Raw genomic sequence first — 57,671 nt, 5'->3', positions numbered from 1 at the left:
CTCATCTCCACGATATTCTTCAACGATTTGATCGACAGAATTGCTCGAGAATGTCTGTGCTGAGCTAGAATATGATGTCAGCAACACAACCACGAATAAACTAAGTAAAGTACAGAACCTCATCGCGACCTCATATTTAAATTTCATCGTGTTTAGCATGCCCATATAGACGGCATGTGACTACAGGTTTTCTTAAACCTCTATACCGTCAACTTGTCTAAGTGTTCTCTCGCTTTAATTCCTCATGTTCTAATTTCAGAACCATGCCCACGAGAAATACAAAGTGTACTTTACTACCTTAGAAAAAGGAAACCACGAGAAGTCACGTGTCGCGAGCGTTAGCTCATACGGCATTCATGCACCCAATCCACAGATCGTCGAGACGAGACGAGACATGTTAGAGATGTTTACGAAACCCGTTGCAAGAACTTCAGCAATTCGGTCTCAATAGTGGAGCGTGGTAGACAGCGTACAAACGAGCGTTGCTCGCATTGCATAAGCTTCGAGTATTCTTTTCGGACCGAGCGTCACTCTTAAAAGTGGCCTATCATGAATGTTCCGGCTTTTGGCTATTTCGCCTATGAAGAACCACTTAATGGGCACGTCAGGACCTAAACAACTCGGCAGCCGAACAAAGGCCGTAGTTCAAAGGTGATAGTCTAGGACTGTTCCATGTGCCGTATCTGTGGTCCCACGTATTGCATCCATCTGCGATTGGAAGACCTTTCCACTCAGGCGCTCTAACAAATGCGAGCGCTTTAGCCGGTCCATCACAGGCCCCTTAACTTCAGACAGATGCAGCAAAACTCCCGCCGATTGCAGGCGATCATTTATCGCCTCGAGGCTTTCCAGCGCGGACAGGTCGATCGCGTTGACCGCAGAACACATCAGGACGACATGTTCGACTGTGTCACTCGATAGGGCCAAATCGTAAATCGTGTCCTCTAGATAGCGTGCGTTGGCGAAATAGAGTGACTCGTCAATGCGGATCGAGACCAAACGAGGATTGGTCCAAACATCATGACGCGCAACATTGCGGAAATGTTCTGTATCGCGGACTTGGCCAACAATAGCGAAATGTGGTCGAGACGAACGGTAGAGGAACAGCGCGATTGACAAGATCACACCTGCAAACACACCAGCTTCCACTCCGACCAACAATGTCATCGCAATGGTTGCTGTCATGGCAGCGAAATCACTCTTGCTGTAGGTCCAAGCTTCCCGGATATCGCCAATATTCACCAAAGACAGAACGGCCACGATGATCGTCGCAGCAAGGGTGGCAATCGGAAGGAAATAGAGCAGCGGCGTTAAGAACAACGTCGCCAATGCTATACCTATCGCTGTCAACGCTCCAGCCGCTGGCGTTTCTGCCCCTGCATCAAAATTGACGGCTGAGCGCGCAAATCCACCTGTCACAGGATAGCCCCCCGAAAAGGCCGCTGCCACATTCGCTGCACCAAGACCGACGAGTTCCTGATCCGGGTCGATGCGCTGGCGCTTCTTAGCCGCAAGTGTTTGAGCGACTGACACAGATTCTACAAAACCAATCAACGCAATTACGAAGGATGAACCGAGCAGACTAATCCAAAGACCCATGTCAAAGTCGGGCACGGTAAGGGGCGGGAGCCCTTCAGGTATACGGCCAACAATCGCCACGCCCTGAGTGTCAAGTCTCAGCAATGCAACGGTCGAAATTGCGACCACCACAGCGATCACCGGTCCAATCCGAGAGGCTATGTTGGCCGATTTCTCTGACAGCCCGATTTTCATGAATAGAGGTTTCAGATTGCCCCGCACCCAGAACAAAAACAGGGTCGACACGGCCCCGATGATCAAGGTCGGTAGGTTTGTGTCGTCGATTTTAGCCAGTAGTGAGGATCCAATTTCGATCAGGTTATGGCCGGAAACCTGAACCCCCAAAATGTGCTTGAGTTGACTAACGGCGATCAAAATACCGGATGCAGTGATGAATCCAGAAATCACCGGATGACTCAGAAAGTTTGCGACGAAACCCATCCGGAAAACGCCCATTAACAATAGCATAATACCGGAAATCAAGGCGAGCAGGATGGCGATTGCCAAATATTCCGGTGACCCTTGAGCCGCTAGATTTCCGGCGGCGGCTGCCGTCATCAGCGAGATGACCGCGACCGGACCGACAGCTAGCGCGCGACTCGTCCCGAAAACCGCATAGGCGACGAGAGGCAGGATAGAGGCATACAGACCGACCTGAGGCGGCAATCCTGCCAGCAGCGCATAGGCCAGCGATTGCGGAATCAGCATGATGGTCACGATCAGCGCCGCTAGTCCATCATTGACAAATGTATCGGCGCGGTAATCCCGTCCCCATTGTAAGATAGGGAAAAAACGCTTTATTCCAGAAGCAAGTTTCACATCATGGCCCACGGCAGAATTGGTGACTGCATGGGGCTCAACCTTGCGACCGTCCCATGGCCCATAGGTTGGAAGAACGGTTGCCCGTACGGCAAAATGCGTGGACCCAATCACCGGACGCTTCGACAATTTGGGTCATCCGTTGAGCATCAGCGAGATTGGCCTGCCCCGGAACGACTGGAATATAATGGTAAGTTAAGCCCAGCTCACGTGCCGCGGCCGCCAAAGCATCTGAGGCGGGCTGGTCCGCCTGTTCGCCGTCTGGTCGATTGTTAATAACAACAGACACGCCATTGGCTTTGAGTTCTGCGAGGTCGTTTGGGCTCAGCTGTCCTGACACACTCAGCCGATCGTCGATCTTTTTATATTCCATGTTGTCAGCCCATTGCCATATTGAGAGGGATCTTGAGATATGTGATGCCGTTATCCTCAGGCTCGGGCAAGCGCTCGGCGCGATTTTGTCAGATTAAACTGAGCCAACCGACTATTACGCTTCGATGAATAGTTACCACTCCATGATCGCCGAATGCCCGGGGCAACATAAAGCGAAGGCGGATTTCGAGATGACTTTGATGTTTTACGAAGCGAGCTAAGACGCCCCCCATGCTAGGAAAACAGTTCATCGATTTGGTAGAATAATTGAACAGCTCTAATTGAGAGCTATGCTGATAATCGCAGGATACCCGGCATGGCTTTATGGTGGGCGCGGCCATTACTTCCGGTGAGATATTCACCGACGATTTCAGTCAAACACGACTGTTCGTCGCCCATTGAGAAACACCCTATCTTCGATGAGTGCGCCGACAGCAGATGCGAGCACACGCTGCTCGATCGCTCGGCCCTTTGCGATCAACATTGCTGGGGTGTCGCGGTGGGTTATGGGTTCTACATTTTGGGCAATAATCGGACCTTCATCCAAATCCCCTGTGACGAAGTGGGCTGTCGCACCAATCATCTTTACGCCACGCTCGTGCGCTTGATGATAGGGTCGAGCGCCTTTAAATCCCGGCAAAAAGCTATGATGGATATTGATGCATCTGCCTTCTAACCATTGCGCCATGCTGTCGGAGAGGATTTGCATGTATCGCGCAAGGATAACGAAATCAGCGCCCGTCTCTTCAATCAAATTTCGCAGCTGTAATTCTTGGTCAAGCTTCGTCGATCTTGTGATGGGCAAATGGTGGAAGGTGGCGCCGTGGAGATTGCTTAATTTAAGAGACTCGCGGGAATGGTTCGAAACCACGCTCACTACATCCATTCTCAACTCGCCAATTCGTACCCTGTAAAGAAGGTCCAGCAAACAATGGTCGAACTTAGAAACGAGTATCAAAACGCGTTTCCGCTTTGCGACATCTCGCATTCGCCAGTCAAAAGATAATTCCTGAGCGATGGAAGATAGCGATGCTGAAAACGTTTCAACATTCGCCATATCGAAAACCACACGCATGAAAAAACGACCTGTTGCCGGATCATTAAATTGCTGTGCCGATGTGATGTTCCCACTGTGTTGGGCAATAAGAGACGTAACCTTGGCAACAATTCCAGGGCGGTCGAGACAAGAGAAGGTCAGGACATAGCTAGTCATGAGCGCTCTTCTCCACTTCTCAGCAAGCTGTCCACCATAGATTTTTCTCTTTCATGGACGCTATTGCTGGACCGTTCGGGTAGTTGAGACCCTCGAGCCAATCCATATTCGGGAAGGGCCCAAGAGGCTCCCCCGTCCCGAATGACTTATGTTTCGTGGTGGCGCTGTAACGACGTCCTAGCGACCTTGCTGGCTGAGACAATATTTCAATCCAAATAAAACCTTTTGTAAAACTGCACTCGATGTTTTGTGGAAGAAAGGCGCTTCCCATCTGGTGTTGAGAGATTTTGTCGTTACGTTGGGATGACGAAACTGGAGTGGCATATCCACATTTGTATTATCGCGCGACATTATCCGCCCGAGTCATCGGGCGGTGCTCGACGCCCCTATCTCTTTACCAATGCGCTTCGTTCCGCGGGTCACCGCGTTACTGTTGTCAGCCCATTCGCCCTAGATCATCCAGACCATATCGTTGTCCCGCACATGGTCACAGACCGCTATAGAGAGACTGCTGATCCAGAGACGGTTACCGTCGGTAGCTTGGACTATTCGCGTCATTCGCCCATCAGAAATTTAGCCCGGAATTGGTTGCTTTGGCCTGATCCCGAAATCCGCTGGGCAAGGCGTGCAGTCACTCAATTGGAGACGGCTGACCTGTCCGTCGATTGGGTCATTACGACCAGCCCACCTGAGAGTCTTCACATTGTGGGTCCGATGCTCAAGACTGCCCTTGATTGCCGCTGGATTGCTGAATTCCGAGATACATGGACCCTAGCCCCTCATCGCGCTGTTCTCGCCCAATCTGCTTTGCGCCGTGGCGTCGAGCGGCTCCTCGCCCGGCGATGTTTACGAGGGGTCGATGCTGTCACGGGCGTGTCCGACGCAGTGTTGTCAGAGATCCGGAACTATACGCCGCCCGGAACTCCCGAACACATTATTGGCCACTTCTCAGATGCCCCGCCCGCACCCGTCCAACTTCCAGAATATGATCTGAACATTGTACATTCTGGCGGTTTCATACTCTCAGATCGAAATCGAAAATTAGAGACAGCATTATCAGTGCTGGACGAAGTAAGCCAACAAAGGCGTGATAGACGCATCCATCTTCATATCGCCGGGGAGCTTAGTCCGATGGAGCGCCAAATGTTGGAAACACGGTCGAATGATGATCCGTCAATGGCGCGCGTAACAATGCATGGACAGGTTTCCCTCCCCCGGTCGCGAGGACTTCAAGCCGGAGCCGATGCATTATTGCTACACACGCCCGAAAATAGTCACGCGCTCCCCGGAAAATATGCGGAGTATCGTCAAACGAACTTACCGATACTGTATCTCGGAGGCGGGGATTGGCTATCGCTCGTCGATGCGCCAGACAGTTTACTGCCCCTGCGGGAGGGGCTTGCGTCGCTAGAAAAAGGCGCTCGGGCACCAGCGTCTTGCCCACCCGGATTTAGCGCCACCGCCGCAGCTGATGAGTTGGTGCAATTCCTGATGACCCTTTCATAGAATTGCCGCCGATATCGGTCTGAACAAAAGTCGTGAACTTCAGGATCGGTGCAAGCGTCCGTCACGCTCCACATACTGATCTTGCGTACGCGGACAGATCAAAACGCCATCTGCATCAGCTTTTAGCATTTCACCTGCATGACTGGCCCAGCCAATGCGCTTGGCGGGCACGCCAGCCATAACCGCGTGTGGAACAACATTTTTCGTAACCACTGCCCCAGCTGCAATAAAACAATATTCGCCTAACTCATGACCGCAAACAATTGTTGCATTAGCCCCGATCGTTGCGCCCTTGCGGACAAGTGTTTCCGCATATTCGTCCCGGCGACTGACTTCAGAGCGAGGCGTCGTAACATTGGTGAAGACCATCGATGGGCCACAGAACACGCCATCTTCCAAAATCACGCCCTTATAGAGCGCCACATTATTTTGGATCTTGCAGCCATCACCAATCGTCACATCGGGTCCAGCCATAACATTTTGCCCGAGCGAGCAATTCTTCCCGATCGTCGTTCCGGAAAGAATGTGCGCAAAGTGCCAAATTTTTGTCCCGTCACCAATTTGAGTGTTGGCATCAACATAAGCCGACTCGTGAGCTGTAGCACCATCGCCCATCAGAGCTGTTTCGTGGATGTGTCCCATTATGCAGTCTCTCTCAATCGAAAACCATATTGGTCGCCAGCAAAGCTAAGCCTTAGAGACTTTCTTCAGAAGCTCTTCAGGCAAGTCTTTTGTGACATTGCGTGTGTCGACAACCAAAGGCACCTCATTCACCAACATCGCATAATCAACAAATTTGTGATCAGTTGCGATCAACGCCGCGTCAAACTCACCCAGTATCTCAGAATTCCATTCGATTGACTTGCGTCCTTCAAACTCAGGATAATCATGCGTCCGGGGCACGATCGGAACATAGGGGTCATAAATATCGACCTTGGCACCGTGACGTTCTAGCAACGACAGTATTTCAAGTGACGGACTCTCGCGCACATCGTCGATGTTCTTTTTGTAGGCCACGCCGCAAAGCAGAATGCGCGCGCCTGACAAAGCTTTGCCATGACGTAAATTGAGTTCTTCCATCAACCGCGAAACGACGTGGTTTGGCATGGCGATATTGACTTCGCCTGCGAGCTCAATGAAGCGCGTCGACACACCGTGCTCTCGCGCTTTCCAAGTCAGGTAATAGGGATCGATACGAATGCAGTGACCGCCCACGCCCGGTCCCGGATAAAAGGCCATAAAGCCGAAGGGCTTTGAATCGGCCGCCTTAATGACATCCCAGACATCAATGCCCATCTTATCGTAGACAAGCTTCAGCTCATTGACGAGCCCTATATTGACCCAGCGGAAGATGTTCTCCGTCAGCTTCGCGGCTTCGGCTGTGCGGGTATTTGGCACCATGACCGTCGTGACAACCTTCTCGTAGACGGCCTTGGCCAGATCGCGTTCAAGGGCCGAATCTGCGCCGACGAGTTTCGGAATGGTCGATGTTTCGAAATCGATATTGCCCGGATCTTCGCGTTCGGGCGAATAAGCCAGCGCAAAGTCATCACCGACTTTCAGACCGCTCTCTTCAAGAATCGGGCGCATGATTTCTTGTGTTGTGCCGGGGTAGGTCGTGGATTCAAGAACCACTAGCTGTCCAGGCCGCAGAACGGTCTTAATGGTGTCGCAGGTCGCCACGACATAGGACAGATCAGGGTGGTGATACCTGTCAAGAGGTGTCGGGACCGCAATGATTAGGGCATCATAATCACTCAAGGCAGATGCATCCGTTGTCGCACGAAATTTTCCGCTGTCGACCATGCGCTGAATGCGTTCATCGTCGATGTGGCGCATACCGGACGTGCCGTTATTGAGCATATCAACCCGGCTTTGATTGACGTCGACCCCCAGGACTCTGACACCGGATCGTACATAGGCTTCCGCAAGCGGAATACCGACATAGCCGAGGCCTAGTATCGCGACGCTCAGGTCACCCTTTTGCATTCTGTCAAGTGTGTCCCGCAAAGCCTGCCCGGATGCCGCAGCCTGAGGTCCGTTTTCAGAAGGCGTTTCTTCGTGCTCGCGATTGCCGACTGAGTCGGTCGCCTTCGTTTTGCTCATAGTAAGAGTATCCAAATTGACTAAAAGTCTCGGCGCAAGTGTGGAAAAGTGCGCGACATCATCCTACTTACATTGAAACGGATTTCAAGAAGCCTGATAAGCGTCGTATCAGTTATGTATCTTTGAGCTTTGCCGCCTCTAAGGGTGTAGTATAACGCATCGGTTGTTCGTTGTAACATCTGAAGGTGGCACTCGGTTTGAAAGTCCTGATCGTCGGCTCTGATGCCATGTCCTTCAACGGCAGGATCGTCAAAACCCGTCATCGCTTGAACGCTCTTGGTGCAGACGTACAGGTCATGCGCCTACATCTACATTCCCGCGCCAACGGTTTCCGCAAAGACGATCCAGGGGCAGATCTCCAGGCTTATGCAAGTCGGTTGGTTCTAGAACTCTTGCAGGTTGTACCGTCATCATTGGCCAGACCCATCGCTTTCCGCAGCCTTCTGAAAGACGTCTTCAGGCATTTCAACGCCGTATTGCCCGATGCCCTGCATGTCATGGATCCCTACGCTCTCAAGGTTGCAGTCCTGTGGAAACGCCAGAGCGGCGCTGACACAGCCATCATCTTTGATGCCTGCGAATGGTTCCCCGGCACGGCCGCCGCCGATGCGGCGACAGGGCGTTACATCCAAGCATTATTGAGCGAATTCGGCCCGGAATTATCCGCGTGGGTATGCTCCAGCGAAGCCCTGTCGAAACTCTATACGGATAGCTATCCCGAATGGCCGTCCCCTTACTTGTTCGGCAACGTACCAGATTGGGATCTATCTCGCCCAGTCCAACGCACCGCCAGCCCCTTGCGCAAAACTCTCGGCGTGGTGCCTGAAGACATCGTCTTACTGTTTTCAGGGGCGTTCAATCGTTGCCGCGGCATTGAGGCACTGTTGCGGGGCGCCAGCGATCTTCAACCCCACACACATCTGGCCTTTATGGGCTACGGACCGCTGACGGACGAAATACAATCCTACGCCAACGCCCATTCGAACGTCCACCTGATAGACGCCGTTGCGCCTACGGAGTTGCAGGCCTGGCTGTCCGGCGCGGATGCGGGATTAATTCCTTATCAGACCGATATAGCCAATCACCGAATAGCCACACCAAACAAACTGTACGAGTTTCCATGTGCGGGAGTACCTTTACTCTCACGTGACCTTCCAATAATTCACAATACTATCATAACCCACGGCATCGGCAGTGTATTGGACGAGCCGGCATGGGGTGGAGACACATCCGATGGCGCGGCCGATTTCTCAATCATGACGGCCCGAATTCGTAGCTTTCGACGCGACGAAGACTTGGATCGAAGGTTGTTTGATTTCTCCCGAATTTCGCATGACAGGCTCCTCGGTGGCCTAGATGCAGTTTATTCCGGCGCAGAAAATCGAACGTCTTCTCAGCAAAGTTAATCGTGTTATCACGGCGCTCTGATCTACGCCCTTGGGTGGTGTATCACCACTTACGAGGCAGCTGGCCACCGCGACGTTCCAGTCGCGTGGACCTCGAAAGCTGGGGGCGTCACGCGCCTGCTCCCGTTATTTATATTAATGCGGCATACGGTTTGGAGGCTGAACGTCTAAAGGCGCTGGATCCATCGCATATCGTTTTTGATACAACCTTCATGAAGCTTCGCTGGCGCGATCCGGCATTGTTCTCGGATGCTGAATTTCGGAAAAAGCTCTGCGATCTACCCGCCGCCAAGATTCTGAGGCCGCAAGATGAATTCGTCGATACCGTGGCGGTGGACCGCTTCGCCGTGGACATCGGCGCAAGCCTAATCCTCAGTTGCGGGCCAGAACACGAACATACGAAATTGTATCCTGAATCATCCGAACGTAATATTGCCGTTCGACCGGTGCTGACGGGGTATGTCGATGAGGGCCTTCTTGAAATAGCACGGAAAGTCAGACCGATTGCGGCGAGACCCGTCGATGTAGGTTATCTAGCTTGGAGGGCGACGCCTTGGCTGGGACGCCACGCCAGACTCAAGGTCGAAATCGCCGAGGCAACGCGACGCTCCCCGATCACCACGACGCTGAAAGCGCATATCTCTCTGGACCCGACCGATGTCAGGACTGGAGACGGATGGTTGCAGTTTTTGAGCCGATGCAAGGCCGTAATCGGAGTTCAGGGCGGCGCTTCCATCCATGATCCTGTGGGCCATTTCAGAGATTGCGGAGTAAAATACCTTAAAGATCACCCTGGGGCGAACTTCACCGATTTGGAACAGGCCTGCTTTCCCGGCGCGGAAGGCTCACTAGACTTGAAGTGCCTATCCCCGCGCCATCTTGAAGCTGCAGCAATGGGAAGCTGTCAGATACTGATCAAAGGAGATTTCAACGGCGCACTCCTCGCTGGACGCGACTATATACCGGTTGAAACTGATTTATCCGATCTCGACCAGGCACTCTTGCAAATCTCCGATAAAAGCAGACTTCAAGAAATCGCGGACTCGGCCAGGCGCCGGATTCTGGAGAACGTCGAGCTGCGATATTCTGACTTCGTTGAGAAAGTCGCGCTCCAATGTGGTCCCTACGCCCCGGCTTCCGACGCGCAACAGCGTCCTGATGGTGCTCTGATAAGGCATTTGCAAAGACGCGATCGCTATCTGACCCGCCGTGTCAGGTTTGAAGTCTGGTTGGGACAGCGTCCAAGATTGCGTCTGTTCCTATCCGGCATTCGCAAAGCATTGACCAAAGATGGTGCTCTGCAACCCGGCCACTCAAACAAGACCGCCCCATGAGCTCCCCGACACAGGACGGAAGTCAGAATGAATTCGACGCTGCAAGCAGACTCTACTTTTCTGGCGATTATGTTGCGGCATTCGACCCGTTGGTTCGCCTATCTGACACTCATCCCATGGCGGCGCATTTCGTCGGCGTCATTGAGCAGATGGGTCTAGGAGACCGTGAAGCGAATAATGGTTCGGCTGCCGCATGGTATGTCAAAGCGGCGAATGGGGGAATCGGAGTCGCAGCCTTTAACCTCGGCATATTGCATGAAGCCGGCTTACTGGACGGAGGCAACGCGGCCTCGGCTCGGCCTTTCTATGAGCAAGCCTGGGAGCTGGGACATGAACCCGCTCTGGAGAAGCTGTCCGCGCTTTATGGTGCTACCGGTCAAGGAACCTCTGCAAGCTTGCGCCAACCTGACTATCATGCAAAGCGTCGGAATCTTTGGGACCGAATTGTCGGCCGTCGCTGACACGGTTTTCTTTGCAAATGTTACGCTTCCTTCCCGGTTAATATCTTCAAGAAAATGGCCCCGTCTACATGAATTCCTTGGACGAACTTACGAAACAGGTCCAAAAGCTTCGGGGCCCAGAAGTCCTTAAAGGTGTCTTCCTAAATGCCTGGATATACGGGTCTCTGTCTCTGTCGGTAAAGGACCGGAACAGCGAAAGCTCCGAGGAAAGCTTGGACAAGCTGAACGGAGCTTGCGGGCACAGGGACATCTTGTTCAGGGCTGTCTGCGATCGGCTGAACCTAAAAAGTCGCCGCATCGGATTTCATAATATTCCGATCCAGATCGCGCATGTCGGCACCGAAGTGTGGATTGATGGCGAATGGAGATTTTTCGACCCGACATTCGGTACGTTCATTGCTGCTATAGCTGAGCCGAATATCCCGATTTCGCTCGACGATGCACGCAAGCGCTTTCCAGACGTAGAAATACGCCGGACCAAGACGCCCGCTTATCAAGGGAAGTGGCTTCGCTCTGTCAGCCCGAACAGCGAGGTTCTGCCACGCGGCACGATGAATCATGCAACGGGAGGATGGCCCATTCTCAAGCCGTACGAGTCATACCTTTACAGCGACATCGTTCCAGAAGATGAAACGGGGACTTTCGTGTCCGAAATGGCCGTACCCGTGACGGAAACGACCCAAATCGAGCTGAGTGAGATAGACCTTCAAAAGTCTCACCTCGATCTAGGCTACGGCCAGACTTATGTGGCCTATGCCAATACTTTGGGTCTGTCGCATGGGCGCGGGCCGCTAACCAGCCTGAGCATCGACCTCCGTCCAGATGCGGAGCGCGAAGTCCAGGTCTCGCTCAAGACCCGCTATGCCCCGCTAGACCGGATTGTAGGCGGGGTGCGTCATACGGTTTTGGACTTCTCAGAAGCCGCCCTGACGGTCGATAGAACCGAGAGCGAAGATGGCTGGATTCATTGGCGCTTTCCGGTCCGCCCAGAGGGGTCGACCTTCAAAATTTCCACACTCGGGGAGGTTTCGGCCATTATTGAAAACCTCGTGATCACGTCTGTTTAGCGGGACGTTCTAGTAAGAAGGCAAGCAACATTTTTCGTCCAAAACTCGAAATTCAGGCTCACACAGCATCGCGCCGAAAGTTGCTTCCTCGTTTCCAGTCAGCCCGAGCCGTTCATTTACAGAATCAACTGTGCAGACAGGACGATTTTGCAAACCGCGAATTGAGCAATAATTAGTAATAATCAACAGTAATGGGTAATAATGAGCAGTAATAATGATACGACGGAACCCGATGAATCCGGCGCCGCTATGAAAAATGATACAGATATGGATTCCGAGCTGCAGGCGATCCGTACCCAGATGTCCGCTTTGCCCAACCAAATCGTCGGGCCGACACTTGAAACTGTTCATACCTATCTCGAACCGTTGCACGCCAGCATCCGTCACCTTGAAGGCTTGGTCGCAGACCAACTGGACTCCATTCGGAATGTGGTATTCGAAGAAAGCAGCTCGGCCGTTCAGACTGAAGTCGTATCGCTTTTGCGCCCGGCTCAGGACGCGCTGAGTCGTGTCGAAAGTCAGATCAACGCGAACCAAGACAGTTTACGCAAATCAGTCTTCGAAGAAACAAGCCGCGCCGTCCAAGTGGAAAGCACACAAGCGAACGAACGCTCTCAGCAGAGCTTTAAGACACTGTCTGAGAAGTTGGCGCACACATCTGAGACCCTTCCTCAGACCATCTTCGAGAAATCTAGCGCTGCTGTGCAAACCGAAGTTGGGACAATCGTTCAACCTCTGAAGCAAGCGGTCTCTGGAATCGAAGCGCATCTCCTTGCCTTTGAAAGTGCCTCGAGGCCTGCAACCTTTCAGGAAGCAAGTCGGGCTGTGCAAATTGAAGCGTCCAACCTTCTTGAGCCAATACGGCTCAATCTCCTGCAGATTGCTGAGCAGGCCAACAATTTGGCCATTGCCCTTCAATCCTTGGCACAGCTCTCAAGAGACAATGATGTAGGTTTGCAGTTCGCGCTCATCCGGCAAAGCGGGTCCGGCCCGAACCGCCTCCTTGATCGCAAGTCCCACTGGCGCCGCCTCATTAACCGTCGTCCACGCGCGCTCGATTTAACAACGCGGAATGAAAAATTCGACGGTTTAAAAAAAGCCTATCCGGATCGTTATGCCGATTGGCGAGAATGTTATGATCAAGGGGGGGAAATTTATATTGAATCGCCCAAGAATAATTGCGCGCATTGGAGCGAGCGCCGCGCTTGGGCATTTCAATCCTATCTGCGCATTCACGGTCGCGGTAATATGCTGGACATCGGCTGCGGCCCTTATGGTGACCCGCTCTACCTGCGCGGAATTGATAGACATTGGCTAACCGGGCTGGAGCCGTTGACCATGCAGACGGAGACGCGCTTTCCAGTCCATATGGGCTTTAACGAGGACATCCCGTTTCAAGACGACGCGTTCGACACAGTGGTCAACTCAACGGCACTGGATCACTGCATCGATCTGCCTGACGCAATTGCGGAAACGGCTCGGGTCACTCGCAGCGGCGGGCGGTTCATCGCGTGGTATGCGAACGTGGAGGGCTCCAAGGATCCCACTGGCCCCTATAAAGGCCCGATCGATCAATTCCATTTGTTCCATATCGATGAAAGCTGGTTCATGCCGATGATGGAGCAGCACTTCCGAGTGCTCGACCACGTTTCCGCATGGGCCGCCGACGGCATTCAGGACGTTTTCGCAGTATTCGAACCCAAGAAATAGATCTGCACTACCGCGCGCCGGATCAAAGCCTAGACCTTGGGCGGCGTCAGAATATCTAGCCGTTCGCTTTCCAATCCCTGAGCTTTCATCTTTGTCAGCAAGGTCTCGTAGAATGTTCGCGTTCCGTAGCCCGGATGGGCATGATCGAACGGGTTACCGCGTCCCATCGCGACATGCTCCTTCACGGATTGATAATGCTCGAAATCGGGTGAGTTCAGGGCGATGTGCAGCGGATGAAAATCGAAAATGTACAGGGCATCGTCCTGAACAGCACGGTCCAGCAGCGTTTCATCGAAAGGCGTATGACCGCTGCGCGGCCAGTTCGTTGCCGTGCAGAAATCCATATTGTCCATATAATAGATCGGCATTTCCCAAACACCCCAAGGCTCGCGATATGGTTTGATGCCGGATTCGCCCAAGCGTGTGGTCATACTGGTGTAACGGCACCCCACCTGCGCGGCCGCCAAACTGATCATGTGCGAGGTGACACAGCTATGAGTGCGCAACCCAACGGGAGCCGTATCGCTGCCCACGGCCATATCCAGTTCCATAAAATAGTCCGTAAAGTGTCCGACCGGATCGCGCACATCCTCGAAATGCGGATGGGGCGCGGCTTCGTGGATACCCCAATCGAAATCGGGGAAAGGTTGCCAAAGGAAGAAGGTCCCACGACCGGGTAGTTCGACTGTATCGAGAAACCGGCGCATTCCGTCTGCATTCATATGGTCGGTATCGAAGGACAGACAGATCATGGAGCATATTCCGGAACAGGAGTAACATCTGTGAAAAACGGACCGTCGGTCACAACGGGTTGACCGTCATCGGTTTCGAGAGCGGAGAACAGGACTGCACCCCCTTGGCACACCACGATCCAACCGTCATCGGTTTTCGAGATCATGCCGATCGGGCCGCCGTCATAACCATCAACAGGTTTGGCAGGACCGCGCAAGACGAGCTCGTCGTTGGCGTCCGACTGATTTAATCGTGCCGCAGGGTGCGGCGGGAACGTCAGGGCGTTGATCGTATTGGCCACACGCGTCGGGTTCAGCCAAACAGGCGGATAGCGATCATATGGATGAACCATAGTATGATAGGTGACGACACTTTCGTCCTGCGCCACCGCAGACGGCGCATCGCCCCGCATCCATGCATCGAAATAGGTTTTGAACAGGCCAGCTCCGAGCTTGGCGCAAATGCCGGTCGCGATTTCAGCCGTTGTGCCGGGCGATACAGGCGAACGGGCTTGCATCAGGATCGGACCGTCATCGATGCCCGGCGTGATCTCGTGAAGCGTCGCAACCAGATCAGGCGCGCCAAGCGCCAACGTCCAGACAACGGGGAGGCAGCCCCGGTTCTTCGGAAGATCGGCAAAGTGAATATTCAAACAGCCTTCACGGCCAAGATCGATCACGGTCTGTGGGATAATCCGCGCATAAGAGCAGGACAGAATGAGGTCGGGGTCGAAATCCGCCAAAAGGGCTATCTGGGCAGGCTTGCGGAGACCTTTGGGTTGGATCGTCCTCACGCCCCAATCGGCGGCCCGTTTGGAGAGGGATAGAGCCTGCCCCCTGTCGCGTCCGTCGTCATCAGGATTGAGAACGATCAGCAACTCCACGCCTTCTTGGGCGTGAAGATATTCGCCAATCTCTATAGCCATGGCCCGGTTGCCAAGCAGGGCAATTCTTTTATGCCGTGACATGAGGTTCCTGACTTCCAATTCGGACTGGCGGGTCGCATACACATTGGGACAACGCAAGACCGGCGACGCATTTTGAAATGACGGGGGACGACTATGCTGCAGACCTTGAGAGAACTCCGGGAAAGCGACAGCGCGGCTTATTTTCGGTGGATCAACGATCCCGAACTCGTTCGCCTGAATGCGAACTACGCGCCGACATCTTTTTCTCAGCATCAAGGCTGGTTCTCTAGCATCGGCAACCGGTCGGATTTGAAAATCTTCACGATTCAAGACGAATCTGAACAGCCAGTCGGTTCCTGCTCGCTCCGGAATATCGACTATATCCACCGCAGCGCCGAATTACAAATTAGGATTGGCGAGGACAGCGCTCGGGGCAAAGGTCTGGGCAGTCGTGCCGTGCGAGACTTATTGGATTTCGGCTTTAAGGACCTTCACCTCAACCGGATTTTTCTGCACGTTTTCGCATCCAACGCACGCGCTCGGCGCGTTTATGAAAAGACCGGCTTCACAACTGAAGGCGTTCTGCGTGAAGCTTATTTTATTGCGGGCGAGTGGGAGGATTCAATCCTCATGGCTATGCTACGCAAAGATTATCAAAAAAAACAGGCCACGCCATGACCGGAACATCGGATTGGAGTGCATGGACGTTGGATGGATACCGAGCACTTGTGCGCACGGCCAAGGAGCGGTTCTACTTCGCCACCTATGATGAGCGACCCTTGGAACCCCATGTGCTGTGGCGTCACGACATCGACTATTCAGTACACCGTGCCTTAAAACTCGCCGAGATTGAAGCAGACGAAGGTGTGCGGACAACCCACATGTTCATGCTGAACATTCCGTTCTACAATCTCCTAGACTATGATCTGCAGGTCGTTGCACGCAAGATCATCGCATTGGGACACCGGGCCGGACTTCACTTTTATGTCGACACTCGTCGAGTTGAGAAATGGAGCGAAGAGGAATTATCCGCTCGAATGGAGCAAGACCGCACGATCCTGTCCGACCTTCTGGAGGCACCTGTGGATGTCGTCAGCTATCACGACCCGACGGCAGGCGGGCTGATAGACTTCAACGCTGACACAATGTCAGGCATGGTCAATTGCTACTCGGCCCGTTTGCAGCGCGACTACGAATACTGTTCTGATTCCAACGGACACTGGCGTCACCGCCCGATTCCAGAGGTGCTATCCGATCCGGCGCATGACAGGCTGCATGTGCTGACGCATCCGGCTTGGTGGGCGGATGAAGCTATGGCCCCGCGCCCACGGATCGAAGCCGCATTGCACGAACATAGTCGTTGGATCATGAAAGAATATGATGACCACCTTGCACGAAGCGGGCGGGAAAATATCCGGACTTAGTTTGAGCGTTTTACCCGGCGTCAGCTTAGTTCACGGGTCACAACGTCGCCAATAGCGAGAGACGCTGTAAGTCCGGGCGACTCGATCCCATAGAGGCAGACCAGACCCTCCTGCCCATGCTGATCCGACGTGTGAATTTCGAAGTCCCGGAAGCCCTCTCCCGGTCCGGCCAGTTTGGGACGAATGCCGACATAGGCGGGGTGCAACCGCTCAGCACTGACCCATGGCATATAACGCTGGATCGCATTCACAAATTCGGGGGGGCAGATAGGGTCTAAATCATAGTTCTCCGTGTCCACCCAACGCGCATCGGGTCCAAACCGCAACTGCCCCGCTAGATCGAGTGTTGCGTGAACACCGAGACCACCATCGACTGGCAACGGATAAATCAAGTGACGGACCGCGTGGCGCCCGGAGTAGCCGTAATAGCGTCCTGCCACGTAATGAAGCTTGGGAATGGCTGCATGATCAGAGTCGGTTGCGCCATCCTCTGCGATCAGCGTTCCGGCGATGTGCTGGGCCGACAGACCCCCGGCGATGACGAGCCGCCGGAACCGAAAGCGCTCGGCCTCCCCTTCCAACTCAACTTCATATCCATCGCTAGAACGCCGGACAGCGCTGATCCGGCTGTTGAACACAACCATACCACCCGCCGCCTCGACATCAGAAAGATAGGCCTGCATCAGGCTGTGGGAGTCTATGATGCCGGTTTCGCGTGACAAGAGCGCGCCGTAACTCGTGACATCCGGCTCCATAGCACGTGCCGTCTCAGGCGTGACAGCGTCGACATTTTCGACCCCGTTACGCAGAGCCTGTTTTTCCAATGTGGATAGACGCTCGGTTTCTTCTGGAGTCACGGCGACGATCAGTTTGCCGCATTTTTGGTAAGGCACCCTGCGCGCGTCGCAATAATCGTACAGAGCCCGGCGCCCCTTGATACACAGCGTCGTCTTTAGCGAGCCTTCCGGATAGTAGAGTCCAGCATGGATCACCTCGCTATTGCGCGAACTGATCCCGGTGCCGAAGCTCGGCTCGGCCTCTAGGCAAAATACGGATTGGCCGGCCTGCGCCAGCGCCCGCGCACAGGCTAAGCCGACAACGCCCGCTCCGATGACGGCAACATCGGCGACAAGCTCGTCATTCATAGGTCGGGTTCTGCGCCCTCATTTGGCGTTGGCGCATGAATGGAGGGTACATCAATGACGTTTTCCCCGTTATGCACTCGGTCATAAGCCTTTTCGAAACGCTCTGCGCATGAATCTGATGAATGCCATTTGAGAGCGTATTCACGCGACTTACGGCCGATTTCCTTACGCTTTTCGGGATTGTCGAGCAGATCTTTGAGCACATCGTAAACGGTCGCTTCGCTGGCATCTACCAATGGGCATTCCTGAAGGGATGGTGAAACGGGCAGCCCATGCGGTTGTTCGCGGTGAAGGCGGGTCAGGGTCGGTAGCCCCAATGCCATGCATTCGCGCGAGGTCGCCCCGTACCGACCATAATTCAGCTGATCCACCGCGATGTCTGACTGTATCTGGTAATAGCGCATATCGCGTGACGGCACGCCCGTTTTAAAGATCAGGCGCACCTTATATCCTTCAGCATTCAAACGCTTCACAGCATCGATAACAGCCGGGGTGCCCTTGATATTGCGCCCACCCGCTTCACGCTCATTATATCCGCCCACCGAGTGCAGAACCAAAATTTCACCGGGTTCGCGTTCGAACCGTTCGATCCGTTGTGGCAACCGCAGATCCGGTGTCCAAAGCTTGTCATCCACGCAATAGGTCAGAGGTTCATAGAAACAAAGGTCACGGTTGAGACGAGAGAAATCGGCCGGCCAGTCCCCTTCAAGCGCATAGAGATTGATCAGTGTCTCGATCCGTTGGCCTGACAAATATTGCGCGGTTTCGGAACATACGGAACGATTGCCTTGCCACACGCAGGTATTGCAGACGCCGCCCGTCACTTGATTGAAGACCGACGCGCGCTGCGCGGTGACGCAACCTGACATCGACAGGCCCAACTTCACGCCCAGAGCGCGGAGCTCCATCAGGTCGTAGGGCACGCCGTTGCGTGTGATATTGGCGGACTTGTTTTCGTCGAAGATCGACAAAATACCGTCTCCGTGCATGTGCAACACATCAAAGTGGAGTCGCAGGGCATCCACCAGTTCGTAGAGTATGCCTTTCTGTACCGCCGGGTCGGGATGGTACAGGCTCAGATCCTCGCCGTGGTAGTAGGCCTGGTTGGGATTGGATGGTGATTCCGTCGACAAGCTCCACGCATTCCAGCCCCGGCGTCGAAGCGCCTGTGCCAGATAATAGAAATGGTAATATGAGTGGTGGAGAAACACTACAGAACGCGTCTGCCCAGGATCGGGAGCCAGGAGATCGACCAAGCCGCCGACCGGCGATCGATATCCTTTGGGTTCGAACGTCGGCACGTAATTGAACTTACGCTTGTGTGGCTCCATATCATGCAGAGCACGCGCTTTGGCCCGTTCGGTCAATCGGCGCTGCCAGCGCTTTTTGAGGGTTAAAGGGTGAAATTTTGTCACCCCTTCAAATGGCGGTGGGATTTCAGGGTGCCCCAGTTCCTGCGCATCGTTCTTGGCTTGCAAGGGCATCATGGCCGGGTCGGCCAAGCCCTTGATGATTTTATCGATATCACCGGCACGCGGAGTGACATCCTCTTTCATAGGCGTGAAAGACCGCAAATTCGACAGAACGTTGTCCGTTTCTAGACGGTCGAGTAACTTGGCACGAAAGCGGGATGTGCGCTCTTCCTCAGTGATCTCTTCGGTCGACTCGCTCATGATCGGTTGCCCTTGAACCTGTCGAACTCGATACCCTCAGCATGGAACAGATAGTCGATCACCGACAGGCCGGGCTGGAACTGGTTCTCATCCCCATAGGGATGTGGCGTGAACCCTTGATACTCCAAGCGGATACCAGCCTGCTCGAACAAATCATCTTCCTGATATCCCCCGGCTCCGCCGCCAGCGAGATAGGTATCACAATCCACGGCATCGCATATTTCGATCAGTAAAGACGTGCTCGCGTTTTTCGTATCAAGCGCGCTTTGGCGAACGAATGGCGTCTCTAAGCCCAGCACATGCGCGATCGTCTCAACGGCGTGGATGTTGAAGTCGGCAATCGAGCGCGTGTCCTGCTGGATCAGATCAGTCACTAAGGACATGGCGCGGTCAAAATTCGGCGATTTCGCATAGTTCATCTGTATGGTCTTTAGCGCTTTCTTCTTCCAGCGCGGATCAGCCGCTATGCAGACATCCATAATCGCGCCATCGGACGTCTTCTTGTCAACGGGGCATCCGAACCAAGCCGGCTCTCCTTGAACGGCGATCTTGACCCGGTTGGACCATGATCCCATGCCGCCCGACCCAGATCGCGGATAGTCAACCGCATCCAGAAACACGAAAGTATCCGCACGTCGGATCTTGTCAAAATACCCCATCCACGGAAAAAAATTGGGTTGGTGTATAGCGCAGATGCGGCTCACGACATGACCTTTTCCGACGTGGGTCCGTTTTCACCAGATAGGTCGATGTTCTGCGTCTCCTCCGGCTCATAGATATACTCGCACATATCCCACCACACATCGAGATCCTCGAAGCTTTTGTCTTCGTCGACAGCCCACTCGGTCAGGGCTTTCATACTGGACAGTATCGGCGAATCCGGTGGAAGCTCCGCCAAGGTCTGCGCCGTAAGCTCATAGGCTAATGTTGGCGGCAAGCTTTGGAACATGGCTGAGACAAAGGCCGGACTGCCGCGTAGCAACGGATCCATGCCGAATATGGCATTCGCGTGGCTAAGGCTGCGCCCGTAAGACATTTTGGCCAGCGTTCGTCTCCAACCGCGCTCATAGAAGTTGGAACGCTGCTTCTTGATAGCGAGAAACGGCTCAATAGCCTTGAAATGGGCGTGGATGCACTCGACATCCCTATCGCTCAATACAGCGTCTCCATCCGGGAAAATGTCGAGAACTTCTGCGACAAACTTCTCGTAATCGAATGCCTTGGAAGCCACGAGCTTGGCGTGACAGCTGGCGATCATGGATTTAACCTTCGCCTCATCCCGCATCAGGGTGAAGACCTCGTCCAGATTGGACAAGTCGTCTTCCATAGGGATATAATCAATATAAGGTTCGATCCCGCCAACATACTCATCACGGATCAGAATCTGGCAGGTGCCCAGCGCGGCTGACTCGAACAATCGAGGACTGATCCCAGCAAATACGAATTCGCCATCAACGCCAGGAAAGCACTTCCTTTCGACTTCCGCGAAACCCGCATTTGGATGATTCACCATATAGGCGGATATCGCCTTACGAATGCTGCCGTCCGGATCGTTTATGCTGGAACCACCTCGTGACCCGAGCGTAAACTTGCAATTTCCGACAAACCGCAACCAGTCATTGCCAAAGATCACATCCTCCGGCGACGTGGAAATATCAACGGCGAACCCTTGCTGTTCGGCGGAGTCGCGGAAATCCTCGGCTGTTTCGCCTTTACGTCGACCGTAGCGCCCGAATTGTGGCGGCAAATAACGGACCCGCGTCCCCACATCGATTGTGCGTTCGTCCCATGATGTCGCGAACGTCGCCAACTCCGTGAGTTGCTTGCTGTCCACATAGGCTGTCAGACCTTCGCGTATTTCCGTCCAGCCATAGTTTTTAGGATATATTTGTTCCAGGCTTTGCGTCACCGGGCTGTAGATCACCGTTGTTCCGATGGATTGCAGCCAATCATCAAGATGGCCGCTATCCGTGTAATCGTCCTGCGCGATGCCGACTTTCGGACAGTCAATATCCACCAGCCACGCCCAATCTGCGCGCACGCGCTCATAGAGCGTAGAGGCACGGTAGCCGAGAAAACAGTAATTGATGATTACCCCGTCCCAAGCGATATTCCGCATTGCGTCGCTCTGCGGAGCATTAGCCGCGTGGAAAAGGTAGAAGTTTCCTTTCGCGTATTTGGCGAAATTGTAAACGTGATCGCGGTTGGTGCGGCGTGAACCCACACTTAGATCGTGAAGTATCAGGATGCGCTTCACGACAGGCCCTCGGCCTGGATCACGTGATCCGCTAGGCTGGCATCACCGTCAGACGGGATGTCGGCTGCAGGTGTGAGCACATCAAGATCCAGCGCCTCCATCAGGAAACTCTGCCATTTTTCATGAATGTCTTGAAGCCGGTTTGCGTCGGCATCTGCGTCAGAGATCAAGTCATGATAGATCGCCCGCAGTTCAGGGTAGCGCAGACCGATCTGTCTTGAATCGAAGGGCGACAAGGCGGACTGCCAATAGTCAACGCGATTGTTCCAGTTCGGTGAATGCTCTGGAAAAAGGTTACGCAGGTAGAATATCCGGGCACAGAGATTGGCAGGAACATCGCTGAGTTCATATGCCTTCGGATAGCTCTCTTTCAGTCCGTCGAGCAGTCGTTCAGCTAGCTCAGCACGACCCGCCATATGGGCCTGTAATGCTGCCGCGCAAAGCGCCGACGGACGCACGGATTCTTCCGGGAAGAACTTCGTAAATCTGTCCCATGTCTTGAGAACCGCATCCACCGGTGCCTGAGATTGAATCTCTGCCGCCAAGGTTTCGTAGCGAAGCGCCGGTGAAAACCGCGGCCAGCGCTTGGATGAAAGCTTCCGGGGTATAATGGATTCTTCCAGAAGCGCATCGCGTTTATCCGCGCACGGTGCGGCGTGTGCGTGGCGCAAAAGCCGCACCCAGATGGGATGCACCTCCTGGCTCTCAAGCGTTTTGACAAATCGGACGGTTTTTAAAATCGATTCCGCTGTCCGGTCCCATTGACCTGAAACATCCATAAAAAGGGACATATGAAACAGCCCGTCTGCCAACTCTGCAGGCGTCAGCAGCGAATAAGGTTCCGCGTCGGGGTCAATATCAAGATAATTATAGCCAGCACGTTCGAAAAGGCGTGACGCATCTTCAGACATGGAATTTGCGCCCAGACTGTCTTTGTAAGCACGTCTTTCGAGCATAGTGGAAATGGCGCGACTCCCGTAAATTTACAGGGCAGAATGCTAATGCATGTGGCCTGTAGAAAGTGAGGGAATAATATGACATAAAGTTTATGTCCACCACGGCTTTCACGGCTCGTGTTTGTGGATCAATTCGGTGTCGGGGCAACCATGAAGTCATCAACTAGAGGAAATTTGCTTCTCGAGCTCATTGCCGTCTCCGATAGACTCGGCGACGGCACCCAGACCCGTTCATTACTCATTGAGCATGCGAATGAGCAACTTGATGAGCTGTGGAACGGTGCGGACCAAGGCTCCATCGATCCGGAAGCCGTCGATCAAGAACAATTGTTTGCAGCCTTGGATACCTTATCCAAGGCTGAAGAAACCGAAGCCTTGAGCGCGCTGATTGCCCGGCTCAAGGCCTTGGCTGAACACGATGCTTTGGACCAAAGAACACGGTTCGAATTCCGGAGCATAGCTGTACGGGCCTCCGGCCGTGAGTGCTGCCACAACGAACTCCGTGCCGCCTATGATGCTCTGATCGAGAGCGGTGGCCCCGGCCTGAACCCGGACGATATCCACCAGATCAATGTCGAGTATGCGACCAGTCTTTTGGAACGCGGGAATAAAGCCGCTTACATCGCCGAAGTGCGTGAAAGACTCGACCGGATATCGCCGGGTTACCAAGCGCGTGTTGGCGTTGATAAATCTGGCGGAACCCCTGAAAACCCTAAATCTAGTCTATTTAAACGCCTATCTAACCGCCTGCAGGCTGAAATACGGGATACTCCTGTGCAGGGTCCGGAAATTGATCAGCAGGTCAATGCGGCCAATACGTTGCAGAGTCAGGGACAAAACGAAGCTGCTTTCAAAGCGCATATGGAATTAGCGCAACAAGGTGTGACGGCGTCGCAAATGTCCATCGGCACTTACTACCAGCTCGGCATGGGGTGTGATGTGGACTACGAAGCCGCGCGCAAATGGTATGATTTAGCCGCTGACGGTGGAAATAACATGGCCCATCTTTATCTCGGCGCATTGCAGCAGATGGGTTTGGGAGGACCGACCGATATCAAGGCTGCCGTTGAGCATTATCGAGCTGCAGCGGCATCGGGACTGGCAACAGCCTATGTCAATCTGAGTGGCCTGTTGGCAAATATCGGCTTTCGCAGCGTGAGCGACCTGCCCGCGAGTTGCGAATGCGTATTTCGAGCTTGGGAAATCGATCCGTCCACGAGCCTGGATACGACGTTGGTCTATTACGCCAGCCCTCTGGACCAGTTGACGACAGCCTAAAACGGCTCAAACGCAATCCCGGCACTGGTCCAGAATTCGTTAGGCGCCTCGTATCAGAGGCCGTAGACTTCCTTGAAAGCGTGTCGCAATGCCTCGACATCCACTTTTTTGTCGGTGGTTGTTCCTATGGCCTGTTTCAGTGCCGCGCGAACAACAGATCCAAGCACATTCCCGACCTTGCATGTGGCATACAGTGGATAGCGGAATGATGGATCGGACCGGATATCCGTCCAATCGCCACCGATTTTGACCGGAACGATGAGCGTGCTGTTGGCATTGCCGATCGGAAACGTCTTTCGAAAATCAACCCAGAGCGCTTCAGGAGCCAGTTTGGAGGGCTTGACATCAGACGGAGCTATGACCGGGCACGAACCGAATGGGTAGCCAATATTGCGCGTCTCTATAACCACGTCACCATCAGGATGATTGACAAGGGTCGCTTTCAGGGCGGCACCGGTGGGAGACAGACCCAATCGGCTCGCTTGTATAATTCCCAAGATAAAAATTTCGCGTAATATATCTTCCACTGAAATGCCCGGCAGGCAGAGACCTGCCAGCAATAAATTTCGGTACGCCGGATAAGCACGAACGAGGTCAAGCGCGACACCCGCCTTAGCCCGCTTGATGATCGGATCGCCCCCCGCCCTTTTGAGCATGGGTCCGTAGAGCTTGTGTTCCCGCAAAGCGTCGCGCTCAGCGTTAGCTCGCCGCATCTGACGCGACGGAAGCGTGTCGAACCAGGTGACACCGTCGCGACCCACCGTGAAATTCTGTTTATGGCGGCTGATCTGGTTTTGATAGAAGGCACGCTTCGACGGCGGTTGACTTGCCTCTGTTCCAGCTAAATGCGTGTCGATCAAATTGTCGAATTTATCGATGTGGCGCTGGAAGTCGAATTTTCCAGACGTGATGAAATGGTCATAAGCCCGCTGCGCCATCTCACGCACAAGACGTTTATCTTTGATCTGCGCAATGACCTCCGGAATGTTGGAGTAATCACTCTTCAGTTCAATATAATGTTCGCCTGCGCTCATGAAACCGCCATAACGACCCTCCAATTGCACCATGGCGGAACCCGTCGCGGCGGCTTCCAGCATGCGCGGTGAAATCGTGTCGATACTGTAGCGACCGTCTTGGCGGCGGAAAACATCGTCGCGAACCGTGTCGAAATCAGCACGTGGAAACGCCCTGCGATAGGATGCCGTTTCCTTAATGATGCGCCCGTTGAAATCAATAACACTAGATCCGCTGGGTGTACCCAATTGGGTACGGCAGCTCTGTAGGAAACCAAGCCAGCGATCGCCGGATAGACGATCGGACTCATTGATGGAAATATTGACGGACAATCCTGCTTTTCGGGCAGGCTCGGCAAACATCTCCGTGATTTTCTGTTTCTGATAACCCAATTCACCCAAATAGAATGGCGATATCCGGCCTCGAAAACCCACGTCGATGGACTTGTTATCCAAGGTAAAAAGGCCGGGCTTACGCAATTTTTCGTCGACATAGCCCGTCAGAACTTGATTGACGGCTTTGAGGGTCGGAATGCGGCGCTTGGAATAAAACACGTCGTGATCTTCCGGATTGACACATGTGAAAACCAGATCGACCTTCATTCGACCCAGAATGTCCGCCACAGTATTCACTTCCTGATATTCGTCCTGCAGGAAGACAAGTTTCAGGGCACGCGTCTCTGCAAATGCCTCGATTTGCTCATCGGACAGGTACAGGGGCCAGAAATTATGCGGCACCATGACGGCATCGAAATCGTCAAAATCCACCTGTTCAGGATCGAAGTCATAAACAAAATTATGGAAGTAGTAGTCATGGCGCGAAAGGCGCGGATAGGCCGACAAATACTGAACGAACTGTGTCAGCTGATGGTAATCGTAGAGGGAGGATAGAACCAGAATGCTACGCTTCATCTGACCCTCCGATCTGAGCATCAATCGTATCGCGCAATCCGACCTTGAACGGAATATATTTTCGATCCGGGCATTTCGCGGCGAGCCTTTCGATCTCTGGAACAAGACGGGCGGGTGTTCCGTCCGTAGCGTTTTGCAACAGCGTTTGCCCCATCTGAGCCGCAATCATTTCTGCGATTTCAGCAAGTGTAAACTGTTCCGGCGAAGCCACATTATAGGTGCCCGACCAGCGTTTCAGCGCGGCGCTCGCAATAATGGCGGCAGCATCTTCGACATGTATCGGGGCCAATGTTGGCCCGGTTCCACCTTGCAAGTCAACGGCGCGCCCATTGGCGACCCGGTCTATGATAGCTGGTAATAGCTTGTCATACTGTCCGGGGCCGTAAGGCATGAAAAAACGCAAACGGGACACGGCAAACTGTGACTCATAAGTCCGACTAATAGCTTCGGCGGCAAGTTTCGTTGTTCCATTGAGCGAAGTCGGGCTCAGCGCCCGGCTCTCGGCTAAAACCCCGTCATAAGGTTCGTACACAGACCCAGTGGAACAGTGCACAAACGAGTCCGCACCGGCTTTTGCAGCATAATCCAGTAATTCGGACATAGCCCGGACATTGATACCGAACACCTCTGAAGCCGTATCGGGAAAACCGCGATAATTTGGAGATTGCGCCATATGGATCACTGCATCAATCTGTTCCGGCAAGACCGCGATTGACAAAGGCGTGTTGAGATCATGAACAACCGCGTTCGAACCACCCTGCCCGGCTGTTCTTACCACAGGATAGAGATCGGCATGCATTGATAGATGGCGCATAACGGACTGGCCGATAAACCCAGTTGCACCGGTCAGTAGAATTTTGGGCTTTGCGGAGGCTTCCACAGTTAAGCCGCTGCTTTCGGGGCTTCCGGTTCGGGCGTTGCGGGCTGCAGGTCCTGACTCTGAATCCATTCATTCAGATAGAGGAGTGACCAGATCAACAGACGACGGTTGGTTTCGCCATTGAGGTGATCCTCCACGAGATCGCCCATGACATTTGTATCGACGATCTCTGAAATGGCGGGTTCGTCTTCGAGGAGTTTGCGCCGCACAAAATCAATGCTTTCGCCCTTGAACCAGCTTGCATCGGGTGCGGAAAAACCTTGCTTGACTGCATTGGCAATCTCGTCCGGAACATGGCGCGACATAACCTCACGCAGCGCCAGTTTACCATCCTTGGTCTTGGCAAAATATTTCTCGCCCTTAGCGGATTTGTTTTCATCCATTCTGACCACTTCCTTGAGGTTCTTAACCTTCAGATGGGCAGGCAGACGCATAGCAAAATCGGCAAGATCATTATCTAGAAATGGCACGCGTGTCTCAAGACTGTGAGCCATGGACAGCTTGTCTTCCATTACCAGCAATCCATTCAGGAACGTCTTGGCCTCGAAATATTGGGACAAATTCAGGCAGTCCTCCGCCCGCAACCGCCCGCTAGTTTGAACCTGATCGAAAACACCGTGAAAGATTTCGCGCGTGTCGACATGGGCCGACGCATCCAGCGGTCCGATCAGCGCATCGAATGCCTCATTGGGCACAAGCCGTTGCCAGAAATCATAGTAAGTGTCAGCGTAGCTCGAAAAGTCAGTTTTAGTGGCGGCCCGATAATAACGCCATGGATAACCTCCAAACAGCTCATCACCGCCGCCACCCGACAAGACGACCTTGACGAAACGGCTCGCCAGTTTGGTTGCATACCAGTTCGGGTAGCACTGCCCCACACGCGGCTCTTCCTGGTGGCCGACAATGAGCGGTAGGGCGCGCTCCATGTCGCCAGCTTTCAGAACAGCTTCATAATGCTCGGTCTTGAACAGGTAGGACATGCGCTCTGCTTTGGCACGCTCGTCATAGCCTAGCTCAACGCCTGAGGCGGAGCTCATGTCAAAGCCCACGGTGAACGTCTTCATATAAGGCAATTCGCGCGCGGCCAGCGCCGTGATCGAACCGGAATCGACACCGCCCGACAAATACGACCCGATATCGACATCCGACACAAGCTGGCGCGAAACGCTTTGCCTGAACAAGTAATCCAGTTCCTCGAAAAGCTCCGCATCGGACGGCGGATTTTCCGGCTCCTGAAAATCAAAGTCCCAATAGCGCACAGGCGCAGGGACGGCGTCGCGGGTCACGTGCATGACTGACCCCTGTGGCATCAGGCTGACGCCTTGGTAGAGGGTACGGTCTGTGAATATGTTCTGGAACGTCAAATACTCAACCAGAGCCTTCTGGTCCAAAGACGTTCGAAAGCCCGGATAGGCCTGTAGCGCTTTGACCTCCGAAGCAAACAACAAGGTCCCGTCAGTTTGCTTGGACCAGTAAAGCGGCTTGACGCCAAAACGGTCGCGCGCGAGCGTCAGTCGTTCCTCTACAGAATCCCATAGTCCAAAGGCAAACATGCCGTTGAAACGTTTGAGGGCTGCATCACCCCATAAGATCATGGATTGCAGTAAGACTTCCGTGTCGCCATCAGTTTCGAACACCACACCTTTGGCTTCGAGTTCCGTGCGCAATTCACGATAGTTATATAGCTCACCATTATAGGTGAGGTGGTAGCGTCCGTCGCGCGAATGGAAGGGCTGGCTTGAGGCGTCAGAAAGGTCGATAATCGAGAGGCGGCGATGCCCTAAGGCGACAGGCCCATCTGTGAAATGACCGAAGCCGTCCGGCCCTCGGTGCACGATAGCCGATACCATGGGCGCAAGCGCGTTGACGGTCGCGGGGCGCCCCCTTCGGTTGAAAATACCTGCTATGCCGCACATTAACGTCTACGCTCCTTAATCAAGCCGCAGACAGCTATGCGGATCGGAGCTTGTCGCGCCGCAGGGCCACTTCCTTGATATTGTTCTGACGCCATTCAATGACACGCTCTAGACCATTGCGCAGCTCGACTTTGGAAACAAAACCGATTTCTTCGGTCGCCTTTTTCGGACAGCCGATCCGATTTTTGACAAAAGTCGGGCCTGCTGGCTCGTAACGGATCTTCAGGTCAGTACCAGTGAGCTCCAGAAGCATTTCGGCCAATGCCTTGATCGATGTGCGCTTCCCCGTTCCAACATTGTAGAAGCTGGCCGTCGTGTCCGCTTTCATAGCGCAAACATTGGCAGCGGCACAATCCTCGACATAGACGAAGTCGTAAGCCTGCGATCCATCACCATAGACGACCGGGGCGATACCCTTGTCGATATTGTCGAGGATCTTCATGATAACGGCAATATACGCGCCATTATAATCCTGACGCGGGCCGTAGACATTCATGTAACGCAGCCCGACTGCGGGCAGGTCGAAACGGTGCGCAAACGCGGTCAGCATGGCTTCACCCGCAATCTTGGTCGCACCGTAAAAATTGGTATTATTGAGCGGATGATCTTCGGTCATCGGTTCCTGCACGGCGTCTCCATAGACAGACGCGGAGGAGGACCAAACTAATCGTTTCACATTTTTTTCGACGCAGGCTTCCAGCACGTTGAACGTACCGCGAATATTCACATCAAATGCGGAACGCTGATATTCCTGACACTGTAGGAGCCAGAGTGCGGCGAAGTGAAACACGCCATCTGCGCCGTCAAAGGCCGACGCCAGAATATCGGATTGGAGGATGTCGCCACCAATATCGTAGATCTTGCAGCGGTCATCTGACAGCGCACCTTCGAGATTGGACACGCGACCGCGCACGAAGTTGTCAAAGACAAGCACTTCGCCAACATCTTCGCGCAGCAGGGCATCAACCGTGTGCGACCCAATAAGTCCGCCGCCGCCGACGACGACAAGTTTCTTGCCTTTGATATCCATGGGTATGTCCTTGATAGGGTAACGAATTAGGCTCTGTTCAGAGCTTGACGATACGCGTTTTGTTTAGCGCGTCCGAGTCGGGAATCGGGGGTAGGTTGTGAGAGGCCAGCACTGTATTGACGGCTTCGTCTTTCAGTATGCGGTTCTTGATGTCGAGCCCTGTTGCAACATCGGTCAAGGCTATCTGTCGCCCTTCATGCAACACTAAGACTTGATTACACCAACGTTTAATAAGTGCGTCAACGTGTGTTGCCAAGACCAAAATATGTTCCTCATCGAACATCGCTTCGATACGTTGCTGCGCCTTGTCGACGAACCGTGCGTCGCCAGCGCCAATCCATTCATCCATGATATAGATTTGCGCGCTCATGCACGTAGCGATTGCGAAACCAAGCCGCGCGGACATACCGGTAGAATAAGTACGAACCGCCCGGTCAATGTCATCACCTAACGCCGCGAAATCGAGGATCTTAGGGAGGTAACCTTCAATCGCTTCGCGGCTCAGACCAGCCTGTCGTCCGCGCCTGTAAATGTTGGACATGCCCGTATCATCGACGACCATTCCGGTCTTGGCGGAAATCAAGCCGGCCACGCGACCAATTCGGATGACCCGGCCTTTCGTCGGCTCATAGGTTCCGATCAAAGTCTGGATGAGGGTTGATTTCCCCGCACCGTTGGCCCCGACGATGCCGAGACGGTCGCCGGTTCGCAGCGTAAAATTGACATCATACAAACCGAGCTTGAATTGATCCTTGGTAGGGTTACCGCGAAGCATATTGCCTACGGACGCACGAAACGTCCGGCTTTCGGCCAGACCGAGCGGAAAAGCGACCTGTAAGTCGGTTGCAGAGAGACGTGGTGGATACATGAGCCGTTACGACCAGTAAGTCAGCTTGCGCCGGTATTTTGCGAAGACAATGATAGCTATAATCCAGGCCACAATGCCGAGCGCCGCAGATACGATGTAGATCTTGGCACTTGGAATATTCCCCATGAGCGGATCGCGCGCCAAAGTTAGCATGTAGTAAAACGGATTAAGCTCAAGAAAAAGACGTTCCGGATAGGTTTCTGGAATGTCCCGCGCACGCCAGAAAACTGGGCTGAGATAGAAACCAAACTGCATCAGGTTAGACACGGCTGGACCCAAATCCCGCATCCGCGCCGCCATAATACCCAGCACAATTCCCGCAGGCAGCAAGACAAAGCCCATAAGTACTAAGCCTGGGATCACCATAAACATCGAAATGTTGGGACCAATAAAGAGAAGCGCGACCAAAAACAGCGTCGCCAGATTGAACGCCAGCATGACGTAATTACGAACAAGGATACGGAACGGAATTTCCGCAAAAGAGAGCTGAAACCCTGTTGTGACCGGTGTGGTGTACATGTTCGCACCTTCCACAAGAATGCTGAAAATGAACGACCACAAAACAACACCGCCTGTAACGTAAGCGACATATTCACGAAATTCCGCAGCAGGAATATTGAGCAGTAATTTTCCGAGCGCCATAAACCCGAGCACGAAGACAACAGTGCTGACAAGGTTCCAAAATGGACCCAATACGGAACGCCGGTACCGCGTGGTAACATCCTCAACACCATCAGAGAAAACGGTACGCCATCGATGCCGAATAGACAGAATATCCGCCCAAGTCGCCGCGCCCGGACGACGGGCATCAGAGATGAAAATCTCCCGCCCAGCAACCGCCTTACGGCGTTCCCGTTTGCTTACTTTTAAATCGGGTGAAGACATGGATGGTTCAATGATCCTTGGTCGTGTGTCGGCTCGGCGTTCGGTATGAGGATATTAAAGCCGACGCATATGCTTCATAGTGATAGGCATCACGAGCATGACGGCTCGCATTGAGCGCCTTCCTATTCACGAATTCGCGGTCCGTGGCAAGCTGGTTTACGGTGTCCGAGAGGTCGTGAATGGTGCGGTCGTCATATATTCGGCCGCACTCACCTTGGGTAATTATCTCGGCGACAAAAGGCAGATCCGTCGACAGTATCATTAGTCCAGCCATCATGAATTGGCCGAGCTTGTTTGGGCAAGCAATCGCATGATTTTCCACGTCGCTGGCATATGGGATCAAACCGATATCCGCGAAGGCCGCCCCTGCAATTAATTGGTCTTCGGACAAGCTAGGAAGAAAGAAGATCGATTTGTCTAAAAGGCCTGACGCATGGGCCGTTTTTAAAAGCGCGTCTCGGCGTGTGCCGTCGGGGCCGCGCAAATATAGATCCGCCCCTCTCACACTCGACCAGGATTCGATAACACGGTCCACACCGCGTTCCGGCGCGAAACCACCTTGGAACAACACGCTGAGCCGTCCCTCGCGCCCTTGGGTTTGATGCGGCGGGGGAAGCGGATCAAAATCGATCTCAGCTAGCGGCGAAGCATTGGGAAGCAACGCGAAGGGCACAGTCGGAAAGCGCGCTTGCCACAAGTTTATCAGCGGCGTGGACACACCCAAAGCCGCATCGGCGTGGGAGACGCCGGCTCGTTCTATCATGCGGAACAGACGCCTCGGGCGTGGGCGTAGCAAATAGGCATCCGGCCCGTATTCATGAGCATCAAAGACCAGCCGCGCCCCACAAGCGCGCTTGAGCGCCACGGCCGCCAGCAGACCGTCCGGGTCATGGGCGTGAATGATTTGCGGTGGATTTTCCCGCGCCTGCGCGACCAGAGCATCGGCCAGTGGCAACACATGATCCAGCAGATACCAGCGATAACCTTCCAGCGCGATCCATGCTTCGCCCAGCCGCCCTTTGGTCAGTTGACGCAACGCACGGCGAAACACGCTCTGCGCCGATAAAGGCGACAGGAGCGCAATAAGAGGCTGCCAAAAACGATTCCGGACCACTCGCCCCGCATGACGCAACCGGTTGGACACACCTTCGCCTTTAGGCAGGGCGCGTAGGCCGACATCCATTCGGCGCAGGACAGCCCGGATCAAACGCGCAGCCATCCTCAGGCTCCGCACGATTATCATGATAAAGAGTAGCGGCACTCCAATGACGATCAGGAACGGCGACAGGATAAGAAAGAGCGCGCCGAGAGCACCCGCGTCACGCGGGTGCAAGCGAAGACCGAGTCGATGCAGATGCATTAGCCCCCTCGCCCACCCCACACGACCGCCGGGCGCAGGAATGACGGTTTCGCCGGGTCCGGACGGCGTTGGCTCCGCCCGATGGTCCAACCCAAAGACATGCACGTCATAGCCGTGCGAGCGCGCGAAGTCGGCCGACCAGCCAATGCGCGGATCGGCATGGGGCGGGTGGGCACAAACAACCCAAAGGCTTTCGCCCGTTCCGCTCATGCCGGGATATCTGCAAACAGCCTTAGCCACCGTTCGCGCAGTCGCGACCTTCGGCCATAGGGATTATCGGACGCCAGCTGCCGAACTTCCCAGGCGATGAACCGCCAGAACAGACGATCGCGGACGTTCAGCGTCCAAAGTCTGCGCGCACGGTCGATTGTCCAACGCGGCGGTTCCGGCGTGTCGCACTCTAACCGACGGTCCCACTCGTCGACAAAATCGGGATAGGCGGCTCGGCCAGCCTCCACAATATCGCGAAAGGCCCGATCAGCGACCGCGTCTATAACATCGTCATCCTGCAGGGCGACCAGCACTGCGTCTAGGTTGGAGAAATCCTCTTCAACCGGAATGTAATGGACGTCAGCCTCCAGCAGACCGTTATAGGCTCCACGCACGAGACATTGTGCCGTGCGGGTCGCCGCGGCCTCCAAGTGACGCGGAGACAGCGCGCGGAGAGGTAATTCCCCGTCGCGGTCAGGAAATACGGCGTCGCGTACCTGCTCGAATGTGGCCGTTGGATGATCTGCGCGGTACGCTTCGACCGCCTGTTTCAATGATCCGTCGCGATCAAGAATTGACGCTCCGCCCTCCACGCCAATCACGGCGCGGCTGTCCGCGAGATATTTGATCCACGCTTTTCCAGACACTGTATCCTCGTCATCAAGCGAAATATCGGCCTTGATTCCAGTTCGAACTGCGGCGGCGGCGAAGACTTCACCGATGCGTACTTTTAGCTGCCCAAGTGATCCTAGCCAGTCCGCCGCGCGCCAAGCCCGGTAAGTCAGACCATGAGGACGCTCTGTGATTGGACGGTGGCACGCCTTTGCATAAGCGACCGTGTCTGGATCCAAATAGCCTGTCAAAACCTGCTCATAAGCCACTTCAGATGGAGCATTCGCATAGATGACCGCGCGCGCATCCGCCCTGGCGCAACTCATCACCAAGCGCGTTCCTGTCATCTCGATCAGCTTATCGAGCAAGTCGGTATGAATAAATTCGTCCTGTGGTTGAGCAATCTTGAGACTACGGTGAGTTTTCAGCGGGGTCAAAATCGGTGCGAAACGGCGGAAAACGGCCTCGCTCCAGCGCATCCCGCACAGCGATGTGTGCAAAACAACCACATCAGGATCAAGACCTTCAATAAATCGCCAAGGCAATCCCATTGCGATGTTAACATAGGCCACACGGTGCGAACTGTACCGCCGCCAACAATAGAGATGGCGCTCTATCGTGTCGCGCAGCGGGAAAACGCCGCGCGTATAGTAGAGAACGAGAATCGTCCGTTGAGCCATCGGGGTAAGCGCACCGAAAAAATCCGAAACGAGACGCCGCGGGGTCGTTCGTCCTCGGTTTAAAGAAATATGATCCGCGCCTTTTCTATCTGCCCTTACCTTGCAGGTCGGTCAAGCGAGGAGCCTTCAATGACGACCTTGGAAACACAGCACAACGCCTTGCCACTTATGGCACCCGCGCAAGCGCGCAAACACATCATAGTCAACGAAGCCCTGTCAGCCATTGACCGTCGACTACACATCCGTCTGATGTCGGTGACAATCGTCCATCCACCATTAGTCCCTTCGATAGGTGATCGATACGGCATTCCCGAAAACGCGACCGAAGACTGGTCCGGGCAATCGGGCAGCATTGCAGAATGGTCCGGACACGCTTGGAAATTCACCCGCCCCGACCTGGGTTGGATTGCGCATGTTTCCGATGCGGATGGTGTATGTGTCATGACACAGAACGGATGGGAGGCTTTGAAGCGAACGGTCGATACGGTTCCCCGACTAGGCATCGGCACGCAAGCCAATCCTCATGACCGGCTATCCGTGCGCAGCCCGTCGGTCTATTTCGGTCCCGGCACCGAAGCCAGCGATAGCGGCAGCGTCGATCTATCGATGAACCGGGATGATCCATCTAATGACGTGCGCCTATTGTTCAAAACAGCTGATACGGCGAGCGCAGAGTTCGGGCTTGTCGGGGACAATACGCTCAGGCTCAAGACATTCGATAATGGCTTGGCGCGGACACCCCTGTCCATCGACACCGCGACAGGCAATGTTGGCATTGGCGCGGACGCAGCAAATGAGTTCAAACTTGATGTCAGCGCTGAACGGGATGGAGCCGATGGGGTGGTCATTTCCAACATGTCAACGGACCCGGCGGCCAGTTCCAATATCCGGCTGAACGCCAACGGCGGCTTTTATTTCCGCTTCCAACTCTACGGCGCCGGCGCTCTCTACGCGATTACAAACACGTCCATGTTGATGGGAACACGAACTGCGGATTCGCTATTTCTGAGGACGGACGATGAAAACCGGGTGATCATCGACGGGGACGGCAGAGTCGCTGTTGGCGATATTCAGGCAACGACGGATCTCACAGTATCAGGCGGCATCCGCCCGGTTCCATCGACGATCGCCGCCCTGCCCGCAGCTGAAAGCGAAGGCGCGGGAACCTTGCGGTCGGTAGGATCCGGCGCGTCTTTCCAGCTTCTCGTCAGTGACGGTAGCGATTGGCGGGATGTGCCGCTCGGCGCGGCGATCTGACAGGAGCGCTTACGACAGGAGGTAATCGGCGATGACGTCAACACAGAGTGCTGCTGCATGACCGTCGCCATATTCGGGGATGTCGCGGCGTGGCGTCGCCCAATCGTCCTGCGTCCAGAGTCGATTCCAGCCCGCCTTGATGGTTTCCACCCATTCGGTTTCGTCGCGAATGGTGATGCAGGGCACACGGTGAAAATAGGCCTCTTTCTGCAATCCACCTGAATCCGTCAGGACCAATTCCGATCCAGCCATCAATTCGGCCAGTTCAAAATAGTCGAGCGGGTCGATCAGGGTGACGCCCTCGGGCTTGCGTCCGATCCGCTCCATCACACCCTTTGTGCGTGGGTGCAGCGGCAGGACGACGGGCCGCTTGGCAGCTTCGGCTTCTAGGAAATCGAGGACCCGGTTGAACCGGTCCGTGTCGTCGGTGTTTTCCGCACGGTGCAGCGTACAGACGGCATAGGGTCCGTCCAGACCGAGCGTCTCGCGTAGAGCCTTGCGATCGCGCGTCATCTCAATAGCGTGCAATGTGGCGTCATGCATCACGTCGCCGACCATGTGGACCCCGTCCGTGACGCCTTCGCTGGCCAGGTTTTCGACGGCCTGATGGGTCGGGCACAGCAACAGCGCCGACACGCGGTCCGCCAGAACGCGATTGATCTCTTCTGGCATCCGCATGTTGAATGAGCGGAGCCCCGCTTCGACATGAATGACCGGAATGTGAAGCTTCACTGCCGCGATCGCGCCTGCCAGAGTCGAATTCGTATCGCCATAAATCAGAACGGCATCGGGCTGTTCCGCCTTGAATATCCCTTCCAGCGCTTCGATCATGCGCCCGGTCATTTCGCCGTGGGACAATCCACCAAATTCCAACCGATGGGCGGGCGCAGGAATACCCAGCCCGTCGAAAAACACATCCGACATATTCGCGTCGTAATGTTGGCCGGTATGGATGATGCGTTCGTCAAAGCGAACATCCGCGGCAATGGCCCGACTCAGTGCCGCAGCCTTGATGAACTGCGGCCGCGCGCCGACGATAGTATGGATTGTCTTGGTTTGGATCATGACTCGCAGGTCTTCAAAGCGATTAAAATAGTCGGCGAAAGTGTCCCGAATTCGGGTCCACGCGCGTACGCCTTCCTATCCAGCCACGCCGTGAAGGCAACTGCGAATGCGGCAAGTCTAATCGACGATATCCATATCGACTGACACTCCGAATAGATGAACCAATGGAACAGGCCCGAGGTTTTTCAACCCGATCTGCGCTCGATCCTCCTCGGCGATGAGGTTTATGGCAATTTGATTTTTGCCCGGGCTTAATCTGACACGTCTGTCGAAATCCAGCCGTACGGTCTTGCCCAGCGGCATGATCTGCAACTCGGCATCGATATCCGTCTGGTTCCAGACCACGAACTCAATGACCCCCGTGCTTCCAACGGTTAAAGGCCGCAGAGTCACGGTTGTCAGGTGCGGTCGGGTGGCCCAAAGGCGGCTTGCATTATAGGACACATCGTCGGTCAGGTCTTCATTGAGGAGCTGCGCATTAGTATCCGCCAGCCACGCTGCTGATAAACCGTCCATTTGCATAGCGCTCGCATCACCCAGCGACGCCCTACCTTGCGACAGGCGCAAATCCACGTCCAGAACCATCCATTCGCGCGGGTCATCATAGGACAGCGCTTCCGCAATACGGTAGTTGCTCAGGCTCATATAGGGGTGATCAAAACGCGCATCGTAAAGGGATAACAGATCGGCAGAGAGAGTTTCACGACTGGCCTTTGGCGCTTGTCGCACTCTGTCTTTCAGGACCGTATCGCTGGCGCTTCCCGCGATCTCCGCAAGGCTTAGGACATCTTTGGAGAGCGATCCGGCCTTCGAGCTTACAAAATAGACACCGAAAGTCGGATCGAAGAACGCCCATCGGCCATCACCCAGATCAACTTCGACCGCCGTGTGGTTGCCCTGGTTAGGGATGTTGTGAAGATGGACGTAGCGCGTACGGGCGCCGGTTGCTTCCAATACACCGCGAAGGACATACGAGATGCCACCACAGGCAGTTTCGCAGTCTTCGAACAAATCGTTGATGTCGACAGGCGTTGTGGCCGTTCCGTTATTGCAGAAACGATAGACGGCCTGATTGAGACGCGCGGCCCGTTCTGCGACGGACAAAGACTGCAGCGCGTCCAACGCAATGCCCTCTCGTTTCAGCCAGTCGCGCGCGGCGGCTCGCCCGGCTTTGGGTATGGGCGTTACAAAAGCGTTGGAGCCCTTCGCAGCGGGCTTCGTTTCCAAACTGCATCCGGCTAATGCTGACACAACAGCACAAATGATCAGGCAATGCCCGATCGTTCGTAGGTGTTTAGCTATCTGCAAGATCCGCCGCTCTTACAAATTAGAGGTAGCGTTGGGCGTCTGGCACAAAATGAACATGCTGCGCCATGCAGCGCTTGATTACATCCATATTCTCGCGGGTCCACTCGACCGTGCGCTGTAACCCATCCTCGATCCCAACCTCGGCTTTGAAACCCAGATCGCGTTCGGCCTTGGCGGCGGAACCGAAGCGGTTGCCGCTACTATCCCATGGACGGCGAGGTTTAAGCTCCACCGGGGTTGGGTTTCCCGTCAAGCGGTTGATGGTCTCAGCCAGTTCGCGGATAGTCGTTTCCTTACCCGACGCCAGATTATAGGCCTCAGACGGTTTGCCATGAAGCGCCGCAGCCATCAGACCGCGCGCCATGTCTTCCACAAAAATGAAGTCACGCGATGTCCGGCCTTCATCGTCGAGGGGCAACGCTTCCTCGTGCAAAGACTTAAATATGAAAGTCGGGGTGACGTTACGCCAGATCGTATGAACCGTCCCGCGCCAGCGTCCCGCACCGAGAATTTCGCCAGGACCATACACATTCATGAAACGGGCTTTCACGAAGGGTAGGTTTTCCTGTTTCCAGTAATAGTTGCCGTAAAGCTCTCCAATGATCTTGGAGACTGAATAAGGGCTGTCGTGGAAGAGCGATACGGGAGCTTCTTCATCGGTCGCGGTCGCTTCGCCGTAGGTCTTTTCTGCCACGGCACAGGCTGCGGCTGCGTAAACCACCTTTTTCAGGTTCTTGATCTGGGACAGCCGGTGGAACATGGACAGCGAGGTGTAGTTGTTGTGCATGTGGTCGCGCATCGGATCAGCGATCGAACTCTGGTTCCCGTGGAACGTCGTCAGCTGATAGGCATAATCCAGATCGTCGGGCAGACGTTCCAATACTTCGGGGTTTGTGATCGACCGAGGAATAAACTCCACGCGCGGGTCATTCGGTACATTGGCCATATCGGCAGAAAGAAGATTATCCACCAAGATAAGTTTCTTGATGTCTTCCTTCAGCAACATTTTTGCGAGGTTGGAGCCAACGAAACCGGCACCGCCGGCTATGGCGACCGTTACGCCTTTGAATGTGGGATTAGTCATTTCGGGATACCCGCAATAGAATAAATAGACCGGATAGGGTCGGAAAAGGTGAAACGTTCGTCCGTGTCTAAATGACGTCGGGCGAAAAAATAATTGATCCCGAAGTCAAGTTCGACATCGAAATCAGGGCGCGTCAGTCCAATCAATTTCATAGGTTTGGATCACGCCCGCACTCCGCGCAATCCTGAAAAGCGGCACCAAAGCGATTGCTTGCGACCCTTGTCCGCGAACGTTGCGAGTCTGACCGTCAACCAATGGAACCACAGATACAGAGTCGATATCGTGTCGAAGCTGTTCGCGCAATTCGACAGCCGAAAGTAACTTGCCCTCAGTCTGGAACAGGGAGTTATTGATGGGATCAATGGCAACCCATCGTCCATCGACGTTAAATTCGGCTAATTGATGGCTGTATGGTGTCAAGTCGTCATATTGCGGGCTGTAACTGACGAAATCCACAATACGGGCTTCCCCGCCCGCACTATGGGCGAGATTCAACCAGAGATCACGAAAACCCGCAATGCGTAGAGCCGTTTCGCCGCGCTCCAACGCCCGCATCTGCACATCCATAGTTTCAGCCTTGCGGCTCGCGGGGCCTGAATACCGAAGTGCCCGAGCATTGATCCACGCCGACGCGCGAGCCGCGATATCTAAACCGTCTTGTGTGGCCTTAGCCTCTGGAAGCACAACTCCCGAGGCGTAGTCAGGGCTCATCGGAATAGTTCTGAATCTATCTGCGTCACTGAAGTCCAGCGTATTGACAGACAGGATGGTGTAACCATCCGGCTTGTCCACGCCGCCTTCGGCAAGTTCCTCAGGAGATTGGCGAACAAGAGCGAGGTTGTGACCCGTTCCATCCTCGCCTTGGAACGTTAGGGTGTAGCTCCGGCTGTCCAGTCGGCCATTGTTGTTTCCCTCCTGATTCAGGAAGGTCATCAGATAACCCTCACCGTCATAAGGAATACTGATCGTCTCGCCAGTCGGATTATCGAGCAGAGTCGCGGGACCGTTCACATTCTCAACACCGATAAAGGCGTCCTCCGCACCGCGATGGGTAAAACCGCTCATGCGCGCAAAGTTTACCACAGGCTCGTCAACGATTTCGACGGGGATGATGGGAACGGACTGGCCCGCATAATTATTATCTGCCGTCGCGCCGTCGCTCCCACCCGTGAGTGCGTCGCACGATCCAATTGCAAGGGCGGCGAGACACACGCCTGTCAGGTACAGTGTGTCGCGTCGAAACAAACAGGCAGATGAAAACATTATATTTCCCCGTATCAGAATATCGCTCTAACGGTCCGGTTGTTAGAGGACGCCTGGCTGCCTCCGATTATCCACTAGTGAACGTTACATCAACTGTTTCAATGGCGCCGAAATAGTTGAAGTAGAAATCTCGCTCCGGGAATTTAATCAATGTCGACGTCGTGGATCCGTCAGCCCCCAGAATGATCTTTTCAAGGCCTGGATTAAGCATCACGATCTCGACCGTCGCCGGTTCACGTTTCACTGCTTGGCGCAATTCTTCGGCGGACACGTAACGCTCTCGCACGCGAAAGGCCGCGTTATTCCACGGGTCGATAGCTTTCCAACCGTCGTCCGTCATAACCTCTGCGATGGCATGACTATAGGGTGTCAGGTCATCGAAATAGGGCGCGTAGCTGTAGAGGCCGACATACCGAAATATAAGGCCGTGGTCTTCCGAGGCATGACCCCACAATTCGCGGAAACCCGCGCACTGAATACCGTCAGCACCATTTCGGATGTTCTCGATCTCTTCGATCAGACTCTTCGCCCCGCCACGGTCTCTCGGACCGAATGATAAAGGTTGAGCATAAAGCGTCCCGACAATATCTGCGGCAATGTGGAGTTCGGGGTAGATGAGGTCCGCATTGGCGACCGCATCATTTACAGTGAAGTCTTCCGAATAGCTGCGATCCAGCACATGTGCCGAGTCGACATCGCCATTTGAGAACAGAAGCGTATTAGATCCAAGAATGGTGTAACCATCAACCTTGTCGAACTCAAAAGCCTCCAGAAGCTCCCCAGGGCTTTGACGGATCAACTCGATAGAGTGAGGCTGGTCGTTGGCATCCTGAAATTCTAGAACGTAACTTTGTTCGTCAAGGACCCCATCGCCGTCCGGCGCGTCCGCATAATAGTCGATGCGCACAATGCCGTCTTCGGACGCGATTATGCGGGGGTCATCGCCGTCGAGGCGGTAGGCCACCTCGCCCAAAGCATCATGATTGAACGTCAAAACCGCCGTCGATGTTCCTTCATGGGAGAAGTCCGTCAAGGTCAGGGCCGGAAACTCGAGCGCCTCAGGCTGCGGCTCAGCCACGTCACCTGTGCAAGCAGCGAGACCGATAAAACCGGAAACGAAAAGCACAGAGCGTAACATAAGCCTACCTGACGCTATCGGGCGTTTTGACATGGCTGAAAATCGCCGTGACGCCGTTCTTGTCGTACCATTCATACATGCGACGAATCGTGTCTTCAAAAGAAACTTTGGGAGACCAATCGAAGGCACTTTCGGTCTCGGACGCGTCTAGTACCATTTCGCGCACATCGTCGTCGCCAGCCGGGACTACGGGCACGGGTTCATCTAGCGTGATGCCGAGATATTCGACCGCCTGATCGAACACGTCCTTGATCGATTTACTTTCGCCCGTGCCGACATTGAACGTACCGGTCGGACCCCCTTCCACCAGAGCAAGATCAAGAAAGTCGAGGAAGTCGCTCATATCCATGAAATCACGATAGGTGTCTGAGCAGAAGCAGGACTTACCCGCTTTCAGACGGGTGTAGAACGTCGGGATCGGACCGATAGACAATCGCGGTCCTGTCACGTTGGACAGGCGCAGGCTGGCCGTGTTCGGGAACAGGGACAGCATCGCATCTTCGCCGGCTGTCTTGGATACGCCGTAAGATGTGAACGGTGCGCTAGGCGCGTTGTTCGGGATTGGCACGGTCTGCGGACGGCCATAGGTCAGCGACGTCTGAAAGTTTACCAGCCGCTTCACATCATGGTCGGCACATGCCTTGGCGACGTTGATCGAGCCGAGATAATTGGTCCGCGCATCTTCCGTCCAGTCGTCAGGATCCTTATACGCGGCAGCCGAATTGATGACGTGGGTCGGACGAAAATCAGCAAACAGCGCGTCCACGGCTGCCTTATTGGCAACGTCACCTTCGACGACCGTCAGCTTCTTATGGTCCGCTGGCAGGCTTTCGCGGTAACCCGTTGCGAAGTTGTCGATGACGGCGATCGCTTCGACGCCGTCACGTTCAATCACGTGATCAATGATATTCGCACCGAGGCATCCCGCCCCACCCGTGATGAGTAGACGCATGGTCATTATTGCTTGTCCGCGCCTTCAAGTTTCAGGTGGGTGTACTCACCCAGTGTCCCATGCTCGCGGTAATAATCGACAGCTTTCTTGACGAACTCCTTGAGGGGCGTGAACTCGATTTCACCGAAATCGGCATAGGTACGCGACGGATCCAGCAGGATGGACGCCGCGTCGTCTGGACCAAGAGGCAACTGATCGGGTTCGGGATATTCGTTGAGTTGCATGGCTTCGACCACGGCGTCGTAAAGCTCGATGATCGGAATATCGGTGCCAGACGAGAAGTGATAGGCACCGGAACCGACGCCGTCGGCAGCACGGACGACATTGCGGGCCAGATCACCGACATACACAAAGTCGCGACGTGCGGGTGTGACGAAGCACTTTTTGCCATCCTTCAAACGGCCGTAAAAAATTGGCAGCGGACCAGCGACGTTGCGCGGGCCGATGACGTTGGCGAGGCGGAAGGTCACATAGTTGATGCCGGAATATTCCAGATAGTCCTCGGCCGCTGTCTTGGAGATGGCGTAGGAAGAGTTGGCTGGGTTTTTAGGATGGTTCAGCGTAATCGGAGACTCCTGCGGGTCTGTCCCGTAGCAGAGCGCAGTCTGGAAATAGATGAAGCGCCCAACTTCATGCTCTTTGGCCGCCTTAACAAGATTGGCACCACCGACCGTGTTGGTCTGTGTATCGGTGTACCAGTCATCCGGGTCGGCATAGGCCGCCGCCGTGTGCACAATCACGTCGGGCTTGAGGTCGCCAATGAGCGTGTTAATCAGGTCCTTGTCGGCGATGTCGCCATTCACGAAAGTGAATTTATCAGATTCTTCGGGCAAGTGCTCAGGGCGTCCGGTGGCGAAGTTGTCGATGGCGACGACCGTGTCGCCGCGCTCAAGCATCATTTCCGCGACGTGTGAACCGACTTGGCCTGCGCCGCCTGTGATGAAAGCTTTCATGGGTTCGTTCCCTTTTCTTCGTTCCGATGGATCGAAAGCGTGTCAGTGATGTGAATAGATATGTGTCCTAGGCAATCATCGCCCGGTACTCGTGCGCACGATCGTAGAAGGTCTGGTGCCACAGTTCAAGGTTCAGTAGCCCCCAGGTCTTGCGCGAATATGTGCTGTCGGAGCTGAAGTTTTCCATCGCCTTGTCGGAATTCAGGAAGGCACGCTGGCGTGCCCGGTCCGAATGGAACGTGTCGCGGATGAAGTCTCCGACTTCCCCGCCATACCACTGCGTCAACGGGACGGGGAAACCCATCTTGTCTTCGCGCTGGAACAGCGATGTCGGAAGCTTGTCCTCATAGCTGGTGCGCAGTAGTTCCTTCAGCCGTCCGCCCGGATATTTCAGCGCCGGCGGGATCGTCGCGGCGAATTCGATCAGCGGGTGATCAAGGAACGGCACGCGAGATTCCAACCCGTGCGCCATGCTCATCCGATCTTCGACCTGCAATAGAGCCGGCAGCAGACGCTTGAAATCGAAGCGCGACATGCCGTTCAGATAGTCGGTTTCGCCAATAACGGAACGGTCATTATAAACGTCCGAATAGACCTTGGCGACATGCTCGTGATCCACCGCGCCCTCGACGATCTCATCAGAGAGATCGGTAGAGCGGTCGATAAGGCGGAAGAAACGTTGATCCGCGCTCTCCCACAGCCCCTCTTTCCAGAACGTCTTGAGCAGCGGGCGGTATTTCTTGAGAATGGTCAGGTTCGGAATGACGCTCTCAAAGCTGACGCCGTAATCACCATTGTCGAGATTGCCGTCCAGCGCGCCGGAGATAAGCTGCTCCAGATAACCGACCATGTAACGGGCATAGCCGCCGAAAATTTCGTCTCCGCCCTGTCCGCCCAGCACGACCTTCACATGCTCGGACGCGAGCTTGGATACCATATATTGCGGGAAGGAACCGATACCCGCGACCGGGTGGTCGAGATGCTTTACCACATCGCCAATGTGATTGATAAAGTCTTCGGCCTTGATGTCGATGACATGCAGGTCATTACCGATCTTATCGGCGACCTCATGCGCGTAGCGGCTTTCATCATAGGCGTAGGGGTCATTCTCATACCCCGGAAAATCGACGAAGCGCCCGTGGAAGGACTGATTATTCTCCGGCGAAAATTCGTTCGCGAGGATCGCGATGAGCGAGCTGTCCACTCCGCCCGACAAATAGGAGCCGATCGGCACGTCGGCGCGCATATGGATATTGACCGAATCCGCGATCAGTTCGCGCACGCGGGTCTTGCACTGTTCCAATGTTAGCGAATGGTCGTGTTCATATTTAACGTCCCAATAGGTCGAGATTTTCATCTCGCCCTTTTCGATCACCAGCTGCTGACCCGGCATGAGCTGGTGGACTCCCTTGAACAGGGTGCGCTCGGAAATCGGATACTGGAAGGTGAGATATTCGGAGAAGCCCTGCCGGTCCATATCAATGGTCGGCAGCATGGGCAGCAGCGCTTTGGGTTCGGACGCAAAGTAGAACACACCGTCCTGGATCGTGTAGTAGAACGGCTTGATGCCGAACCGGTCGCGCGCACAGAAGAGCGACTGATTGTTTTCGTCCCAGATTGCGAAGGCGAACATGCCGCGCAGCTGGCTTGGCAGGTTGCGGCCATGTTTGGCATAGGCTGCGAGTAGCACTTCTGTGTCGGACGTGCCGCGAAAGGTCCAACCGTCCTTCAGGGTCTCGCGCAACTCGATATAATTATAACTCTCGCCATTATAGCAGATGTGTGTGCCGTTCGGTCCGTGCATGGGCTGCGCGCCGGACTCGCTCAGATCGATGATGGTCAGGCGGCGATGCGCCAGACCCGTCACGTCTCCGTCAGATTTCCATTGGCCGTGACCGTCCGGGCCGCGGTGCTCGATAAGCTGACTCATCGCCGACAAGCGCTTGTCAATATTCGGGATAGGATCCCGGTTCAGGCTTGTGGCTCCGACGATTCCACACATGTCGCGCCCCTTCTTCCGGCCTTAGGCCAGCGCCGACTTGGCCGCGGCGATCACCTTCGCCTGATCCTCTTCGGACAAGTAGGGGTGCATAGGCAAGCTGATGATATTGTCGATGCAGTCCATCGTATTAGGCAGGCCATTGCCCGCGACGGGATAATGTTCATAGGCGGTCTGCATGTGAACCGGCTTCGGATAGTAGCGCGCCGTTGGAATGCCTTCGGCTTTCAGCGCGTCGGCGAAGGCGAATGGGTCCGGCACTTCGATCGTATATTGCGCCCAAGTCGAGACCACACCGTCCATGACGGTCGGAATGCGGTCGGCAACGCCCGCCAAGCCCTCGGTGTAGCGGGTCGCAACGACATTGCGCTTTTCGATCTCGTCGGCGAATACGGCCAGTTTCGGCAGCAGGATCGCGGCTTGTATCGTGTCCAGACGTGAGTTCATGCCGATGCGGACATTATCGTATTTGTCGGTGCCCTTGCCGTGCACACGCAGGCTGTCGAGGGCTTTGCACAATTCCTCATCATTGGTCGTGATCGCGCCGCCATCGCCGTAACAGCCGAGCGGTTTGGCCGGGAAAAAGCTGGTGGTTTGCACATCCGCCCAGTGCAGCGGGTGTTTACCGTTCAGCGTCGTTCCGAAGCCCTGCGCGGAGTCGGAAATGAATTTCATGCCGTGTTCGCGCACGACCGGGTTCAGCGCATCATAATCGGCGCTTTGCCCAAACAAATCGACGGCGATGACGGCTTTGGGATTCAGCTCGCCTTTTGCCTTCACATCGGCAATGGCCTGTTTCAGGCTGTTCACATCCATATTGTAGGTGTCGCGGTCGATGTCGATAAAGACCGGCGTCGCGCCTGCGAGGGCAACCACTTCTGCCGTCGCGCAATAGGTGAAAGACGGACAGAACACCGCGTCGCCCGGACCGACACCCCAAGCCAGCAGCGGCAGCAGAATGGCGTCCGTGCCGTTGGCGCAGCCGGTCGCGAATTGGGCATCGCCGAACATGGCCAGATTAGTTTCGAATTCCGCCACTTGCGGGCCAAGAATATAGCGCCCAGATTTCAGCACATCGGCAATGCCGCCCTCGATTTCGGTGCGCAGGCGGTCCTGCTGGGCATGAAGGTCGATAAACTGCATGAAATTGGCTTTCCGTGTATGTGATCGCGCGGTCGGTTATCGTGTTTGGCGCGCTTTGGCAGCGCACACTGCGTGACCGTCCGTTTCAGCGCGGTATTTCTGAGCTAGATCGGTTTTGGGAGCTTTTCGGCAGCCATGACACGCAGCACGCGCAGGGCTTCCTCGCCGTCAGTGAAAGGCGTGGTGCCGTTCGCAATGCAATCGAGGAAATGCTGACATTCGGACTTGAGCGGCTCACCCTGGGGCACGTCGACATATTCGACGTCAGCCTTGTGGGGTACGGGCACAGGGCCGGATGTGTCGATCACGTGCTTGTAAAGCGCGAGCTTCTCTTCCCACGGTTTGACGTCGTCAAAGACAGCCATGGCATCTTCGCCAACAACAACGAGACGCTGTTCCTTGAACGGGTGCAGCCAAGACGCGAAGACGTGCGCACGTCCGCCTGATGGGAACACCATGTCGAGCCGAGTCTCGTCCGCGATTCCATCTGTCACGAAATCCAGACCGCTTTGCCTGACATGGCTGGGCGCTTCGTCAAACAAAGCGAGGAGCATGGAAACATCGTGCGGAGCCAGGCTCCAGAATGCATCTTCTTCAACCCGAAATTTTCCAGTCGAAAGGCGGTGGCTGTAGGCGTAGCGCAGCTTGCCAAGTCCGCCGGCGCGAACCATGTCTCGGAGGGCAACGAAAACCGGGTGATATTGCAAAAGGTGGCCGACCATCAGGATGCGGTCCGCCTTCTTAGTCGCTTCGATCATGGATAGCGCATCAGCCTCGGTCAGGGCGATCGGCTTCTCAACATAAACATGCTTGCTAGCAGCGGCGGCTTCCAGCGCGAGTGCAGCGTGATACTCGGCCGGGGCCGCGATCACGACACCGTCAATGTCCGAGGCCAGCGCCTCGTCTTTTGTCATCGCGGTGACGCCGTGCATGCTCGCATGCTTGGCGGCTGTTTCCGGATTAGGGTCAACGACGGCGCGCAGTGCGCCGAGCTCGGCGAAATTTCGGGCTAAATTTTTGCCCCAATGGCCGCAGCCAAAAACAGCCACTATGGGAGTGCTCATCATATTCACCAAATTATAGAAAAAAGTCCGCGCTCATGCGGGTCTCGAAGCGCCTCGATAGAACCGAAATCATAGGCGACATACGAGTATGCGTCATAAATTTCAACAATTGAAAACACGACCACTAATTAGCATTTACAATGTTTTAGGGCATTAATTTCTCTAAGACAGACGTTCAAGGAGACCTGACGACAGTCAAAGACATCACGACCCGCGACGCAGCGTTTTGATGAGAGCTGGCGCCACAGTTTTCGCCATGACGCTGTAGCCATCGGGCGTGGGATGCATGTGATCGACATAAAGGTCTGCCGAGAGCGCGGGATTAGGACCCAGATAGGTGATCTGGGGCCGGCTATCGTCAATCAGCGCTTCCAATGAGTCGCGGGCTGCCGCCAAGGGCGCATCATCAATAAAAGATGGGCGCACCCGCTCGTTCTCAGTCGCGTAGACCACCACGACGGGAACGGAAGCCGCCTCTGCCAGAGACAGCGTCCGGGAAAAGGCCTCAGCCTGGAAGGACTGCTCCGGATCGAAAGAAAGTTCGGCTAGGCGTCGTTTGACTTGCAGAAGCTGGATTGTGCCGAGAACTGGACCTTCGGTCTGGTCGGACGCGCGCAACCGCGTCAACACATCTTTGAGTGGGCCGTCGAGAGCGGCGGAGAGCAAGAATTCCGTTGTAGGTTTAGTCCACCAGACGGAGTTGGCCTGGCGGGAGACCTCGCGACCCATTAAGGGGCGTCCCCAACTATAGGTATAGCGAGCGTCTGGCTCATTGAGCGAGTTTGAGAAACCTCGCAAACCCACTACGATAATAACCGCATCTGCACCGGCCTTCAGCGACCGCTCCACGACCTGTACCGTGTCAGCAGGGGTCAGCCCGTTCGTGGCGAAGTTCGCGACCCGTAATTCCTCACCCGCAATCTCTAGCTCTGCATTGATCGCGACGGACAGATCGCGCTCGCGCCAGTCATCATAGCCGTGATCGGCCATGATCCCACCGTAGGCAACTGAATCGCCGACCAGCACCGCCGTTGGACCGCTCTGATCAGACAATGCGTTCAGCTTGGCACTCAGAATATCCTCGCTCGTCATCTCCGCTGGGCGAAAGGCGACATAGGACGATGTGCTGTCTAGCCGCACGGCCCATTCCGCCGCCAGCAACCCCACCAAAACGGTGGCTGCGACGCCTGCATATCCGAGAAATCGTGATGCCATGACCGGTTAGAATCCCTGATAAACAGGAATGATACCTTCCGTGCTACCCAGAACGACTATAATCAGGATCTTCACGGCGAGCCAGAGCAGCGAAAGCGCGCTGGCAGAGGTTGGTGTCGTCTCAGCTTCAGCCACGGATTAAGGCCTCCCATACAGTGGAAACATCGTTGTTCAGCAAGACGAACGTCCCTGCGACGAAGATCTGAAAGGCGACCAACCGCACGCCAAAAGAGAGCTTGGCCATGCCATCAGAGAGCTCGCGTAGCTTACCCGCCTTCTTGAGCTTCAAACGCCTGCGTCCTAGCATATAAGTTCCAACAACGCCCAATGCATGAATGACCCCGAACAGCGCGTAGTTCCACGCAATCCCATGCCAGACACCGATCAGAAGGAAGACCGCCACCAAGGCCAGCACGATTGAGGTGTGCGTGCTCTTGAAACGGCGCGACCGCTGAAGTGTAACCAGCATGGGTGTGAAGACATGGGCTTGAAACCAGACACCTAAAGTCATGTGCCAGCGGTTCCAGAAGTCTTGGAAATTGGTCGATAGATAAGGTCTATTGAAGTTCTCAGGCAATTTGTAGCCGCACAAAATTCCGCACCCCATGACCACGTCGACATAGCCGGAGAAGTCGAGATAGAGGAAAATATAGTAGCTGAAATAGCTGATGAACCAGTCAAGCGCGTCGGCGTTAGCTGTCGCCAGTTTGGCAAAATCGTCTTGCCCAGCGAAGATCGGTGCCAGCACGGTAATTTTGATCAGACCTGTCGCGATGAGATGCGCAGCCGTGATCCGACTTTGGCGCGTTTGCGACTTCGTATCGGTATATTGGTCGACATGCTCGCCCCAGGACTGGATTGGCCCGGCCACGAGGGTGAACGGGTTGAGCATGAATGACAGCCAATCGATAGACCGGAAAGGCGCGCTCTGGCGTGCCGCTGACAGCAATAGGCCTATCTGGCGGAAGGTCATGTAAGACAGACCAATCACGCCATATATGCCCCACTGCACGCTGAGACCCGTGATCTTGGTCGAGGTCAGCACAGCGATCTGCCAAAGGATTGCGGCGGTCAGCACGTGACCCCGCGCCCGCTCCGGCTGCCCCCAGAAATAACGTATAATAAAATAGTGCGGCACGAGGGCTGCGATCAGCACCATCAGTGCCTTCATGTCGATCCATGTCGCGGCCATAAAAAGGCCCGTCGCGGCAAGCGTGTAAGGCAAGGTCCGCTCACCGCCCACCAGACGGATGAGCAGCACGACCAGCACGATCAGCGCGAACTCGAACGAGGCGACATTGATGGGATCAGGTATAAAGGCCAAATCAGGCAAACCTTACGACTCCACGTTTCGGCCTTGGGGCACTAGAGAACAAGAGTGCCCACCATCAGCCGGAATGGCTTGTCGCTTTCACCTACGAATTCTAGGCCGAGCTTACGGTAGAAACCGATCGCGGGCGTGTTGTCCGCCGCGACGTGCAGCGCCATCGCACCTTCGATGAGCCCTTCGTTACGCATCCCCTGCAAAATCGCCCTGCCGAGACCTTGCCCCCGCCGATCCTTGGCAACTGCGATGCGGGCGAGATAGGTCGTGGGTACGTCGGAATCTTGCACATCGGATTGAACGCGTTTTTGGTGTGCACTCAATTCTGCGCGCATGGCCTTTTGCTCTGACACAGGCGTCGCGCGCATTAGATGAAAAGTGCTGCCCATCTGGCGGGCCTTGAGCTCGTCAAGAGGATAGACCGAAGCGAATGCGTCAGTAGTTTTATTACCAATGACGTAGCTGTGCTCCACTTCGGTTCCGTCCTCGGAAAGTTCTAAGCCGAGAATTTCGATTAGCTGGTTATGTGTGAGAGGCAGACGGTCGTAGAACCTGTCGAGTGACTGATAAATCCGCTCGGCACAGGCAGCCGTGTCCAGATGTTGCCGAGCTGGTATCAACATAACTTGTGCCCCCTGCAAGGTTGGAACCCTATGCAATCAGGCCGCCGCCCCCCGATTTTCCAGAAGTGTTACGAGGTCGCCGACATTCTGCAAGCTGGCGATCTCGGTCGTATTGAAGCGCGTCTCAAAAGCCGCCTCAATGGTCAAAATCAGCCCGACATGAGTCAGTGAATCCCACTCATCGATATCGTCGGCTTTGGTCGCGTGCGTGATGACGAGCGTGTCGTCCTCGAAAGTGTCGCGGAAAATGCTCTCGATCTTGGAGAGAGTGGTCATGCGAATTATCCTAGATAAGGGACGAGAGCGGCCCAATGCGCGGTCTTCAAAGAGGTTCGGTGCAATAAAGGGACTGCCACGTCCCTTCGCCGACCCAAGGAAAATAGAGCGCTTTCTATGGCATAAGCTTTATCTGGCCACAAGCACAGCCATAGGCTGCGCAGGATTACAGCTTGCATAGTTTAGAAAAGAAGCGGGCTCTTTTCCAACGCCTTGTAGTCGGTCTTACCATTGGCATTGCGGGGCAACTCGTCCAAGAAATAAACCTCTGATGGCCTCATATAGTCGGGCAGTTTTTCGTCGCAGGCCTTGCGGATACTCGCGCGTAGCACGTCCGATTCTGCCATCGGCAGAAAGGCGACGCAACCTAGCGGCGCGCCGTCGCTGGATAACGGCCATGGCAGCACCGCGACGGAACCCGCGCCAGTCGACTCCCGGATCACGCCCTCGATCTCCGATAGCTCAACCCGGTATCCTCGGATCTTGACCTGATGATCAACCCGTCCCGAAAAGACGAGACCCTTATCATCCGTCAGAAGACCAAGATCGCCAGTCTTGTACCAACGTCGACCGCAATCGTCGGTGAAGAATCGCTGCGCATTGAGCCCGTCGTTGCGCCAATAGCCCGGCGTAATCTGGGCACCTGAAAGGCAGATTTCACCAATAGCGGACGGGTCGGTAAGAGCGGCGTTGGTTTCCGGATCGAACAGCTCCATCCGATTGTCACCAAATACTGTGCCGAGTGACACGACTTCGTGCGGATCGAAATCCTCAGTCCTGAAACGGCGGCCTGAAATTGCCACTGTGCCCTCGGTCGGGCCGTAGAGATTGTAGACCGGTTCGTCGCCGACCGCTTCGCGCCAGCGCGTTGCGACGGATGCAATAAGCGGTTCTCCGCAGAAGAACGAGCATCGAATGGTAGAAAGGCTGCCAGGTTTCAGCACGCCCGCCTCACCTAGCAGTCTTGCCGTAGACGGGACCGAGAACCAATGGGTGATGCCGTGCTCCTCGACAAAACGCGTGGCCATAAGGCCGGAATTTTCCGGAATAGAGATTATCGAAGCGCCCTGCGTCCAAGCGTAAAACATGTCGTGGACAGAAATGTCGAACGTTACGTCGGCAAGCTGAATGACCTTTTCTCCTGGTTCAACGGGCCCGCCCAACGCAACCACATTGGTGACGTAGTCGATAACATTGCCGTGGCTGATCGGCACGCCTTTGGGTTTGCCCGTGCTGCCTGACGTGAACATAATGTAGGCGAGGCTATCTGAGTCTACATCGTGCAACGCAGGCCTATCTGTTTCGGTCAGACCCTCCTTGCCAATAGTGGTCAGCGAACCAAGTCCGCGACCCGTCTCAGATTCTGGCGCGATTACGACACGCAGGTCGTTCAGGCCGTCCGTCAAATCCGGCGCATCGGACAGTAGTGCTTCGGCGATTATCAAGCCCCGCGCTCCTGAGAGCTCCAAGATCATACGGTTGCGCGCTGCGGGATAGCGCGGGTTCATCGCGACATAGGTCGCTCCGGCGTAGAGTACGCCTAAAACGGAGATGTAGAGCATCTCTGTGCGGTGGGAAAACAGAGCTACCCTATCACCCTCTTTAATTCCGTGGGACCGTAATGCATTGGCGATTGCACACGCACGAGAGTGGAGCTCCGCATAGCTGAGCGTCTTGCCCTTTACCCAGAGCGCATCAAGCTTACCGTGACGTTGGGCAACCGAATGGATACGAAGGCACAGATTGTCTGCAGCCTCGTTTAGAGTTTCAAACTGTGTCATGGTTAGGCGCTAATCTGGTGCGGTTTCGTTACTCTTTAGCACTTCCGTTCCCCAATGAAAGGCACATACGCCCGGCAACGCGCTTCCCGCAGCGCGCAAGCGATTCATGGCTAACCGACTCAGACACTTTCATCGGGCTCATAGACCGAACCCCGCACATTACCAGTAAGAGGCAGTAATACGGCCTTACTGCGGCGCACAACCATGGTGCAGGGACCAGGCGACGAGTTGTTCGACATAGTCGCGTGTCGGATCCGTCGGCGGATGCAGCGCGCTAAAGTTCGGGTAATCGTTGGCGCCATCGAGCGAGAAATCAGTTGGAATGACCGAGAAGTCGCCCCGTTCTGCCTCCAAAGCCCGGATGGTCTTGATAAACATATGACGCTTCTGCTTCTGTTCCCAATAGTCGTATCGACCTTTGTAATCGAGCTTCCAATTATTTTGGTTATGACTGTAATTAAGTGGCATCATATAGCCCACGACGACATCGGGCCCGAGCTCCTTAACGTGGTCGATCAATGTATTGGCATCATTGCGGACCCGCTCCATACGCGTTTCCCAAGTTTCCAGGTTCGCGCCCCACGCGTCATTGTCGCCCAGATTAATGATAACTAGATCGATATCTTTTCCGCCCAGAACGTCACGCTTGTAGCGCGCCATATCGACGGCGAAGTCTCCGGCCTCGTTCTTGAATACGAACGGGCTGCGAACATGCTGCTTTGACGCGACTGGATCGTATCCGGGCGGATTTTCACCCGTGCGCAGGATATTGTATAGATTGAAGGCCGAGCTCGATTCCGTGAACACACCTTCATAGATACTCTCATCTGTCCCTGGCAGCCGCCAAACGAATTCCTGCGTGCCGTTCATCGTCAGGTCGACCGTTTCCAGATTACGCATCCGATCGGCGAACAGGACAGGCCAAGACGTCGAGACACTGTGGCCGATGGTTAGCGCGTTCAGATCCGTCTGAACTTCGCAGGTCGGCGGAGACACGATTAGGTTGACGGCATGGCGGCCGATATACTCGTTCTCGCTCGTATACATGTTGATCCGCATGGAATAGGTGCCCGCATCGCCGGCCTGCGGGAACAGCTCAACATAACGGTTGCGGGCTGTGGTCTTGAAGGGAAGGTTGCGCTGATCGACAATGTAGTAATTGTGATCGACCGCCTCGGAAAGAACCAAGCTTTCGAAGAAGAATTGCTGCGGCTGCCCTTCAACCAGATAGTAGGTATCGACATAATTGGTCAGGAAATCGGCGTCTTTGATAACCCCGCCATCCTCTGACTCCAATGACAAGGTAATTGCGCGCAAAGCTGGCTCCAGCGCGCGCAGGTTAGACTCGGCCGTCTGGACGACCAACTGGTCGCCGTCCGGCACCAGGTTGATCAACGCGATCAGTTCGAATGGCTCATCCGAACTACCGTATTCGTTCATGTCCTCGACCGAGACGACGGCCAGCTCGACCGTCTTAAGCAGGTTCTGCTCGCCGCGCGCGATGACGAGATTGAGTTCTTCGCCCAGCCATTCTTTCATCAGCCCGATCTTCGCGTCGTTGCCAAGGTCGGCGAAACGGTTGCCCAGCTCCTCGACATTAACGAGCACGCGCAGATCGTCGCTGGACAGACTGGAGACGACGCGGTTGGCATTTGATAGCTCGAAGTCTGCAGCGCTGACGGTTTCGCCGCTCCCTGCAATCGGAACGCTTGCTTGGTCCCCGCCCCCGCCCCCGCCCCCGCACGCGGCGAGAAGCAATGCGAGGCATGCGATCAATCGGTATTTCATCGAAGGGCCTAGAAGTTTGAAAATCGTTTTTAAGTCGTAGCAAACCGCGGCCGGTTCCCCATACCGCTCTTTATCTTACCAATTCCATAGAGACGAGACCAGTCATTGTTCTGGATAGAGATAAGTCACGCCCGCATCCTCGCGAGAGGCAAACGGCATGTCCGGAATGAGGGCTGGCTGGCTGACCAAAACAGCTTCGCCGAATGGAATTAAGGCGATGGTGGGTTGACGCTCACGTAGCGTCTGCGCGTCCGCGCCCGCCACGTGGAGGGTGTCACCGACCGCGTGGACTTCCAGCGCACGCACGAAAAGCACATGGTCCAGCAAGTCTTCTACGGTCGCCAAAAAGATGTCACCCCGATCCCGCCGATCCGCTAACTCAGCCAATCCGGGTTCGAACCAATCGTGCTTTACCAGCATGCCATCGCGCACCGTTAGGGTTGAAATAGGCAGATAGGCGTGAATGTTCTGAAACGATCGTTCCGCGATCATGGAGTCTAAAAACTCTGCTGAGAACGTCTGGGCGGAGGGGACAAAATCGCTGGTGGTAAAGTGATAGGGCACCCAATCATCGCTCACATCATCGTCGAACCCCGGCGCACGAAACAGAATATTACCCGGTTGACCGTCCTCTACGAGAGTGAGCTTGCTCCCAAACTTGTCATCGCGGACATTCAAAAACCGAAAGTCGTTAGACTTTAGCGCGGGTAAAACATAGGCGACAGAATCTGGATCCCAACCCGACTCCCACAAGCATTCGCGCCCTCCGTGATCGACCCAAATGTTTGAACCAAACATCCGCGTCATATCCGTCACGACTTCCGTGATGCCTTCGGTTGTCTTACCCTGCTTTCGCATCAGACCACCGCAATGCAGCCCTATGTCAACCGTACCGTATTGAGCATATTCCAATAGCTGCTGGCGGTAGTCGTCATGATCCTCAACATTGGACTGGCGGATCATAAAAGTTTCGCCCGTCTCAGAATTTGCAATGCTGAGTTCGGCGTCGTTCCCAGTCGGGAACATGGTTTTAGTGACGGGGACACCGTGACCGATGAAGCCAGATCCGGCCTCATACCGACCTTCAAGATTGCCATACATAACCAGATTATCTTGCTCGATTCCATTATAGTCGGCGTGCTCTGTAATCGCGAAGCTCGCTAAGTAGCCGCTTGGCTGCAAAGTCGGGAATGCGATCGTGTCACTCGTGACAATTTGCATGACAACATTTGAAGAAGGGAGTGAGCTCGTAACGCCATGATTGACATGTTCGCGTGTTCCGTTTTCATCAGGGCTACTATCTGATCCTCGCGTCGTTCGTTCGCGAAGATTGTAGCTATATACCGTCAGCCGAAGCTTACCGTCAGCGCCAAACTCCATCTGAACCCCGTCCGCCCCTGTAAACGACACGACGCGCGTCTCGCCGCTATTCAGTGTCAGCCCGAAGGCTTGTGGGGCCATAGTGCCTAAAAAATATCGCTCCCCTTGGGCTAATGGTTTTAAGCTATGATCGCGGGAGACTAGGGTAATGCTCTTCACGTCGGCAATCTCGTGCAAAAAGCCACGATTCACAATGTCGGCGCGCGGCCGAGCGAGAGCGGGAAACTCCACAGCATGGCGTTCGCCGACCTGCTTGCCGTTCAAAGTGATCGGGGTGCGGGTAAGGGCGTGTCCGGTTTGTGTCGGAACGAATTGCCGGTCGACGTCCTTACCGAAGACTTTGACGTCGCGCAGGCCAATGTCCTGCATGAACTTTGCTTTATTGTCCCGTTTAGACTGGTTGACGCCGAGCGAAATGGTGAAAGTCTCGACATCAGGGAGTTGCAGGACGTTGGAATAGAGCTCGCGGTAGAGCTCATGGGGATCGCTACCGGGTTCGGGCTGCCGCGTGGTCAGAAGCTGGTAGTGACTATCACGCACAGCCGTAATCTCACCGGCCTCGTCATACCGAGTATATCCGGCCCAGACAATATATCTGAACGGTGTGGTCGCCGTCATCTCGATATCGAACAGCGCAAAGCGCGTATTATCGATTAGGGTCGAGTTGGGATTGTAGAGCTCCAATATCGTCTGTAAATCGGCGACCTCGGCCAGCAGCGCCCTAGGCTCCTCGGATATTGTGTCGATGAAAACACGAGCCTCTGCGCCTTTCGACTGATTGTCCAACCATAGAACTGACCACAAGACTGCACAGAACGCCGTTGCAACGATGACAAACCCGCCGAGTAGGATGCCAATACGTTTGGTCAATGTCGCGCTCCGTTTGCCTGTCTGGTCGCCGCAGAAAAAATAAAATTTAAGTGGGTGATTTGTAACCGGTTTTTTCAAATAGCAGGCGGAGCATTTCGCCCGCCAAGGAGGTTATTTCCTCGGTCGGCATAGTCTCGAACAGAATCATCGCGTAAATCGCGTCAGCTGGCAAGCCGAAACTATCGGCGATGTATTTGCCGATCTGACGGCCCAAATCGCCCTGACTGATATCGGCCCACTTCTCCCCCGATTCGAACACCAGCAGTGTGTCGCCAGCATGTTTTGGCGTGCTGGAGACGTAGAAATTAGGGTTCTCGCTCACATTGTCGATCTCTTCAGGGTGTAGCAGGACTTTCCGCGACCGATGGCTCGATCCGGTTTTCACTGTGAGAGCGTCGGCTTGCCCAGCACACAACTCGGCGAGCACCTTAATGATGTCGATTGGCCTGTCGTTCTGCAGGATGGCAAAATCATAGGTTGAGTCCTGAATTTGCCAGACCCATTCACTTTCGCTCTTGATTTTCACAACCGTATAGGTGTGACTGACCAAGCCCGGAACACTCCAGTCCCCTATGCCCGCCTCATAACCCCATAGCTCGTAAACCCGTTGCAGAACCCACGCGATATGGCCGCACATATCGCCGACTTCATTACGGATATGCGCACCTATATGAGCGCCGACAGAGACCGTCCCGTCTCTGGGGTGGACGAGCTTGTGCCAGTCTTTGACAATGTTGAAGGTCTGGTATGTATGCAGGGCAAAATTCGTGTTGGCATAGACCCATTCGCGCAGAATGGTTGTCCGCTCCAAATCCGTCGCAGCGGCTTCAATGTCCGTCTCGGCCGATATGAGCCGTATTAGCAAGGCATCGTTGGCG

The 57,671-nt window shown here is 54.7% G+C and carries 50 protein-coding genes (2 of these 50 running past the window's edge); 10 read left to right on the top strand and 40 right to left on the bottom strand.

Annotation, left to right across the window (positions count from 1 at the left end; all coding sequences use genetic code 11):
• From QQL54_RS13085 to purU, 4 genes are all read right to left on the bottom strand, one after another.
• A protein-coding gene (locus QQL54_RS13085) for a serine hydrolase domain-containing protein (protein ID WP_284391521.1) crosses the window boundary here: on the bottom strand, positions 1-147 show its 5' end (the start). Its footprint begins 1,524 nt before the window's first position; only the first 147 of its 1,671 coding nucleotides appear in the window; it begins with the start codon at positions 145-147; the stop codon falls past the left edge of the window.
• Between the two features lie 498 nt (positions 148-645).
• The gene (locus QQL54_RS13080) at positions 646-2,397 is read right to left on the bottom strand and encodes a SulP family inorganic anion transporter (RefSeq protein WP_284391519.1); all 1,752 of its coding nucleotides are present in this window, start codon (positions 2,395-2,397) and stop codon (positions 646-648) included.
• Between the two features lie 37 nt (positions 2,398-2,434).
• Entirely contained in the window at positions 2,435-2,770 is a 336-nt protein-coding gene (locus tag QQL54_RS13075) for a protein tyrosine phosphatase family protein (RefSeq protein ID WP_284391517.1), read from the bottom strand.
• A 369-nt stretch (positions 2,771-3,139) separates the two neighbouring features.
• Positions 3,140-3,982 (bottom strand): formyltetrahydrofolate deformylase, encoded by an 843-nt coding sequence (gene purU, locus QQL54_RS13070; RefSeq protein WP_284391515.1) that lies wholly within the window; start codon positions 3,980-3,982, stop codon positions 3,140-3,142.
• 303 nt (positions 3,983-4,285) lie between these two features.
• Here purU and QQL54_RS13065 point away from each other — a divergent pair, with 303 nt between their 5' ends.
• A complete protein-coding gene (locus QQL54_RS13065) occupies positions 4,286-5,488 on the top strand; it encodes a glycosyltransferase (RefSeq protein WP_284391513.1) in 1,203 nt (400 codons plus the stop codon).
• A 39-nt stretch (positions 5,489-5,527) separates the two neighbouring features.
• Here QQL54_RS13065 and QQL54_RS13060 read toward each other — a convergent pair whose 3' ends face one another.
• Together QQL54_RS13060 and QQL54_RS13055 are read right to left on the bottom strand one after the other, a co-directional pair.
• The gene (locus tag QQL54_RS13060; protein WP_284391511.1) at positions 5,528-6,130 is read right to left on the bottom strand and encodes an acyltransferase; all 603 of its coding nucleotides are present in this window, start codon (positions 6,128-6,130) and stop codon (positions 5,528-5,530) included.
• A 45-nt stretch (positions 6,131-6,175) separates the two neighbouring features.
• Positions 6,176-7,477 carry a nucleotide sugar dehydrogenase gene (locus tag QQL54_RS13055; RefSeq protein ID WP_431355942.1) on the bottom strand — a complete coding sequence of 434 codons (1,302 nt, stop codon included), beginning with the start codon at positions 7,475-7,477 and terminating at the stop codon, positions 6,176-6,178.
• A 314-nt stretch (positions 7,478-7,791) separates the two neighbouring features.
• Between QQL54_RS13055 and QQL54_RS13050 the strand changes: the two genes are divergently transcribed.
• The 5 genes from QQL54_RS13050 (at position 7,792) to QQL54_RS13030 (ending at position 13,572) form a co-directional block, all read left to right on the top strand.
• Complete coding sequence (locus tag QQL54_RS13050) at positions 7,792-9,000, top strand: glycosyltransferase (RefSeq protein ID WP_284391507.1); 1,209 nt, start codon at positions 7,792-7,794, stop codon at positions 8,998-9,000.
• Positions 9,001-9,212: 212 nt separating this feature from the next.
• Complete coding sequence (locus QQL54_RS13045) at positions 9,213-10,334, top strand: hypothetical protein (RefSeq protein ID WP_284391505.1); 1,122 nt, start codon at positions 9,213-9,215, stop codon at positions 10,332-10,334.
• The gene (locus QQL54_RS13040) at positions 10,331-10,795 is read left to right on the top strand and encodes an SEL1-like repeat protein (RefSeq protein WP_284391503.1); all 465 of its coding nucleotides are present in this window, start codon (positions 10,331-10,333) and stop codon (positions 10,793-10,795) included. The genes QQL54_RS13045 and QQL54_RS13040 overlap by 4 nt, the downstream gene beginning before the upstream one ends.
• A gap of 77 nt (positions 10,796-10,872) precedes the next feature.
• Positions 10,873-11,862, top strand: coding sequence for a transglutaminase-like domain-containing protein (locus QQL54_RS13035; RefSeq protein ID WP_284391501.1), 990 nt, complete (start codon positions 10,873-10,875; stop codon positions 11,860-11,862).
• Positions 11,863-12,063: 201 nt separating this feature from the next.
• A complete protein-coding gene (locus QQL54_RS13030; RefSeq protein ID WP_284391499.1) occupies positions 12,064-13,572 on the top strand; it encodes a class I SAM-dependent methyltransferase in 1,509 nt (502 codons plus the stop codon).
• Between the two features lie 29 nt (positions 13,573-13,601).
• Here the strand turns inward: QQL54_RS13030 and QQL54_RS13025 are convergent, their stop codons facing one another.
• The gene (locus QQL54_RS13025; RefSeq protein WP_284391498.1) at positions 13,602-14,324 is read right to left on the bottom strand and encodes a polysaccharide deacetylase WbmS family protein; all 723 of its coding nucleotides are present in this window, start codon (positions 14,322-14,324) and stop codon (positions 13,602-13,604) included.
• Positions 14,321-15,271, bottom strand: coding sequence for a methionyl-tRNA formyltransferase (locus tag QQL54_RS13020; protein WP_284391497.1), 951 nt, complete (start codon positions 15,269-15,271; stop codon positions 14,321-14,323). The genes QQL54_RS13025 and QQL54_RS13020 overlap by 4 nt, the downstream gene beginning before the upstream one ends.
• 93 nt (positions 15,272-15,364) lie before the next feature.
• Here QQL54_RS13020 and QQL54_RS13015 point away from each other — a divergent pair, with 93 nt between their 5' ends.
• A complete protein-coding gene (locus QQL54_RS13015) occupies positions 15,365-15,889 on the top strand; it encodes a GNAT family N-acetyltransferase (RefSeq protein ID WP_284391494.1) in 525 nt (174 codons plus the stop codon).
• Complete coding sequence (locus QQL54_RS13010; protein WP_284391491.1) at positions 15,886-16,635, top strand: hypothetical protein; 750 nt, start codon at positions 15,886-15,888, stop codon at positions 16,633-16,635. Before QQL54_RS13015 ends, QQL54_RS13010 begins: the two co-directional genes overlap by 4 nt.
• A 20-nt stretch (positions 16,636-16,655) precedes the next feature.
• On the opposite strand, the gene QQL54_RS13005 is transcribed toward QQL54_RS13010, so the two are convergent.
• Genes QQL54_RS13005 through QQL54_RS12985 form a run of 5 tightly spaced genes read right to left on the bottom strand, consistent with a single transcriptional unit; the run spans position 16,656 to position 22,666 of the window.
• Positions 16,656-17,780 (bottom strand): NAD(P)/FAD-dependent oxidoreductase, encoded by a 1,125-nt coding sequence (locus QQL54_RS13005; protein WP_284391488.1) that lies wholly within the window; start codon positions 17,778-17,780, stop codon positions 16,656-16,658.
• The gene (locus QQL54_RS13000; protein WP_284391484.1) at positions 17,777-19,453 is read right to left on the bottom strand and encodes a glycosyltransferase family protein; all 1,677 of its coding nucleotides are present in this window, start codon (positions 19,451-19,453) and stop codon (positions 17,777-17,779) included. The genes QQL54_RS13005 and QQL54_RS13000 overlap by 4 nt, the downstream gene beginning before the upstream one ends.
• Complete coding sequence (locus QQL54_RS12995) at positions 19,450-20,157, bottom strand: WbqC family protein (protein WP_284391482.1); 708 nt, start codon at positions 20,155-20,157, stop codon at positions 19,450-19,452. The genes QQL54_RS13000 and QQL54_RS12995 overlap by 4 nt, the downstream gene beginning before the upstream one ends.
• Positions 20,154-21,710, bottom strand: coding sequence for a hypothetical protein (locus QQL54_RS12990; RefSeq protein ID WP_284391480.1), 1,557 nt, complete (start codon positions 21,708-21,710; stop codon positions 20,154-20,156). Before QQL54_RS12990 ends, QQL54_RS12995 begins: the two co-directional genes overlap by 4 nt.
• The gene (locus tag QQL54_RS12985; RefSeq protein WP_284391478.1) at positions 21,707-22,666 is read right to left on the bottom strand and encodes a hypothetical protein; all 960 of its coding nucleotides are present in this window, start codon (positions 22,664-22,666) and stop codon (positions 21,707-21,709) included. The genes QQL54_RS12990 and QQL54_RS12985 overlap by 4 nt, the downstream gene beginning before the upstream one ends.
• 174 nt (positions 22,667-22,840) lie before the next feature.
• Between QQL54_RS12985 and QQL54_RS12980 the strand changes: the two genes are divergently transcribed.
• Positions 22,841-23,944: a tetratricopeptide repeat protein gene (locus QQL54_RS12980; RefSeq protein ID WP_284391475.1), complete on the top strand. Its 1,104-nt coding sequence runs from the start codon at positions 22,841-22,843 to the stop codon at positions 23,942-23,944.
• 53 nt (positions 23,945-23,997) lie between these two features.
• Here the strand turns inward: QQL54_RS12980 and QQL54_RS12975 are convergent, their stop codons facing one another.
• The 8 genes from QQL54_RS12975 to QQL54_RS12940 are packed head-to-tail and all read right to left on the bottom strand — an operon-like array spanning position 23,998 to position 34,310.
• The gene (locus tag QQL54_RS12975; RefSeq protein ID WP_284391472.1) at positions 23,998-25,869 is read right to left on the bottom strand and encodes a hypothetical protein; all 1,872 of its coding nucleotides are present in this window, start codon (positions 25,867-25,869) and stop codon (positions 23,998-24,000) included.
• Entirely contained in the window at positions 25,859-26,818 is a 960-nt protein-coding gene (locus tag QQL54_RS12970) for an NAD-dependent epimerase/dehydratase family protein (RefSeq protein WP_284391469.1), read from the bottom strand. The genes QQL54_RS12975 and QQL54_RS12970 overlap by 11 nt, the downstream gene beginning before the upstream one ends.
• Positions 26,752-28,665: an asparagine synthase (glutamine-hydrolyzing) gene (gene asnB, locus QQL54_RS12965; RefSeq protein ID WP_284391466.1), complete on the bottom strand. Its 1,914-nt coding sequence runs from the start codon at positions 28,663-28,665 to the stop codon at positions 26,752-26,754. Before asnB (QQL54_RS12965) ends, QQL54_RS12970 begins: the two co-directional genes overlap by 67 nt.
• Before the next feature lie 34 nt (positions 28,666-28,699).
• On the bottom strand, positions 28,700-29,695 hold the full coding sequence (locus QQL54_RS12960; protein ID WP_284391460.1) for an NAD-dependent epimerase/dehydratase family protein: 996 nt from the start codon (positions 29,693-29,695) through the stop codon (positions 28,700-28,702).
• Between the two features lie 37 nt (positions 29,696-29,732).
• A complete protein-coding gene (locus tag QQL54_RS12955) occupies positions 29,733-30,563 on the bottom strand; it encodes an ABC transporter ATP-binding protein (RefSeq protein WP_284391457.1) in 831 nt (276 codons plus the stop codon).
• 6 nt (positions 30,564-30,569) lie between these two features.
• Positions 30,570-31,448, bottom strand: coding sequence for an ABC transporter permease (locus tag QQL54_RS12950; protein WP_284391454.1), 879 nt, complete (start codon positions 31,446-31,448; stop codon positions 30,570-30,572).
• Between the two features lie 7 nt (positions 31,449-31,455).
• Complete coding sequence (locus QQL54_RS12945) at positions 31,456-33,018, bottom strand: glycosyltransferase family 4 protein (protein WP_284391451.1); 1,563 nt, start codon at positions 33,016-33,018, stop codon at positions 31,456-31,458.
• Positions 33,015-34,310 carry a hypothetical protein gene (locus QQL54_RS12940; RefSeq protein ID WP_284391449.1) on the bottom strand — a complete coding sequence of 432 codons (1,296 nt, stop codon included), beginning with the start codon at positions 34,308-34,310 and terminating at the stop codon, positions 33,015-33,017. The genes QQL54_RS12945 and QQL54_RS12940 overlap by 4 nt, the downstream gene beginning before the upstream one ends.
• 129 nt (positions 34,311-34,439) lie before the next feature.
• On the opposite strand from QQL54_RS12940, the gene QQL54_RS12935 reads away from it, so the two are divergent.
• Positions 34,440-35,567, top strand: a complete 1,128-nt coding sequence (locus QQL54_RS12935) for a DUF2793 domain-containing protein (RefSeq protein ID WP_284391447.1) — start codon at positions 34,440-34,442, stop codon at positions 35,565-35,567.
• Between the two features lie 9 nt (positions 35,568-35,576).
• Here QQL54_RS12935 and wecB read toward each other — a convergent pair whose 3' ends face one another.
• The 19 genes from wecB to QQL54_RS12840 form a co-directional block, all read right to left on the bottom strand.
• The gene (gene wecB, locus QQL54_RS12930) at positions 35,577-36,632 is read right to left on the bottom strand and encodes a non-hydrolyzing UDP-N-acetylglucosamine 2-epimerase (protein WP_284391444.1); all 1,056 of its coding nucleotides are present in this window, start codon (positions 36,630-36,632) and stop codon (positions 35,577-35,579) included.
• 117 nt (positions 36,633-36,749) lie between these two features.
• Positions 36,750-37,859 (bottom strand): hypothetical protein, encoded by a 1,110-nt coding sequence (locus QQL54_RS12925; RefSeq protein ID WP_284391442.1) that lies wholly within the window; start codon positions 37,857-37,859, stop codon positions 36,750-36,752.
• 100 nt (positions 37,860-37,959) lie between these two features.
• A complete protein-coding gene (locus QQL54_RS12920) occupies positions 37,960-39,024 on the bottom strand; it encodes an NAD-dependent epimerase/dehydratase family protein (RefSeq protein ID WP_284391440.1) in 1,065 nt (354 codons plus the stop codon).
• Positions 39,025-39,147: 123 nt separating this feature from the next.
• Positions 39,148-40,287, bottom strand: coding sequence for a transglutaminase-like domain-containing protein (locus QQL54_RS12915; protein WP_284391437.1), 1,140 nt, complete (start codon positions 40,285-40,287; stop codon positions 39,148-39,150).
• A gap of 67 nt (positions 40,288-40,354) precedes the next feature.
• On the bottom strand, positions 40,355-41,425 hold the full coding sequence (locus QQL54_RS12910) for a hypothetical protein (RefSeq protein WP_284391434.1): 1,071 nt from the start codon (positions 41,423-41,425) through the stop codon (positions 40,355-40,357).
• 4 nt (positions 41,426-41,429) lie between these two features.
• Complete coding sequence (locus tag QQL54_RS12905; RefSeq protein ID WP_284391431.1) at positions 41,430-42,383, bottom strand: NAD-dependent epimerase/dehydratase family protein; 954 nt, start codon at positions 42,381-42,383, stop codon at positions 41,430-41,432.
• A complete protein-coding gene (locus QQL54_RS12900) occupies positions 42,383-43,330 on the bottom strand; it encodes an NAD-dependent epimerase/dehydratase family protein (RefSeq protein WP_284391428.1) in 948 nt (315 codons plus the stop codon). Before QQL54_RS12900 ends, QQL54_RS12905 begins: the two co-directional genes overlap by 1 nt.
• A gap of 67 nt (positions 43,331-43,397) precedes the next feature.
• Positions 43,398-45,332, bottom strand: coding sequence for an asparagine synthase (glutamine-hydrolyzing) (gene asnB / locus QQL54_RS12895; protein WP_284391427.1), 1,935 nt, complete (start codon positions 45,330-45,332; stop codon positions 43,398-43,400).
• Between the two features lie 21 nt (positions 45,333-45,353).
• A complete protein-coding gene (locus tag QQL54_RS12890; RefSeq protein ID WP_284391424.1) occupies positions 45,354-46,472 on the bottom strand; it encodes a DegT/DnrJ/EryC1/StrS family aminotransferase in 1,119 nt (372 codons plus the stop codon).
• 104 nt (positions 46,473-46,576) lie between these two features.
• On the bottom strand, positions 46,577-47,539 hold the full coding sequence (locus QQL54_RS12885; RefSeq protein ID WP_284391421.1) for a Gfo/Idh/MocA family protein: 963 nt from the start codon (positions 47,537-47,539) through the stop codon (positions 46,577-46,579).
• 201 nt (positions 47,540-47,740) lie between these two features.
• A complete protein-coding gene (locus tag QQL54_RS12880; protein ID WP_284391418.1) occupies positions 47,741-48,751 on the bottom strand; it encodes an SGNH/GDSL hydrolase family protein in 1,011 nt (336 codons plus the stop codon).
• A 6-nt stretch (positions 48,752-48,757) separates the two neighbouring features.
• Positions 48,758-48,886: a hypothetical protein gene (locus tag QQL54_RS12875; protein WP_284391416.1), complete on the bottom strand. Its 129-nt coding sequence runs from the start codon at positions 48,884-48,886 to the stop codon at positions 48,758-48,760.
• The gene (locus tag QQL54_RS12870; protein ID WP_284391410.1) at positions 48,879-50,075 is read right to left on the bottom strand and encodes an MBOAT family O-acyltransferase; all 1,197 of its coding nucleotides are present in this window, start codon (positions 50,073-50,075) and stop codon (positions 48,879-48,881) included. The genes QQL54_RS12875 and QQL54_RS12870 overlap by 8 nt, the downstream gene beginning before the upstream one ends.
• 41 nt (positions 50,076-50,116) lie before the next feature.
• A complete protein-coding gene (locus QQL54_RS12865) occupies positions 50,117-50,698 on the bottom strand; it encodes a GNAT family N-acetyltransferase (protein ID WP_284391406.1) in 582 nt (193 codons plus the stop codon).
• 36 nt (positions 50,699-50,734) lie between these two features.
• The gene (locus tag QQL54_RS12860) at positions 50,735-50,974 is read right to left on the bottom strand and encodes an acyl carrier protein (RefSeq protein WP_284391403.1); all 240 of its coding nucleotides are present in this window, start codon (positions 50,972-50,974) and stop codon (positions 50,735-50,737) included.
• Between the two features lie 182 nt (positions 50,975-51,156).
• Positions 51,157-52,755: an amino acid adenylation domain-containing protein gene (locus QQL54_RS12855; protein WP_284391400.1), complete on the bottom strand. Its 1,599-nt coding sequence runs from the start codon at positions 52,753-52,755 to the stop codon at positions 51,157-51,159.
• Positions 52,756-52,941: 186 nt separating this feature from the next.
• Positions 52,942-54,543 (bottom strand): SGNH/GDSL hydrolase family protein, encoded by a 1,602-nt coding sequence (locus QQL54_RS12850; RefSeq protein WP_284391397.1) that lies wholly within the window; start codon positions 54,541-54,543, stop codon positions 52,942-52,944.
• A 102-nt stretch (positions 54,544-54,645) separates the two neighbouring features.
• Entirely contained in the window at positions 54,646-56,793 is a 2,148-nt protein-coding gene (locus tag QQL54_RS12845) for a hypothetical protein (protein ID WP_284391394.1), read from the bottom strand.
• A 46-nt stretch (positions 56,794-56,839) separates the two neighbouring features.
• On the bottom strand, positions 56,840-57,671 hold the 3' portion of the coding sequence (locus QQL54_RS12840) for a hypothetical protein (protein WP_284391392.1). Its footprint extends 29 nt past the window's final position; 832 of the gene's 861 nt are visible here — the last part of the coding sequence; its start codon lies beyond the right edge, outside the window; it ends in the stop codon at positions 56,840-56,842.

It is taken from the genome of Algimonas ampicilliniresistens, from assembly GCF_030159955.1.
Classification (GTDB): Bacteria; Pseudomonadota; Alphaproteobacteria; order Caulobacterales; family Maricaulaceae; genus Litorimonas; species Litorimonas ampicilliniresistens.
Note: the sequence above shows the minus strand (reverse complement) of the source record. Positions and strands in the feature narration are given on the sequence as shown.

Bases quoted from the DNA above. Each gene is read 5' to 3' on its own strand.
- QQL54_RS12905 (WP_284391431.1), bottom strand. From the start codon at position 42,383: ATGACCATGCGTCTACTCATCACGGGTGGGGCGGGATGCCTCGGTGCG.
- QQL54_RS12955 (WP_284391457.1), bottom strand. From the start codon at position 30,563: ATGTATCCACCACGTCTCTCTGCAACCGACTTACAGGTCGCTTTTCCG.
- QQL54_RS12860 (WP_284391403.1), bottom strand. From the start codon at position 50,974: ATGACCACTCTCTCCAAGATCGAGAGCATTTTCCGCGACACTTTCGAG.
- QQL54_RS12975 (WP_284391472.1), bottom strand. From the start codon at position 25,869: ATGAAGCGTAGCATTCTGGTTCTATCCTCCCTCTACGATTACCATCAG.
- QQL54_RS13030 (WP_284391499.1), top strand. From the start codon at position 12,064: ATGAGCAGTAATAATGATACGACGGAACCCGATGAATCCGGCGCCGCT.
- QQL54_RS13060 (WP_284391511.1), bottom strand. From the start codon at position 6,130: ATGGGACACATCCACGAAACAGCTCTGATGGGCGATGGTGCTACAGCT.
- purU (WP_284391515.1), bottom strand. From the start codon at position 3,982: ATGACTAGCTATGTCCTGACCTTCTCTTGTCTCGACCGCCCTGGAATT.
- QQL54_RS12865 (WP_284391406.1), bottom strand. From the start codon at position 50,698: ATGTTGATACCAGCTCGGCAACATCTGGACACGGCTGCCTGTGCCGAG.
- QQL54_RS12950 (WP_284391454.1), bottom strand. From the start codon at position 31,448: ATGTCTTCACCCGATTTAAAAGTAAGCAAACGGGAACGCCGTAAGGCG.
- QQL54_RS12900 (WP_284391428.1), bottom strand. From the start codon at position 43,330: ATGAAAGCTTTCATCACAGGCGGCGCAGGCCAAGTCGGTTCACACGTC.
- QQL54_RS13040 (WP_284391503.1), top strand. From the start codon at position 10,331: ATGAGCTCCCCGACACAGGACGGAAGTCAGAATGAATTCGACGCTGCA.
- QQL54_RS12985 (WP_284391478.1), bottom strand. From the start codon at position 22,666: ATGCTCGAAAGACGTGCTTACAAAGACAGTCTGGGCGCAAATTCCATG.
- QQL54_RS12890 (WP_284391424.1), bottom strand. From the start codon at position 46,472: ATGCAGTTTATCGACCTTCATGCCCAGCAGGACCGCCTGCGCACCGAA.
- QQL54_RS12960 (WP_284391460.1), bottom strand. From the start codon at position 29,695: ATGGATATCAAAGGCAAGAAACTTGTCGTCGTCGGCGGCGGCGGACTT.
- QQL54_RS12970 (WP_284391469.1), bottom strand. From the start codon at position 26,818: ATGGATTCAGAGTCAGGACCTGCAGCCCGCAACGCCCGAACCGGAAGC.
- asnB (WP_284391427.1), bottom strand. From the start codon at position 45,332: ATGTGTGGAATCGTCGGAGCCACAAGCCTGAACCGGGATCCTATCCCG.
- QQL54_RS13005 (WP_284391488.1), bottom strand. From the start codon at position 17,780: ATGAATGACGAGCTTGTCGCCGATGTTGCCGTCATCGGAGCGGGCGTT.
- QQL54_RS13055 (WP_431355942.1), bottom strand. From the start codon at position 7,477: ATGCAAAAGGGTGACCTGAGCGTCGCGATACTAGGCCTCGGCTATGTC.
- QQL54_RS12855 (WP_284391400.1), bottom strand. From the start codon at position 52,755: ATGACACAGTTTGAAACTCTAAACGAGGCTGCAGACAATCTGTGCCTT.
- QQL54_RS12915 (WP_284391437.1), bottom strand. From the start codon at position 40,287: ATGTTTTCATCTGCCTGTTTGTTTCGACGCGACACACTGTACCTGACA.
- QQL54_RS13045 (WP_284391505.1), top strand. From the start codon at position 9,213: ATGAAGCTTCGCTGGCGCGATCCGGCATTGTTCTCGGATGCTGAATTT.
- QQL54_RS13020 (WP_284391497.1), bottom strand. From the start codon at position 15,271: ATGTCACGGCATAAAAGAATTGCCCTGCTTGGCAACCGGGCCATGGCT.
- QQL54_RS12910 (WP_284391434.1), bottom strand. From the start codon at position 41,425: ATGTTACGCTCTGTGCTTTTCGTTTCCGGTTTTATCGGTCTCGCTGCT.
- QQL54_RS13075 (WP_284391517.1), bottom strand. From the start codon at position 2,770: ATGGAATATAAAAAGATCGACGATCGGCTGAGTGTGTCAGGACAGCTG.
- QQL54_RS13000 (WP_284391484.1), bottom strand. From the start codon at position 19,453: ATGAGCGAGTCGACCGAAGAGATCACTGAGGAAGAGCGCACATCCCGC.
- QQL54_RS12885 (WP_284391421.1), bottom strand. From the start codon at position 47,539: ATGATGAGCACTCCCATAGTGGCTGTTTTTGGCTGCGGCCATTGGGGC.
- QQL54_RS12935 (WP_284391447.1), top strand. From the start codon at position 34,440: ATGACGACCTTGGAAACACAGCACAACGCCTTGCCACTTATGGCACCC.
- QQL54_RS12850 (WP_284391397.1), bottom strand. From the start codon at position 54,543: ATGAAATACCGATTGATCGCATGCCTCGCATTGCTTCTCGCCGCGTGC.
- QQL54_RS12880 (WP_284391418.1), bottom strand. From the start codon at position 48,751: ATGGCATCACGATTTCTCGGATATGCAGGCGTCGCAGCCACCGTTTTG.
- asnB (WP_284391466.1), bottom strand. From the start codon at position 28,665: ATGTGCGGCATAGCAGGTATTTTCAACCGAAGGGGGCGCCCCGCGACC.
- QQL54_RS13015 (WP_284391494.1), top strand. From the start codon at position 15,365: ATGCTGCAGACCTTGAGAGAACTCCGGGAAAGCGACAGCGCGGCTTAT.
- QQL54_RS12920 (WP_284391440.1), bottom strand. From the start codon at position 39,024: ATGACTAATCCCACATTCAAAGGCGTAACGGTCGCCATAGCCGGCGGT.
- QQL54_RS13065 (WP_284391513.1), top strand. From the start codon at position 4,286: ATGACGAAACTGGAGTGGCATATCCACATTTGTATTATCGCGCGACAT.
- wecB (WP_284391444.1), bottom strand. From the start codon at position 36,632: ATGATCCAAACCAAGACAATCCATACTATCGTCGGCGCGCGGCCGCAG.
- QQL54_RS12940 (WP_284391449.1), bottom strand. From the start codon at position 34,310: ATGGCTCAACGGACGATTCTCGTTCTCTACTATACGCGCGGCGTTTTC.
- QQL54_RS13010 (WP_284391491.1), top strand. From the start codon at position 15,886: ATGACCGGAACATCGGATTGGAGTGCATGGACGTTGGATGGATACCGA.
- QQL54_RS13025 (WP_284391498.1), bottom strand. From the start codon at position 14,324: ATGATCTGTCTGTCCTTCGATACCGACCATATGAATGCAGACGGAATG.
- QQL54_RS12945 (WP_284391451.1), bottom strand. From the start codon at position 33,018: ATGAGCGGAACGGGCGAAAGCCTTTGGGTTGTTTGTGCCCACCCGCCC.